Origin of the sequence: Streptomyces sp. P6-2-1, assembly GCF_050613165.1 — a bacterium.
Taxonomy (GTDB): domain Bacteria; phylum Actinomycetota; class Actinomycetes; order Streptomycetales; family Streptomycetaceae; genus Streptomyces.
The window spans coordinates 338969-393212 of sequence record NZ_CP192513.1 but is presented as its reverse complement, the minus strand read 5'-3'; the positions used below and the strand labels follow the sequence as shown (position 1 = coordinate 393212).

General features: G+C 74.1%; 53 protein-coding genes (2 of these 53 cut by a window edge). 33 read left to right on the top strand and 20 right to left on the bottom strand.

Annotated elements, in window-relative coordinates:
- On the bottom strand, positions 1-1339 hold the 5' portion of the coding sequence (locus ACQYWQ_RS01675; protein WP_431032061.1) for an FUSC family protein. The gene continues 23 nt to the left of window position 1, outside the view; only the first 1339 of its 1362 coding nucleotides appear in the window; it begins with the start codon at positions 1337-1339; its stop codon lies off the left edge, out of view.
- Between the two features lie 143 nt (positions 1340-1482).
- Between ACQYWQ_RS01675 and ACQYWQ_RS01670 the strand changes: the two genes are divergently transcribed.
- From ACQYWQ_RS01670 to ACQYWQ_RS01660, 3 genes are all read left to right on the top strand, one after another.
- Positions 1483-2838, top strand: coding sequence for an MFS transporter (locus ACQYWQ_RS01670; protein WP_431032060.1), 1356 nt, complete (start codon positions 1483-1485; stop codon positions 2836-2838).
- 167 nt (positions 2839-3005) lie between these two features.
- A complete protein-coding gene (locus ACQYWQ_RS01665; RefSeq protein WP_431039032.1) occupies positions 3006-3530 on the top strand; it encodes an ATP-binding protein in 525 nt (174 codons plus the stop codon).
- Positions 3527-3970, top strand: a complete 444-nt coding sequence (locus tag ACQYWQ_RS01660) for a DUF5133 domain-containing protein (RefSeq protein ID WP_431032059.1) — start codon at positions 3527-3529, stop codon at positions 3968-3970. The genes ACQYWQ_RS01665 and ACQYWQ_RS01660 overlap by 4 nt, the downstream gene beginning before the upstream one ends.
- A 409-nt stretch (positions 3971-4379) precedes the next feature.
- Here ACQYWQ_RS01660 and ACQYWQ_RS01655 read toward each other — a convergent pair whose 3' ends face one another.
- Positions 4380-4889, bottom strand: coding sequence for a mycothiol transferase (locus tag ACQYWQ_RS01655; RefSeq protein WP_431032058.1), 510 nt, complete (start codon positions 4887-4889; stop codon positions 4380-4382).
- Positions 4890-5148: 259 nt separating this feature from the next.
- Here ACQYWQ_RS01655 and ACQYWQ_RS01650 point away from each other — a divergent pair, with 259 nt between their 5' ends.
- The 3 genes from ACQYWQ_RS01650 to ACQYWQ_RS01640 all read left to right on the top strand — a co-directional run bounded on the left by ACQYWQ_RS01650 (position 5149) and on the right by ACQYWQ_RS01640 (position 7244).
- A complete protein-coding gene (locus ACQYWQ_RS01650; protein WP_431032057.1) occupies positions 5149-5643 on the top strand; it encodes a MarR family winged helix-turn-helix transcriptional regulator in 495 nt (164 codons plus the stop codon).
- Entirely contained in the window at positions 5640-6080 is a 441-nt protein-coding gene (locus tag ACQYWQ_RS01645; RefSeq protein WP_431032056.1) for a MarR family transcriptional regulator, read from the top strand. The genes ACQYWQ_RS01650 and ACQYWQ_RS01645 overlap by 4 nt, the downstream gene beginning before the upstream one ends.
- Before the next feature lie 390 nt (positions 6081-6470).
- Positions 6471-7244, top strand: a complete 774-nt coding sequence (locus tag ACQYWQ_RS01640) for an alpha/beta fold hydrolase (protein ID WP_431032055.1) — start codon at positions 6471-6473, stop codon at positions 7242-7244.
- 16 nt (positions 7245-7260) lie between these two features.
- On the opposite strand, the gene ACQYWQ_RS01635 is transcribed toward ACQYWQ_RS01640, so the two are convergent.
- Entirely contained in the window at positions 7261-9450 is a 2190-nt protein-coding gene (locus ACQYWQ_RS01635) for an MMPL family transporter (protein WP_431032054.1), read from the bottom strand.
- Positions 9451-9592: 142 nt separating this feature from the next.
- Between ACQYWQ_RS01635 and ACQYWQ_RS01630 the strand changes: the two genes are divergently transcribed.
- Together ACQYWQ_RS01630 and ACQYWQ_RS01625 are read left to right on the top strand one after the other, a co-directional pair.
- Positions 9593-10213, top strand: a complete 621-nt coding sequence (locus tag ACQYWQ_RS01630; RefSeq protein WP_431032053.1) for a TetR/AcrR family transcriptional regulator — start codon at positions 9593-9595, stop codon at positions 10211-10213.
- Between the two features lie 53 nt (positions 10214-10266).
- Positions 10267-10791 carry a GNAT family N-acetyltransferase gene (locus ACQYWQ_RS01625; RefSeq protein ID WP_431032052.1) on the top strand — a complete coding sequence of 175 codons (525 nt, stop codon included), beginning with the start codon at positions 10267-10269 and terminating at the stop codon, positions 10789-10791.
- A 112-nt stretch (positions 10792-10903) separates the two neighbouring features.
- Here the strand turns inward: ACQYWQ_RS01625 and proP are convergent, their stop codons facing one another.
- Positions 10904-12436 carry a glycine betaine/L-proline transporter ProP gene (gene proP / locus ACQYWQ_RS01620; protein ID WP_431039031.1) on the bottom strand — a complete coding sequence of 511 codons (1533 nt, stop codon included), beginning with the start codon at positions 12434-12436 and terminating at the stop codon, positions 10904-10906.
- Positions 12437-12749: 313 nt separating this feature from the next.
- On the opposite strand from proP, the gene ACQYWQ_RS01615 reads away from it, so the two are divergent.
- The gene (locus tag ACQYWQ_RS01615) at positions 12750-13766 is read left to right on the top strand and encodes a cation diffusion facilitator family transporter (protein WP_431032051.1); all 1017 of its coding nucleotides are present in this window, start codon (positions 12750-12752) and stop codon (positions 13764-13766) included.
- A gap of 101 nt (positions 13767-13867) precedes the next feature.
- Here ACQYWQ_RS01615 and ACQYWQ_RS01610 read toward each other — a convergent pair whose 3' ends face one another.
- Complete coding sequence (locus ACQYWQ_RS01610; protein WP_431032050.1) at positions 13868-14374, bottom strand: MarR family transcriptional regulator; 507 nt, start codon at positions 14372-14374, stop codon at positions 13868-13870.
- Positions 14375-14493: 119 nt separating this feature from the next.
- On the opposite strand from ACQYWQ_RS01610, the gene ACQYWQ_RS01605 reads away from it, so the two are divergent.
- From ACQYWQ_RS01605 to ACQYWQ_RS01595, 3 genes are all read left to right on the top strand, one after another.
- Complete coding sequence (locus ACQYWQ_RS01605; protein ID WP_431032049.1) at positions 14494-14877, top strand: hypothetical protein; 384 nt, start codon at positions 14494-14496, stop codon at positions 14875-14877.
- A gap of 66 nt (positions 14878-14943) precedes the next feature.
- Entirely contained in the window at positions 14944-16143 is a 1200-nt protein-coding gene (locus ACQYWQ_RS01600; RefSeq protein ID WP_431032048.1) for an MFS transporter, read from the top strand.
- 64 nt (positions 16144-16207) lie between these two features.
- On the top strand, positions 16208-16369 hold the full coding sequence (locus ACQYWQ_RS01595; RefSeq protein ID WP_431032047.1) for a hypothetical protein: 162 nt from the start codon (positions 16208-16210) through the stop codon (positions 16367-16369).
- A gap of 191 nt (positions 16370-16560) precedes the next feature.
- Here ACQYWQ_RS01595 and ACQYWQ_RS01590 read toward each other — a convergent pair whose 3' ends face one another.
- Positions 16561-17634 (bottom strand): glutathione S-transferase family protein, encoded by a 1074-nt coding sequence (locus tag ACQYWQ_RS01590; protein ID WP_431032046.1) that lies wholly within the window; start codon positions 17632-17634, stop codon positions 16561-16563.
- A gap of 169 nt (positions 17635-17803) precedes the next feature.
- On the opposite strand from ACQYWQ_RS01590, the gene ACQYWQ_RS01585 reads away from it, so the two are divergent.
- Positions 17804-19090, top strand: a complete 1287-nt coding sequence (locus ACQYWQ_RS01585; RefSeq protein ID WP_431032045.1) for an FUSC family protein — start codon at positions 17804-17806, stop codon at positions 19088-19090.
- Between the two features lie 108 nt (positions 19091-19198).
- Here the strand turns inward: ACQYWQ_RS01585 and ACQYWQ_RS01580 are convergent, their stop codons facing one another.
- Entirely contained in the window at positions 19199-19903 is a 705-nt protein-coding gene (locus ACQYWQ_RS01580; protein ID WP_431032044.1) for a DUF4190 domain-containing protein, read from the bottom strand.
- Positions 19904-20131: 228 nt separating this feature from the next.
- On the opposite strand from ACQYWQ_RS01580, the gene ACQYWQ_RS01575 reads away from it, so the two are divergent.
- On the top strand, positions 20132-20953 hold the full coding sequence (locus ACQYWQ_RS01575; RefSeq protein WP_431032043.1) for a MerR family transcriptional regulator: 822 nt from the start codon (positions 20132-20134) through the stop codon (positions 20951-20953).
- Positions 20954-21123: 170 nt separating this feature from the next.
- Here ACQYWQ_RS01575 and ACQYWQ_RS01570 read toward each other — a convergent pair whose 3' ends face one another.
- Complete coding sequence (locus ACQYWQ_RS01570) at positions 21124-21615, bottom strand: hypothetical protein (RefSeq protein WP_431032042.1); 492 nt, start codon at positions 21613-21615, stop codon at positions 21124-21126.
- Between the two features lie 212 nt (positions 21616-21827).
- On the opposite strand from ACQYWQ_RS01570, the gene ACQYWQ_RS01565 reads away from it, so the two are divergent.
- Together ACQYWQ_RS01565 and ACQYWQ_RS01560 are read left to right on the top strand one after the other, a co-directional pair.
- Positions 21828-22628 carry a VOC family protein gene (locus ACQYWQ_RS01565; protein ID WP_431032041.1) on the top strand — a complete coding sequence of 267 codons (801 nt, stop codon included), beginning with the start codon at positions 21828-21830 and terminating at the stop codon, positions 22626-22628.
- Between the two features lie 58 nt (positions 22629-22686).
- Complete coding sequence (locus ACQYWQ_RS01560) at positions 22687-23361, top strand: helix-turn-helix domain-containing protein (RefSeq protein ID WP_431032040.1); 675 nt, start codon at positions 22687-22689, stop codon at positions 23359-23361.
- A gap of 313 nt (positions 23362-23674) precedes the next feature.
- Here the strand turns inward: ACQYWQ_RS01560 and ACQYWQ_RS01555 are convergent, their stop codons facing one another.
- Positions 23675-24358: a TetR/AcrR family transcriptional regulator gene (locus ACQYWQ_RS01555; RefSeq protein WP_431032039.1), complete on the bottom strand. Its 684-nt coding sequence runs from the start codon at positions 24356-24358 to the stop codon at positions 23675-23677.
- A 168-nt stretch (positions 24359-24526) separates the two neighbouring features.
- Between ACQYWQ_RS01555 and ACQYWQ_RS01550 the strand changes: the two genes are divergently transcribed.
- The 3 genes from ACQYWQ_RS01550 to ACQYWQ_RS01540 all read left to right on the top strand — a co-directional run bounded on the left by ACQYWQ_RS01550 (position 24527) and on the right by ACQYWQ_RS01540 (position 28325).
- Positions 24527-25999, top strand: coding sequence for a carboxypeptidase regulatory-like domain-containing protein (locus ACQYWQ_RS01550; protein WP_431032038.1), 1473 nt, complete (start codon positions 24527-24529; stop codon positions 25997-25999).
- A gap of 143 nt (positions 26000-26142) precedes the next feature.
- A complete protein-coding gene (gene ctaD, locus ACQYWQ_RS01545; RefSeq protein WP_431032037.1) occupies positions 26143-27891 on the top strand; it encodes an aa3-type cytochrome oxidase subunit I in 1749 nt (582 codons plus the stop codon).
- A gap of 80 nt (positions 27892-27971) precedes the next feature.
- Positions 27972-28325, top strand: a complete 354-nt coding sequence (locus tag ACQYWQ_RS01540; RefSeq protein ID WP_431032036.1) for a hypothetical protein — start codon at positions 27972-27974, stop codon at positions 28323-28325.
- An 82-nt stretch (positions 28326-28407) separates the two neighbouring features.
- Here the strand turns inward: ACQYWQ_RS01540 and ACQYWQ_RS01535 are convergent, their stop codons facing one another.
- Positions 28408-29190, bottom strand: a complete 783-nt coding sequence (locus tag ACQYWQ_RS01535) for a hypothetical protein (protein ID WP_431032035.1) — start codon at positions 29188-29190, stop codon at positions 28408-28410.
- The gene (locus ACQYWQ_RS01530) at positions 29190-30464 is read right to left on the bottom strand and encodes a VWA domain-containing protein (RefSeq protein ID WP_431032034.1); all 1275 of its coding nucleotides are present in this window, start codon (positions 30462-30464) and stop codon (positions 29190-29192) included. Before ACQYWQ_RS01530 ends, ACQYWQ_RS01535 begins: the two co-directional genes overlap by 1 nt.
- Before the next feature lie 149 nt (positions 30465-30613).
- Between ACQYWQ_RS01530 and ACQYWQ_RS01525 the strand changes: the two genes are divergently transcribed.
- From ACQYWQ_RS01525 to ACQYWQ_RS01515, 3 genes are all read left to right on the top strand, one after another.
- Positions 30614-30850: a hypothetical protein gene (locus tag ACQYWQ_RS01525; RefSeq protein WP_431032033.1), complete on the top strand. Its 237-nt coding sequence runs from the start codon at positions 30614-30616 to the stop codon at positions 30848-30850.
- Positions 30851-31170: 320 nt separating this feature from the next.
- The gene (locus ACQYWQ_RS01520) at positions 31171-31971 is read left to right on the top strand and encodes a BlaI/MecI/CopY family transcriptional regulator (RefSeq protein ID WP_431032032.1); all 801 of its coding nucleotides are present in this window, start codon (positions 31171-31173) and stop codon (positions 31969-31971) included.
- 142 nt (positions 31972-32113) lie between these two features.
- A complete protein-coding gene (locus ACQYWQ_RS01515) occupies positions 32114-32896 on the top strand; it encodes a DUF4232 domain-containing protein (protein WP_431032031.1) in 783 nt (260 codons plus the stop codon).
- Positions 32897-33016: 120 nt separating this feature from the next.
- On the opposite strand, the gene ACQYWQ_RS01510 is transcribed toward ACQYWQ_RS01515, so the two are convergent.
- On the bottom strand, positions 33017-33757 hold the full coding sequence (locus ACQYWQ_RS01510; RefSeq protein ID WP_431032030.1) for a chitinase: 741 nt from the start codon (positions 33755-33757) through the stop codon (positions 33017-33019).
- Positions 33758-33935: 178 nt separating this feature from the next.
- Positions 33936-34451, bottom strand: coding sequence for a lytic polysaccharide monooxygenase auxiliary activity family 9 protein (locus tag ACQYWQ_RS01505; protein ID WP_431032029.1), 516 nt, complete (start codon positions 34449-34451; stop codon positions 33936-33938).
- 429 nt (positions 34452-34880) lie between these two features.
- On the opposite strand from ACQYWQ_RS01505, the gene ACQYWQ_RS01500 reads away from it, so the two are divergent.
- From ACQYWQ_RS01500 to ACQYWQ_RS01490, 3 genes are all read left to right on the top strand, one after another.
- Complete coding sequence (locus ACQYWQ_RS01500) at positions 34881-36248, top strand: cryptochrome/photolyase family protein (protein ID WP_431032028.1); 1368 nt, start codon at positions 34881-34883, stop codon at positions 36246-36248.
- A 272-nt stretch (positions 36249-36520) separates the two neighbouring features.
- Positions 36521-37354: an aldo/keto reductase gene (locus ACQYWQ_RS01495; protein ID WP_431032027.1), complete on the top strand. Its 834-nt coding sequence runs from the start codon at positions 36521-36523 to the stop codon at positions 37352-37354.
- A 288-nt stretch (positions 37355-37642) separates the two neighbouring features.
- Positions 37643-38617: an SDR family NAD(P)-dependent oxidoreductase gene (locus ACQYWQ_RS01490; protein WP_431032026.1), complete on the top strand. Its 975-nt coding sequence runs from the start codon at positions 37643-37645 to the stop codon at positions 38615-38617.
- Positions 38618-38674: 57 nt separating this feature from the next.
- On the opposite strand, the gene ACQYWQ_RS01485 is transcribed toward ACQYWQ_RS01490, so the two are convergent.
- Positions 38675-39523: an LLM class F420-dependent oxidoreductase gene (locus tag ACQYWQ_RS01485; RefSeq protein WP_431032025.1), complete on the bottom strand. Its 849-nt coding sequence runs from the start codon at positions 39521-39523 to the stop codon at positions 38675-38677.
- Between the two features lie 372 nt (positions 39524-39895).
- On the opposite strand from ACQYWQ_RS01485, the gene ACQYWQ_RS01480 reads away from it, so the two are divergent.
- The 6 genes from ACQYWQ_RS01480 to ACQYWQ_RS01455 all read left to right on the top strand — a co-directional run bounded on the left by ACQYWQ_RS01480 (position 39896) and on the right by ACQYWQ_RS01455 (position 48355).
- Complete coding sequence (locus ACQYWQ_RS01480) at positions 39896-41536, top strand: ABC transporter substrate-binding protein (protein ID WP_431032024.1); 1641 nt, start codon at positions 39896-39898, stop codon at positions 41534-41536.
- A 92-nt stretch (positions 41537-41628) separates the two neighbouring features.
- Positions 41629-43824, top strand: coding sequence for a prolyl oligopeptidase family serine peptidase (locus ACQYWQ_RS01475; protein ID WP_431032023.1), 2196 nt, complete (start codon positions 41629-41631; stop codon positions 43822-43824).
- Positions 43821-44849, top strand: coding sequence for an ABC transporter permease (locus ACQYWQ_RS01470; RefSeq protein ID WP_431032022.1), 1029 nt, complete (start codon positions 43821-43823; stop codon positions 44847-44849). The genes ACQYWQ_RS01475 and ACQYWQ_RS01470 overlap by 4 nt, the downstream gene beginning before the upstream one ends.
- Positions 44846-45715 (top strand): ABC transporter permease, encoded by an 870-nt coding sequence (locus tag ACQYWQ_RS01465; RefSeq protein WP_431032021.1) that lies wholly within the window; start codon positions 44846-44848, stop codon positions 45713-45715. Before ACQYWQ_RS01470 ends, ACQYWQ_RS01465 begins: the two co-directional genes overlap by 4 nt.
- Positions 45712-47619, top strand: a complete 1908-nt coding sequence (locus tag ACQYWQ_RS01460; protein ID WP_431032020.1) for a dipeptide ABC transporter ATP-binding protein — start codon at positions 45712-45714, stop codon at positions 47617-47619. The genes ACQYWQ_RS01465 and ACQYWQ_RS01460 overlap by 4 nt, the downstream gene beginning before the upstream one ends.
- A gap of 118 nt (positions 47620-47737) precedes the next feature.
- A complete protein-coding gene (locus ACQYWQ_RS01455) occupies positions 47738-48355 on the top strand; it encodes a helix-turn-helix domain-containing protein (RefSeq protein WP_431032019.1) in 618 nt (205 codons plus the stop codon).
- 18 nt (positions 48356-48373) lie between these two features.
- Here ACQYWQ_RS01455 and ACQYWQ_RS01450 read toward each other — a convergent pair whose 3' ends face one another.
- The 4 genes from ACQYWQ_RS01450 to paaE form a co-directional block, all read right to left on the bottom strand.
- Positions 48374-49498 carry an LLM class flavin-dependent oxidoreductase gene (locus ACQYWQ_RS01450; RefSeq protein ID WP_431032018.1) on the bottom strand — a complete coding sequence of 375 codons (1125 nt, stop codon included), beginning with the start codon at positions 49496-49498 and terminating at the stop codon, positions 48374-48376.
- A gap of 148 nt (positions 49499-49646) precedes the next feature.
- Entirely contained in the window at positions 49647-49742 is a 96-nt protein-coding gene (locus ACQYWQ_RS01445; protein WP_431032017.1) for a putative leader peptide, read from the bottom strand.
- Positions 49743-49825: 83 nt separating this feature from the next.
- The gene (locus ACQYWQ_RS01440; RefSeq protein WP_431032016.1) at positions 49826-50545 is read right to left on the bottom strand and encodes an alpha/beta fold hydrolase; all 720 of its coding nucleotides are present in this window, start codon (positions 50543-50545) and stop codon (positions 49826-49828) included.
- A gap of 110 nt (positions 50546-50655) precedes the next feature.
- Positions 50656-51765 carry a 1,2-phenylacetyl-CoA epoxidase subunit PaaE gene (gene paaE / locus ACQYWQ_RS01435; protein WP_431032015.1) on the bottom strand — a complete coding sequence of 370 codons (1110 nt, stop codon included), beginning with the start codon at positions 51763-51765 and terminating at the stop codon, positions 50656-50658.
- 180 nt (positions 51766-51945) lie between these two features.
- Between paaE and ACQYWQ_RS01430 the strand changes: the two genes are divergently transcribed.
- A complete protein-coding gene (locus ACQYWQ_RS01430; RefSeq protein ID WP_431032014.1) occupies positions 51946-52185 on the top strand; it encodes a DUF6480 family protein in 240 nt (79 codons plus the stop codon).
- Positions 52186-52278: 93 nt separating this feature from the next.
- Here the strand turns inward: ACQYWQ_RS01430 and ACQYWQ_RS01425 are convergent, their stop codons facing one another.
- Positions 52279-52599: an SCO4225 family membrane protein gene (locus tag ACQYWQ_RS01425; RefSeq protein WP_431032013.1), complete on the bottom strand. Its 321-nt coding sequence runs from the start codon at positions 52597-52599 to the stop codon at positions 52279-52281.
- A 204-nt stretch (positions 52600-52803) separates the two neighbouring features.
- Between ACQYWQ_RS01425 and ACQYWQ_RS01420 the strand changes: the two genes are divergently transcribed.
- A complete protein-coding gene (locus tag ACQYWQ_RS01420) occupies positions 52804-53655 on the top strand; it encodes an SMP-30/gluconolactonase/LRE family protein (RefSeq protein ID WP_431032012.1) in 852 nt (283 codons plus the stop codon).
- 41 nt (positions 53656-53696) lie between these two features.
- Here ACQYWQ_RS01420 and ACQYWQ_RS01415 read toward each other — a convergent pair whose 3' ends face one another.
- Positions 53697-54244: the 3' portion of a fumarylacetoacetate hydrolase family protein gene (locus ACQYWQ_RS01415; RefSeq protein ID WP_431032011.1), read on the bottom strand. The gene runs 304 nt beyond the window's last position; 548 of the gene's 852 nt are visible here — the last part of the coding sequence; its start codon lies off the right edge, out of view; the stop codon is at positions 53697-53699.

The window sequence follows — 54244 nt, the reverse complement described above, 5'->3', positions numbered from 1 at the left end:
CCTCGCGCTTCTTCACCTCCCGTCTGCCGCCTCGCTGGCCGGGCAGGCGGGGGGTGGGGCGGCGGCGGGGGAGGAGACGGGTGCGTGCGCGCGTCAGCAGCGGGTGGCGCTCGCGCTGTTCGCGCGCGTTGCGGTCGAGTTCGTCCAGGAGCCGCTGCGAGCGCTGTTCGAGGTCGAGTTCGGCGAGTATGCGGTCGACCTCGGTCAGGAGCGCCCCGTACAGGTACCAGTGGCCGTCCTCCACGCGGGCACTCTCGCGCAGCAGCGTGCCCACCCGGGCGCGTTCGCGGCGGGCGGCGTGGAGTTCGGCGGCGAGCCGGTCCTCGGCGGCCTCCGCGCTCTCACTCACCGGGTGCGTCACGAGCACGGCGAAGCTCACGACGGCGTCGGCGACCTGTGCGAGCAGGTTCTCCACGGCCCGCGCGGCCTTCGGCTCGAAGAGCGCGGCGGCGTCCCTGGACTCCCGTACCCGCGCCAGGTCGGTGAAGGTGCGCGCGAGCACCCGCAGGACGACCGTGCAGATCTCCAGTGTGTCGAGCCCCGTGCGCAGCACCACCCGGTTGAGCAGTCCCTCCCGCACGCGTGGGTTGAACCGGAGGCTCTCCTCCGCCTGCCGCAGCGCCGCGTCCACCTCCGCGATGTCCCTGTCCAGGTCCCGCGCCTCCTGGAGCGTCGCCCGCGCCTCGCGCACCGGATCGCTGCTGCTCAGCTCCTCGCCGATGCGCAGCAGGAGCCGCCGCATCCGCCGGGCCAGGTCCTCCAGCGCGTCCCCCGCGGTGCCGGTCCACACCGGTGGCGCGAGCACGAAGTTGACGAGCAGCCCCACCGCGGCACCGATCACCGTTTCGAGCACCCGGTCCCAGGCCGTGTCGGTGACCCGGCTGACACCGAGCACGAGCATCGCGCTGATCGCCACCTCCGGCACGAACTCGCTCACCCGCACGAGGTGCCCCACCACGAGCGCCGCCAGGATGAGCAGCCCGAGGCTCCACCACGTCAGTCCCACGAGCGCGCTGAAGCCGATCGCGACGAGGACCCCCGCGATGACCGCGTTGACACGCCGGACGCCGGTCGTGAGGGTCGCGTAGAGCGTCACCTGCACGGTGAGGAGCGCGGTGAGCGGGGCCGTGAGTGGTGCCGGGGTGTCGCTCACGTGCAGCGCGACGACATACGCGAGCGTCGCCGCGCCCGCGGCCCGTACGGAGCGCACCACCGTCGCCTCGCGCCGCACCCGCCCCCACAGGTGAGCGAGCCGCTCCGGCGCGCTGCCGTCCCCGCGCAGCCGCCGCCACGACGCCCCCAGCTCTCCCCTGAGCTTCGCCCTTTGTTGATCAAGCACGCCGGTTTCCTTCCCCGTTCCCGCGCGCGCAGCCCTGCGGCGGCGGGTTTCTTGCCGTACGCGCGGAATCGATCCCGTGGCGGATGAGGAGGGGCGCATTCATGCATTGGACGCATTGGATGTGCCATGCATACATTTTTGGGGTGACCCCGTCCCCCGCCGAAGACCCCTCCGCCGCGGGCGCAGCCGCCCCCGGCTTCCGCACGCCCGCCGTCACCCCGCTCGCGCTCCCGCCTCCCCACCGCGCGGGAACCCCCGCCTTCCGGCGGGCCTCCGGCGCGCTCTTCGCCGCCGGGCTCGGCACCTTCATGACGCTCTACTGCGTCCAGGCACTCCTGCCCTCGCTCGCCCACGACCTCGACCTCTCCCCGGCGGGCGCCTCGCTGAGCGTCTCCGTGGCGACCCTCGCGATGGCCGTCGGCGTCATCCCGCTCACCGCGCTCTCGGACGCCTGGAACCGCACCACGATGATGTCGCTCGCGCTCGGCGCGGCCGCCGTCCTCGGCATCGCCTCGGCCTTCGCCCCGAACTTCCCCGCCCTCCTCGCCCTGCGCCTGCTCCAGGGCCTCGCGCTCGCAGGACTCCAGGCCACCGCGATGTCGTACCTCTCCGAGGAGGTGCACCCCGGCTCGCTCGGCGGCGCGATGGGCCTGTATGTGGCGGGGAACGGCATCGGCGGGATGCTCGGCCGCCTCGCCGCCGACGGCGTCCTCCAGGTCACCCACTCCTGGCGCTGGTCGATCGGCGCTGTCGGCGTCATCGCCGCCGTCTGCGCGCTCGTCTTCCGCCTCACCATCCCGCCCTCGGTCCGCTTCGTGCCCAAGGGGGCGTCCCCGCGCGCCCTCGCGCGCGGCGTCGTGCGGGCCCTGCCCGACAGCGGACTGCTGCGCCTCTACCTCATCGGCTTCGTCGCGATGGCCGCCTTCGTCACCGTCTACAACTACCTCGGCTTCCGCCTCATCGCCCCGCCCTTCTCGCTCTCCGAGGGCACCGCGGGGCTGCTCTTCATCACCTACGTCTCCGGCTCCTTCTCCTCCGCCCTCGCGGGCCGCCTCGTCGACCGCCTGAGCCGCCGCCTCGTTCTCGTGCCCGCACTCCTCGTCACGCTCGGCGGTCTCGCCCTGATGCTGATACCGAGCCTCGGTGGCGTGATCCCCGGGCTCGTCGTCTTCACGATGGGCTTCTTCGCCGCGCACGCCGTCGCGAGCGGCTGGGTCGGGGCCCGCTCGAAGGCCATCGGGGTGCAGGGCGCGGCGGTCTACCTGTTCTTCTACTACGTGGGCAGCGCGCTCGGCGGCTCGGCGGGCGGCACCGTCTACGGCCACGGCCACTGGAGCGCCCTCACCCTCTACACCGGCGTCCTCGTCCTCGTCGGCCTGCTCAGCGCGCTGAGCCTGGGACGGCTGCGCGACCCCGGCGCAGGCGGGGCCGCCGCCGCGGGCGGGAAGCGCCCGGCCACGACGACCGAGGTGCCGGCCGCCGCGCCCCGTACCCCCTGACCCCGGCGGTTCCTGAGCCGGGGCGATCACCCCACGACACCTCTCGTGTTGCGAGGGTCACCCTTTCGGGCCAGATTGGCACTGACCCTCAGAACGTCAGCGCTCACCCCCCGTGTGCGGGGGCAGGGGTGTGGGCTTCGGGTAAGGAGCCAAGAGTCATGGCTGGTGTGGTCAACCGCCGCTACCACCTCGCGTGCGAACCCACGCGGGAGCGGCTTTCCCAGATTCGGCGCATCGCCGCCGCCCACCTGCGCCACTGGGGCCTGGATCTCCAGGTCGCCCCCGTGTGCGCGGCACTGGAGGAACTCCTGCGCAACGTGGCGGAGCACGCCGAAGGCGGCGACGGGCGGTGTGCGCTCGAACTGCGCTGGAGCGGCAGGCAGCTCACCGTCTCGGTCGCCGACCACGACCCGCGGCTGCCCCGGCTGCGCTCGGCGAGCACGGGCGGCCTCGGCCGGGTCGCCGCGCTGAGCGACAGCTGGGGCACGTGCGCCACCGAGGACGGTGGCAAGGTCATCTGGTTCACGCGCAAGGTCGCCGACGCCCAGCGCGTGCCCCTCCCGCAGGCCGTCCCCGACACGGTCGCCCCCGAGGCCCAGCCGCTGCCCGTGCCCCTGCCCCTGCCCCTGCCGCAGGAAGGCGACCCCGCCCCCGCGGAGCGGCCGCAGCCTGCCGGGGCCGAGGCGCGGTGAGCGCCGTGAGCGGCGTACGGGGACCGGCCCGGCCCGCCGGAGCGGTGCGCCTCACCGGCGCGAGCCGCCAGGCGCGGCCCGTACGGCCCGTACGCGCCCCCGAGCCCGCACCCGTGCCCACCGCGCCCACGCCGCTGCACCCCGAGCGTCGCGCCGTGGCTCGCGTGCTCGACCGCTACCGGGCCTGGGAACGGCTCACGCTCGACCACCCCGCCAACGGCACGGTGCGCCGCCGCTTCGAGGCGACCGCGTACACGCTGTGCGTCCTCATGGCGCGCCGCACGAGCCGCGAGGCCGCCCACGCGGCCGAGCACTATCTCGGCGTCACGCGCCGCGGGGGGCGCGCCATCGCCCCGCCCGAGCCGGGTCGCCCTGAGCCGGTTCCGCCGGGCCGCCCCCTGCGGCCTGTCGCGCCGCGCGACGCCGTGCCGGTGGGCTGACGCCCGGTTCCACGGCCCCGTCCCCGTACCCGCACGGGGGGCGGGGCCGCGGCACACCCGCAGGGCCCGGACCCGAATCCGGCTCCTCGTCGCCGGAACGGCGGGAGGGGTGCCCGCCGACGGAGGAGCCCGGACGGCCTTCGACGAGAGCGAGGGTGCGCAGCACGTCCGGCAGGACGTCACCGAGCATCACCGGCTCGCCCGCCGCGCCCCGGTCGCCCGCCGTGCCCCTGCCGCGCGTCGACGTCGTCGCCTCCCCGGTCCCGTACCGCCGTACCGCCGTCGTCGCCGTACCGCTCATCCCGGTCACCCCAGTCCGTGGGCGCAGTTGTCCTGGTGCCGGGCATCCTCGCACCGGGGTCTGACAACGGGGTGACGCCGCGGGGACGGGCGGGCGATGCGCGGGGGCTCAGCGCCGTTCCAGCGCTCCCCGTACGTACGCCGCCTGTCCCGCGTGCTGGAGGCAGTCCGAGAGGACGCTCACGAGACGGACGCCGAGCGTGACAGGGGGCGACCAGTTCTCGTCGACCACACGATCGAAATCGGCGTCCGAGAGCCCGGAGACGTACGCGAGGGTGCGTTCCTGCACCGCGTCGAAGTAGCCGAGCAGCGGCCCCGGCGCGCTCACCCGCACCCGGCCCACCTCGGCCGCGCTCATCCCGTACCCCGTCGCCCCGTCGGGGAACGGCAGCCCGAGCCGCTTCGCCCACCCGGACCCCGTCCACACCTGTTCCTCGCCCGCGGCGTCGGCGACGTGGTCGTCCTGCACCCTGCTCAGGTGCCACACGAGCCAGGCGATCGAGTTGGCCTCCGGGTCGAGTCGCTCGGCGAGCTGTTCACCCGTCAGGCCGTCGACGGCCGCGTGCACCTCCTCCGTGATCCGCCCGAACCCGTCGCTCAGCAGCTCCGCACCACGCATCGCGCCTACCACCTCTCGTCGGTATGCGCCCCGGGACGCCCCCGGACCGCAACCCCCACCATGCCGCCTGCCCCTCACCCCCGCACCCGAACCGACACCGGACCGGCACGGGGCGGGGCGGGGCGGGCCGCCTGGGTCCCCCGCCCGCTTCCCGGCCTCTCCGCTTCCCGGCCACTCTGCTCCCCGTCCGAATCGACGCCCCGAATCCCCGCCCCGAATTTAGTAGTCATGGACATCATGTCCATGTACTCTATTCGGCATGAGCAAGGCTTCGCCGGGTCCCACCCCCGGCTATCTGGTGTGGCGACTCGCCAATAAGTGGCGGGTGGCGGTCGATCGGGCGGTGGCCCCGCTGGGGCTCACCCATGCCCAGTACGTCGTGGTCGCGTCCCTGCACGGCATGGGACGCGCGGGGGAGCGGCCCAGCCAGCGCCGCCTCGCCGACCACACAGGGCTTGAGGCGCTCTACGTCTCGAAGCTCGCGCGCGCCTTGGAGTCCGCCGGTCTTCTCGCGCGCACCCGCGACCCGCGCGACCCGCGCGCCGTCCAGCTCGCCCTCACCGACGAGGGCCGGGACGTCGCACGCCGGGCCGTCGACGTCGTCCAGGAACTGCACCAGCGGCTCCTGGCGCCGCTCGACGGCCCCGACTCCGCGCGGACGCAGGCCTTCACCGAGGAGCTGACCGTCTTGCTCCGCACGCCTCTCGCTCCACCCGTACCGAACGACCCGAGCACGCAGAGGAGCACACCATGACCCCCGCCCCCGCCGCCGACTCCCGCGGCCTCGCCCTGGCCCACTACGCCGCCCGCGGCGTCCTGGAACACTTCCTCACCCGGCACGGCGTCACCTTCCAGCAGCAGATCGTCCTGCGTACCGCAGCGACGGCCGGGTCCCCGCATACGCCGGACACGCTCGTCGCCGAGGTGCGGGGCTACCTCAAGACCGGCCCCGCCACTCTCCGCGCCGACCTCGACGCGCTGCTGGCCAGGGAGTTGCTCGTGAGGGACGGCGCCCACCTGCGCCCCACGGAGGCGGGCAGCGCCCTGCTCGCCGCCTCGGCCGCCGAGGTCGCCCCCGCCACCGCCCGCATCTGGGCGGACATCCCCGCCGAGGACCTGGCCGTGGCGGGCCGTGTCCTCACGCGGATCGCCGAGCGCGCCAACGCGGAACTCGCGACGCTGACGGCCTGACCGGGGGCGCCTCCGCACGGAGTCCGCCACGGCTCCACACGCCCTCACGCGCCCCCGCCGGTGCCGATTCCCGGTGGCGGTCACCCCGGTGAACGACTCCCCGCCCCGTCCTGCCGCCGCGCACCGCTCGGGGGCGAGCGGGCGGACCGTGGAACAATCCCGTCAACCGGCCGGGGCCAGGGACTCCTCCACTCGGGCGGCTGCCCCACGTCCTCGGTCCAGGGGCCTTCGCGCCGGATCACGAAGGCGCCGTGGGCCGCGGGGCGCGTGGCACCAGCCCCTGACCGTGGTGCGGCCGGGCCGGTCCACATCCACGGCGGCGGCCCGATCGCTCCGGGACGGGAGCCGGGCCGCGGTGCGTGATCCGGCATCGACGAAAGGGCGTGTCGTATGGCCGAGCCTGTGACCCATCGGGACTGGGGTGGTGAGGGCCCGCCCGTCGTGCTCCTGCACGGCCTCGCCGGATACGCGGGGGAGTGGGAGGCCGTGGCCGTGCGGTTGCGGGCGCGCGGGCATCACGTGGTCGCGATGGACCTGCGCGGGCACGGTGGCAGCGTGCGGCACCCGAGGGACACGCGCGCGAGCGCCCACGCCGACGATGTCGCCGGGCTGCTCGGGCGCCTCGGCGCAGGACCCGCCGTCCTCGTCGGGCAGTCGCTCGGCGGGCGGGTGGCCCTCCGCGTCGCGCACCAACACCCGGCCCTCGTACGGGGCCTGGCGCTCGTCGAGGCGGACGCGCGGCCCGCGTCCGAGACGCCCGACGACGTCGCGATCCGCTGGTTGCGGTCGTGGCCGCTGCCTTTCCCCGATCGCGCGAGCGCCACGGCGTGGCTCGGTGGGGGAACGGTCGGTGAGGCGTGGGCGGACGGGCTCGAAGAGCGGGGTGGCGGGCTGTGGCCGCGCTTCGACGTCGATGTCCTCGCCCGCCTCTTCGACGCCCTCGTCCGCGCGCCCTCCTGGCCCGCCTGGACCGCGCCGGGGTCGCCCGTACTGCTGCTCGTCGCCGAGCGCGGCATCCTCGACCAGGCGGCGGTGGGGGCCATGCTCGCCGCGCGGCCGGACGCCTGGTCCCTCGGGGTGCCCGGCGCCGGGCACGACGTGCACATCGAACTGCCTGACGTCGTGGCCGGGTTCCTCGACGCGTTCCTCGCGGCCCACGCCTGAGGCCCCGGCCATCGGGTCATTCCCGGGCGCCGCCCGCCCCTGCCCCCGGCCTCGGTGGCAGGCTGTCACCCTCGATGTCCACGTTCGGGACCGCCTTGTCGAGCCAGCGCGGAAGGGCCCACGCGTAGCGCCCGAGGAGGGCGAGGACGGCGGGGACGACGGTGAGGCGGACGACGAAGGCGTCGAGAAGGACACCGATCGTCAGGGCGAAGCCGATCGACTTGATGATCGGGTCGTGGTTGAAGATGAAGCCGCCGAAGACCGCGGCCATGATGAGCGCCGCCGCGGTGACGACGCGTCCGCTGCGCTCCACACCGTGCTCGACGGCGGCGCGGGCGTCGCGGTGGTGGTGGTAGTGCTCGCGCATGCGGCTCACGAGGAAGACCTCGTAGTCCATCGCGAGCCCGAAGAGCACCCCGATGAGCAGGACGGGCAGGAAGCTGACGACGGGTGCGGCGGCGGCGACCTGGAAGAGGCCGTCGAAGTGCCCGTACTGGAAGACCCACACCACAGCGCCGAGGCTCGCGGCGATCGACAGGAGGAAGCCGAGCACCGCCTTGAGCGGCACGAGAACCGAACGGAAAGCGATCATGAGCAGGAGAATCGCCAGGACGACGATGATCGCGATGAAGAGCGGCAGCGCGTCGGAGAGCTTCGCCGAGACGTCGATCCCCGCGGCGGTCTGCCCGGCGACGTAGGCCGTGCCGCCCGCCCGGTCGACGGGCTCGGTCGCCTCGTCGCGCAGCCGGTGCACGAGGTCCGTGGTGCGCTGGTCGTCGGGGCCCGACGTGGGGACGACGCCGAGGACCGTGAGGGTGCCGTCCTTGTTGGTGTTGGGCGGCGCGAGCGTGGCGACGTCGGGGTCCTTCTGCACCGTCGCAGCGACCTGCTTGACGATGCCCTCGCGGTCCTGGGCGGGCACCTTCGTCCCGTCCACCGCGATGAGCAGGGTCGCGTTGAAGCCGGGCCCGAAGCCCTTCTGGAGGAGTTCGTAGCTCTTGTGCTGGGTGCTCGCAGTGGGCTGCGTCTCGTTGCTCGGCAGGCCCAGGCGCAGGCTCTTCGCGGGGAAGGCGAGCGCGAGCATCCCGACGACGCACACGACGAGCACCGGAATCGGGAAGCGCGTCATGAGCCGCCCCCAGGCCAGCCCCCAGGCGCCGGGCGCCCGCTTCCTGCCCTCCTTCGCCGGGGACTTCGCCCGGGGCCGCATCCGCTCGCCGAGGAAACCGAGGAGCGCGGGGACGAGCGTGAGCGCGATCAGGACGGCGACGAGCACCGTACCGGCAGCCGCGAGCCCCATCACCGTCAGGAAGGGAATGCCCGCCGCCGACAGCGCGGCGAGCGCGATGATCACGGTGATCCCGGCGAAGGTGACCGCGCTGCCCGCCGTCGCCGTGGCCCGCCCGATCGAGTCGTGCACGTCCTCGTCGGGGTCGGCGAGCTGTTCGCGGTGGCGCGAGACGAGGAAGAGGGCGTAGTCGATGCCGACGGCGAGCCCGATCATGAGGGCCAGGACGGTCGCCGTGTTCGTCATCTCGATGTACCGCGACAGGAACTGCACCGTCATCACGCCCACCCCGACGCCGATCACGGCGGTGAGCAGCGGGAGTCCGGCGGCGAGCAGGGAGCCGAGGGTGAGCGCGAGCACGACGAAGGCGATGACGACGCCGATGACCTCCGCCGGACCGCCCACCTCGACGGGCGGTGTCGAGACCGTGCCGCCCAGCTCGGCCTTGAGGCCCGCGTCGCGTGCCGCGTCCAGCGCGTCGTCGAGCTTGTCCTTCGCGGACTGCGGCACGTCCTGCGCGGGCTTGCCGAAGACGGCGTCCGCGTAGGCGATCGTGCGGTCCTTGGAGACGGTGCCTGTCCTGGCGGGGTCGGCGACCTTGAGGACACCGGGGACCTCGGCGACCTTCTTGAGCGTGGCCCCGATGGCGCGCTGTTCCTTCGCCCCCGTCAGGGTGTCGCCCTTCGGCGCCTCGAAGACGACGCGCGCGGTGCCACCCGCCGCCTCGGGGAACTTCTCCTTCAGGAGGTCCTGCGCCTCCTGCGACTCGATCCCGGGGACCGAGAACTCGGTCGACAGCTTCCCGTTGAGCGTCGTGCCGAGACCGACCGCCACGGCGAGCAGCAACACCCACACCGCGAGCACTCGCCCGCGGCGGCGTGCCGCCCAACGTCCCAGCGCGTACAAACGTTGTGCCACGGCAGGCTTCTCCCGTTCAAGGCTGTGCTCCGCGCGGACCGGCTCCGCGAGATTTCTGCACTCTAGTGCATTTTTGCAGTCGTCGGTAAATTTGCAGTTCGCGGCGGGCTCACGACGGCGCCCGCTCGCTATGCTCGATGTCATGAACAGGGTCACTGACGGCGCGGGGCTGCGAGAGCGGGGCAAGGCCAAACGGCGGGCCGCCATCACACGCGCGGCGTTCGAGCTCTTCGCCGAGCAGGGCTTCGACGCCACGACGGTCGCGGAGATCGCCGCCGCGGCCGAGGTCTCGCCGCGTACCGTGACCCTCTACTTCCGCTCCAAGCAGGACATCGCCTTCGCCACCTTCGACAGCTCCGTCGAAGCCCTCACCGAGGCCCTGCGCTCGCGTGCCCCCGGACTCCCCGCCGTACACGCCCTGGAGCGCTGGCTGCGCGAGGAACTCGCCTGCCACGACGACCTCGACGAGATGGGCGTGCGTATGTTCGAGGCGAACCCCGAGCTGCGGGCGGTGAAGACCGCGCGCATGGCGGCCGTCATCGAGGAGGGCGCCAGCATCCTCGCCGAGGACACCGGCCAGCGCCCCGGCTCGCTCGGCCCGCGCCTCGCCGCCGCGGCCGCGGCCGCCGTCGTCACCGAGATCGTCGAACACCCCGAGGGCGCCGACCGCAACGAGGCCATCACCCTCGCGATGGCCTTCCTCAGGGGCGGTGTCGAGGCGTTGATCGCCTCGGGTGACGCCGCGCGGACCGCGGGGAAGTGACGCCGCCCGAAACCTTTTCGACACGGCCTCGCCGACCCCGCAAGATCATCCGCATGCCGATGCGCGAGGCCACGGCGGCCGACTGGCCGGGCCTGCGGCCCTTCTTCCGGGACATCTGTGCCGCGGGCGAGACCTTCACCTACCCCCTCCACCCGACGGAGGAGGAGGCCCGCGCGATGTGGATGCCGCCCGCCCCCGCCCCCGCGCACGTCGTCGTCGCCGAGGAGGCGGGTACGGTCCTCGGCACCGCGCACATGTACGCCAACCGCGCGGGCAACGGTGCGCACGTGGCGAGCGCGAGCTACATGGTCGACCCGGCGCACCAGGGCCGCGGCGCGGGCCGCGCCCTGTCACCTACAGCCTGGACTGGGCGCGCGCGGCGGGCTTCCGCCGCATCCAGTACAACGCCGTCGTCGAGACGAACACCCCCGGCCCTCGCCCTCTACGGCGACCTCGGCTTCGAGATCCTCGGCACCCTCCCCGAGGGCTTCCACCACCCGCGCCTCGGATACGTGGGGCTGCACAGCCTGCACCGGGCGCTGTCGCGCACGGGGCGAGCGGGCGCGGCGGTGACCTGACCCGGAGTGAGGGCGACCCGGCGCCGGGGTGACCCGGCACGGTGGTGACCCGCCCGATGCGGGGGGGGCGCCCTGTCCCCGTACCGGACGTCGCGCCCCGTACCGACCCGCCTCACTCCCTCTTCCTGGCCTTGTCGTCCCCCGTCCCCGAGTCCGGCCCGTGCCACGGATGCCGCAGCCGGAGCCACACGTCCCTGGCCTGGCGTCCGGCGTGGACGCGGCTGCGGGCGACGAGGCGGCGGGCCTGATCCGCCGTCTCGACCATCGGGCCCGAGCCGCGGAGCGGGCGGCCCGCCGTCTCGTGCAGGAAGAGCGTCGAGACGAGCCCGATCACCCCGGCGATCATCAGGTAGTAGGCGGGCACCATCTCGTCGCCCGTCGCCTCCACCAGGCCCGAGGCGAAGAGCGGGGTCGTGCCGCCGAAGAGCGAGACCGAGATGTTGAACGCGATCGACAGGGCCCCGTACCTGATCCGTGTCGGGAAGAGCGCGGGGAGCGTCGAGGCGGAGGTGCCGGCGAAGGTCACGAGCAGCAGGCCGAGGATGCCGCAGCCGATCGCGGGGAGCACGATCCCGCCCTGACGGATGAGCAGGAACGCGGGGACCGAGAAGACGATGAGCGCGATGCTGCCGAAGAAGAAGACAGGGCGCCGCCCCCAGCGGTCCGAACTGCGGCCCACCGTCGTGATTGTGAGCACCACGAGCACCATCGTGCCGAGCACGAGGAGCTGAGCGGTCGTCTCGGACTCGCCCAGGGTCTCGGACATGTAGGTCGGCAGGTAGGACGTGACCATGTAGTTGGTCACGTTGTAGAGCAGGACGAGCCCCATGCAGATGAGGATCGCCTCCCAGTGGTGGGCGAAGATGTCCTTGAGCCTGCCCTTGCCCGACTGCCGCGCCTCCTCGACGGGGTCGCCCTCGGCGAGCGCCTCGTCGCGGCCCTCCTCCTCGCGCTGGAAGGCGGGCGTCTCCTCCAGCTTGAGCCGCAGGTAGAGCCCGATGACGCCGAGCGGCCCCGCGACGAAGAACGGGATGCGCCAGCCCCAGTCGATGAGCCCGTCCTCGCCGAGCACCGTCGTCAGGACCGTCACGAGCCCCGAGCCGAGCGAGTAGCCGACGAAGGTCCCGAAGTCGAGCCAGCTCCCGAAGAACCCGCGCCGCTTGTCGGGCGCGTACTCGGCGATGTACGTCGTCGCGCCCGCGTACTCGCCGCCGGTCGAGAAGCCCTGTACGAGGCGGCACACGAGCAGCAGGACCGGCGCGGCGAAGCCGATCGAGGCGTACGAGGGCAGCAGGCCCACGGCGAAGGTGCTCGCCGCCATCATGATGATCGTCACGGCGAGGACCTTCTGCCGCCCGATCCGGTCACCGAGCGGCCCGAAGACCAGCCCACCGAGGGGGCGTACGAGGAACGCGGCGGCGAAGGTCGCGAAGGTCTGCACGACCTGCGCCCCCGGGGAGCTGGACGGGAAGAAGACCTTCCCGAGCGTGCCGGCGAGATAGGCGTAGACCCCGAAGTCGAACCACTCGATCGTGTTGCCGAGCGCCGCCGCCGTCACCGCGCGCCGGATGCGGGGCGGATCGGTGACCGTCACGTCCTGCGCCGCGTACATCTTCTTGCGGCGGCGCAGCAGGGTCCGCAGCATCCGGTCGGTGGCCTGCCGGTCACCTCTCCTGGCCCGGTCCGTGCTGGGCCGCCGCCGTGTCGGTTCCGGCATCCGTTCCCTCTCCCCGTCTCGTACGGTCCCGTACGGGTTTCGCCGACCCGTCCGCGCGACGAGGGCGGCCCGCCCTCCGTACCTTCCGTGCCACATGCCTCCCGCGCCGCGCGGCACGGCCGAAGAGGTGAGGACACAGCCCGTACGGTCCACCACGAGTGCCCGCCTGAGCGCCCGGGAGCGGGGTATCCGGAGGCTGTGCGTGTCTCCTGCGCGTACGACGGGGAGGGAGCGAGGACCCATGAGCGAGGCCGAGGACGGCACGACGCGGGACGGCGGGGAACGGGCGCCGGGGGAGCGGGCACCCGGCGACGCCCCGGCCCCCGTGAGCAGCGACACGCACACCACACTCACCGTCTGGATCGCGCTCGCGGCGAACCTCGTCATCGCCGTCGCGAAGCTCGGCGGCGGCCTCTTCGCCGGCTCGCCCGCACTGCTCTCGGAGGCCGCCCACTCCGTGGCCGACAGTCTCAACGAGGTATTCCTGCTCGCCGCGCTGCGCCGCAGCAAACGCCCCGCCGACCCGGGCCACCCCTTCGGCTACGGCAAGGAGCGCTACTTCTGGGCGCTGCTCGCCGCCGTCGGCATCTTCGTCATGGGCGGCTGCTTCTCCGTCTTCCAGGGCGTCGAGGCGCTGCGCTCATCGGGCGGGGAGTCGACGAGCGGGTACGTGGTCGGGCTCGTCGTGCTCGGCGTCGCCTTCCTCGCCGAGGGCACCTCGCTGGCGCGGGCGCTGATCCAGGTGCGCGGGCAGGGGGGCGGCATCGGCTCCGACCCCGCGCTGCGCACGGTCGTCGCCGAGGACGCGACGGCGGTGCTCGGCGTGCTGCTCGCCGTCGCGGGCATGGCGCTGCACATGACCACGGGACAGGTCGCCTACGAGGCCGCCGCCTCGCTCGCCATCGGCGTGCTGCTGCTCCTCGTCGCCTTCAAGCTCGGCGCCGACGCGCGCGATCAGCTCATCGGCGAGGGCGCCGACCCCGAAACGCGCGAGGCGATCACCGCCTATCTCGACGCACAGCCCGAGATCGACGGCATCGCGACCCTCCTCACGATGCGCCTCGGCCAGGACTCGCTGCTCGTGGCGGCCCGCGTGGACCTCGCGCCCGGCCACGAGAGCGAGCGGCTCGAATTGATCATGGAGCGCGTCAAGGCGGGCCTCACCGCGCGCTGGCCCGAGGCGGGCCAGGTCTTCCTGGACGTCACGGAGGCCCCGGAGGCGACGAAGGACGACACCGGCCCGGACCTGACGGCCTGACGGCGTGACGGATTGAGGGTCCGGCTGCCGCAGGGCCGCAGGGCCGCAGGGCCGGAGGGTCGAGGGGTACGGGGGCTGCCCGTGGCCCGTGCCGCAGGCGCTCACTCCTCGCCTGCGGACACCCCCTCCTCGTACGCCCGCAGCGTCCGTACGAAGAGCAGGCGCTGCTCCGTGTCGAGCGGGGCGAGCGCGGCGCGCCACGCGGCGGCGCCCGGGGCGAGCCAGGCACGAACGGCGGGCTCGTGCGCCGGGGCGATGCGCACGATGCGGCGGCGCCTGTCCCGCTCGTCCTCGCGCCGCTCCAGGATGCCCTTGCGGCTCAGTTCGCCCACCATCAGGCTCACCGTCGTCGGCGCGACCCCGAGCCGCCCGGCCAGCTCGCCGACCGTGAGCGGCCCGTCGATGAGCAGGTACGAGAAGAGCGAGAGGTGCCGCGGGGCGAGCGCGAGCGAGCGCAGCGCCTCCGGCACCGGAATCCGCTTCGCCCGCCCGACGATCCGCGGCATGAGCAGCAACAACGCCCGGGTCACCGCGTCCACCGAACCGGCCTCGTCCTCCGCCCCAGGCCCGTACGTCCCCGCGTCCTGGCCCGCTTCCCGCCCCGGCATCCCACAGCCTCCATTTACCTTTGACTGTAAATATGTTTTGCTGACGGAGTATTCGGCGCTCCCGGGCCTCGGACTCCCGGGCCTGCGCGCCGCCGTGCGTCCGGCGAACGGAGTACTCCATGCCCCACTTCACCATGCGCGTCGACGAAGCGGTCCTCGACGGGGCGACCGAACCCCGGCTCCAGAGCGCTCTCACCGACGCCGTCGGCTCCGTCTTCGGGCCCGAACTGCGCGCGCTCGCGGCCGTCGACCTGATCGGCCTCCCCGCGCACCGCCGCAGCGTCGGCGGAAAGACCGTCGCAGGCCCGTACCCCGTCGTCGTCCTGAGCCTGCGCGAAGGCGCCTACCACCTGCCGCACCTCCCCGACGCGCCCGCCAGGCTCGTCGCCGCGATCACCGAGGCCGTCACCGGCGTGCTCGGCGAGGAGGTGCGCGAACAACTCGTCATCACCCTGGAGGGCGTCCCCGAAGGACGCGGCGGCATCGCGGGCAAGGTCGTGTGACACCCCGTCCCCGGCCGCCCGCGCCCCGGCCGGGCGGCCCGGGCACGGGCGGCCTACCGTGGCCCCATGACCGCGCCCCGTCCCCGCTTCCCGCACGGTTACCCGCTCGCCGCCGCCGTCTTCGCCGTCGGCATGGCGGGTACGACCCTGCCCACCCCGCTCTACGGCCTCTACCGTGACCAACTCGGCTTCGGCCAGCTCATGGTGACGATCGTCTTCGCCGTCTACGCGGTCGGGGTCATCGCCGTCCTGCTCCTCGCGGGGAACTGGTCCGATCTCGCCGGCCGGCGCGTGGCCGTGTGGTGGGGGCTCGGCTTCTCCGCGGCGAGCGCGCTGTGCTTCGTCTTCGAGGGCGGCCTGACCGCGCTCTTCATCGGGCGGCTCCTCTCCGGCTTCTCCGCCGGTCTCTTCTCCGGCGCCGCCACCGCGTACGTGCTCGACCTCGCCCCGAAACGCCACGCGGCCCGCGCCTCGCTCGCCGCCACCGCGGCGAACATGGGCGGCCTCGGCTGCGGCCCCCTCGTCGCCGGACTCCTCGCCGAGTACGCCCGCTGGCCGCTGCGCCTGCCCTACCTCGTCCACCTCGGTCTCGTCGTGCTCGCCGCGCTCTCCCTGCTCACTCTGCCCGAACCGGTACGGGACGCCCGCCCCGGCGCCCGGCCCCGCCCCCGCGGGCTCGCCGTGCCGCCCGAGGTGCGCGGCGTCTTCGTACCCGCCGCCTGCGCGGCCTTCGCGGGCTTCGCGCTGCTCGGCCTCTTCACCGCGGTCTCGCCGAGTTTCCTGAGCCAGACCCTCGGCGTGCACAACCTCGCGGCGACCGGCCTCGTCGTCTTCCTCGTCTTCGCCGGGTCCATCGCGGGGCAGAGCGCCTTCGGCCGCTTCGGGGTGCGGCGCGCGCTGCCCACGGGCTGCTTCGTCCTCGTCGCGGGACTCCTGCTGGTCGCCGCTGGACTCGCCTGGGAGGGGCTGGGGCTCCTCGTGGCCGGCGGTGTGCTCGGCGGCTTCGGGCAGGGGCTCGCCTTCCGGGCGGGGACCACGGCGGTCGGCGTACGGGCCCCCAGCGAGCGGCGCGGGGCCACGCTCTCCGCGTACTTCGTCCTCGCCTACGTCGGCATCTCCGTGCCCGTCATCGCCGTCGGTGCCCTCGCCGAAGGCGTCGGGCTCCGCACCGCCGGGCTCACCTTCTCGTTCTGCGTCCTCGCCCTCGCCGCCGGGGTCGGCGGCTACGTCCTGCGCCCCCGCGTGCGCGCCCTGCTGCCGCACTGAACCCGGTCCCCGAGCCCCCTTCACCCGAGTGGCGGCGACCGTGCCCGCGTAGTCCCCTGGAGTCATGAGCGAAGAAGCGATCGAGCAGTGGACCGTCCGCCTGCGCGAGACCGCGCCGGGCACCGAGGAGGAAACGGCACGCGGCTTCGTACGCGAGCTGTACGACGCCGCGCGGAACGACCTGGACGAGGAGGCGGCGGAGGCCGACTTCGAACGGGAGGAATGACGGGAGGAACGAGCGGGGAAGCAGCGCCGGGCGCGGGCGCGGGCGCGGGTCCGGGTGCCGGTGCCGGTGCACGGGGCGCGGCTACGCCGGGGTGCGGGTGCACGGGGCGCGTGGACCGTGCCCCCGAAAGCCCGCTCCGTCCGCGCACGTCCCGCCCCGCCCGCGTACCCCCCGTCAGGGCTTGCGCCGCCTCAGCCGCGCCCCACCGAAGGCACCGCCTCGGCGGCGGGGACGGGGCCCGGCGGAGTCCCCTCGCCGAAGGGGGAACCGCCCAGCTCCTCGCGGTGGTGGGCGCTCAGCCAGGCCGACAGCGGCTCGGGGCCGCGCGGCACGATCCCGGTCGGATTGATACCCCGGTGCACCTCGTAGTAGTGCCGCTTGATGTGGCCGAAGTCGACCGTGTCCCCGAAGCCGGGGGTCTGGAACAGGTCCCGCGCGTACGCCCACAGGACCGGGTCCTCGGCGAGCTTGTGCTTATTGCACTTGAAGTGGCCGTGGTAGACGACGTCGAAACGCACGAGCGTCGTGAACGCCCGGATGTCCGCCTCCGTCAGCGAGTCCCCGACGAGGTACCGCTGCCGCTCCAGGCGCCGTGACATCCACGCCAGGCGCCGGAAGACGTCCTCGTACGCCTCGTCGTACACCTCCTGCGTATCGGCGAACCCCGCCCGGTAGACCCCGTTGTTCAGGTCGCGGTACACGCCGTCCATGACCTCGTCGATCTCGTCGCGCCGCGCCTCGGGGTAGAGGTCGGGCGCGCCCGGGCGGTGCAGTTCCTTCCACTCGGTCGCGAAGTCGAGCGTGAGCCGCTGGTAGTCGTTGGTCACGAGCCGCCCGCTCGGCACGTCGACGAGCGCGGGCACGCTCACCCCGCCCGGGTAGTCCCGCTCCCGCGCGTCGTACGCCTCCGCGAGGAAGCGGATGCCCAGCACCGGGTCCCGCCCGTCAGGGTCGAGCGTGAACCGCCAGCTGCGGTCGTCCTGGATCGGGTCGGCGACCGCGAGCGAGATCGCGTCCTCCAGGCCGAGCAGCCGCCGTGAGACCAGCGCCCTGCTCGCCCACGGGCACGCCCTGCTCACCACGAGCCGGTACCTGCCCGCCTCCACCGGCCAGCCGTCGCGCCCGTCCGCCGTCACCCGGTCGGCGAAGTGGCTGCGCGAGCGCCTGAACGGCTTCGTCCCGTACGCGGCGTTCCCGCCGCCCTCCCCTGGGTTCCCCGCCGAGGCGCGCCCCGCCCCCTCCGGCCCGTCCTTCGCGTCCGTCATCGTCCCGGCTCCCGTCGTCACCGCCCCCGCCCGGCACGGCGAGGGGCCTCGTCCGTCCCCGCACACCTACCCGCCGTGCGCCCCCGCGCCTCCTGCCGTGCGCACGAATCACCTGCCGGGACCCGCGCGCCGGGCGGACCGCTCACGCTCGCGTGGCCAAGATGAGGCAATGCCCGAAGTGCCCGCACCCGTGACCGCCCTGGCGCGCAAGGCGCCCGATCCCGTGAAGGGCCTGGCGCGCAGGACCACCGAGCCCGTCGTCACCCAGACCCTCCGCTCGACCGCGGCCGCCGTCATCTCGTACGCCCTCGCCGTCACGCTCCTGCCGCAGCCCGCCCCCCTCACCGCGCCGCTCACCGCGCTCCTCGTCGTGCAGGTCACCCTCTTCGCGACGATCAGGACCGGCATCCGCCGCGTCAACGCCGTCATCGCCGGGGTGCTCATCGCGAGCGGCTTCTCCTCGCTCGTCGGCCTCAACTGGTGGAGCCTCGGGCTGACGATCCTCACCTCGCTCGTCATCGGCCGCATCGTGCGCGTCGGCGAGTTCGTCCCCGAGGTCGCCATCTCCGCGATGCTCGTGCTCGGCGTCTCGCAGGTCGCCAACACCGCGCTCGACCGGGTCTACGAGACCCTCATCGGCGCGGGCATCGGCCTCGCCTTCAACCTCTTCCTCGCCCCGCCCGTGTACGTCCGCACGGCGAACGAGGCCATCACCGCGATGGCCCGCCGCAGCAGCCGCCTCTACAACGAGGTCGCCCTCCAGGTCGGTGAGGACTACAACGCCGCGCGCGCCGCCGACTGGCTGCACGCGGCCCGCCGCCTCGACAACGACATCGCCGAGGTCGACGAGGAACTGCGCCAGGCCGAGGAGAGCACCCGCCTCAACCCCCGCGTGCGCGAAGGACTCCTGAGCCGTGTCGTGCTGCGCACCGGGCTCGACACCCTGGAGATCTGCGCCGTCGTCCAGCGCGTCCAGTTCCGCACCCTCACCGACCTCGCCGCCAAACGCCCCGGCCGCCGCCCCCTGCCCGAGGAGGCCGCCGACAGCTACGCGCGGCTCCTGCTCCACATGGGCAGCGCCGTCGAGAGCTTCGCGGCGCTCATCACCACCCCGCTGTCGACGGGAGCGGAGGACGCCGAGGACGCGCTCATCCGCGCCCTCGACGCGAGCCGCGCCGAACGCGACCACCTCGCGGTGTTCCTCCTCGACCTCGTCCGCACCGAGGCCGCGCAGTGGCAGCTGTACGGAGCCCTGCTCGCCGAGGCCGACCGCGTGCTCGACGAACTCGACGTCGAGAAGCGCTCGGCCCGTCTCATCGAGGAACTCGACCACATCACGGCCCGTCAGCGCGAGCGCTACCCGCGCCTGGCCGCCCTCCGCTCGCGCCTCACGAGCGACTCCCCGCGCCGGCGCGACCGCGGCGGACGCAGGAGCGGGGAGCCGGGGGAGGGATGAGCCGTGGCGGCGGGCCACCCCCGGCCCAGCCACCAGGTAGCCCCCACGGCACGGCTTGAGGTGCCGTCAGCTGCTTCGCGGTGCGCCGTCGGCCGCCTTGAGGTGCCGTCAGCGGTTCAGCTCACGATCGAACCTGTCCTTGCACTGCTGTTCCTCCTCCGGCGACTGCGCGTGCTGGAGGCACTCCGAGTAATCGCGGAACGAACGGAAGGAGTCCTGGAAGTCGTCCGACGTGGCCACGGCGACGACCAGGGCCAGCATCGCCGCGCCGCCGACGAGCCCCACGGCGCCGACGACGATCCCCGCGATCCCGAGCCCCTTGTTCGGCGCCCCGGTCCTGTTCGTGCGGCGGATCGCGAGAATCCCGAAGATGATCCCGAGCACCCCGAGGATGATCCCGCCCACGACGGTCCAGCAGAAGACCAGGGCGGCGATCCCGCACACGAGCGCGGCCACGGCCATCCCGCCGCCCGGAGGCTTCCCGCCCTGCCACTGCCCGCCGTACTGCCCGCCGTACTGCCCGGCCCAGGGCTCCTGCCCGGGTATCTGACCCGGTATCCGGCCGTAGGGGGCGTAGCCGTAGGGGCCGGGTGCCTGGGCGTACGGACCGGGTGCCTGGGCGCCGGGTGCCTGGGCGTACGGACCGGGTGCCTGGGCGTAGGGTCCCTGGGCACCCTCGGGGCGCGGCGGCTCGTCCCGTACCGCGAAGGGATCGGGCTCCCCCGGCGGCTGCTCGGGCGCGGCCGCCTTGGAGAGGTCGATGGGCTCCCCGGCGCCGTCCGGACGCGCGCTGTCCTCGGGGGAGTGGGGCATGTGTGGTCCTGCTTTCTCGCGAAATCCGGCGTGCCCGGAGGGATGAAGGCCGTCCCGTCCGGAGCGGTGGGGTCGCGGCGGGGCCCTCATTGTCCCCCGTGCCCCCGGAACTCCGTTCAACAATTGCGTCACGAAGCGGCGGGACGGCGGCCCGCCCAGTGGGCGACGGTGCCCGGGCGCGGACCTGCTTGACTCTCCCCCCGTGTCAGACCGTGAAGTGAGGAAGTCATGTTCACCATCGGAGACTTCGCCAGGCACGGGCAGGTGTCGGTCCGCATGCTGCGGCACTACGACGCTCTGGGGCTGCTGCGCCCCGCCCGTACCGACCCGCACACGGGATACCGCTTCTACACGGCCGACCAGCTCAGCAGGCTCAACCGCGTCATCGCGCTCAAGGAACTCGGCTTCAGCCTCCAGGAGGTGGGCCGCCTCCTCGCCGCGGACGTGGCGCCGGCCGAGCTGCGCGGGATGCTGCGCCTGCGCCGGACGCAGCTCGCACAGGAGGCGGCGGCCGCCCGCGCGCGGCTCGCCCGGGTCGGGGCGCGGCTCCACGTCATCGAGAGCGAGGGACACATGTCCACACAGGACATCGTCGTCAAGCACCTGCCCGCCGTCCGCGCCGCCGGACTCACCGCCACTGCCGCGGCCTTCGACCCCGACGCGATCACCCCCGTCGTCGGCCCCCTCTTCGACGAGGTGTCCCGCCTCGTCGACGCCGCCGGAATCCGCCCGCAGGGTCCCGGCATTGCGCACTACGTCCAGGAGGCGGGAGAGGACGGCCCTGTCGAGGTGCACGCCCTCTTCCCGGTCGGCGCCGACATCCCCGCCACGAGCGGACTGCGCCTCTTCACGCTCCCCGCCGTCACCCGCGCGGCGACCCTCGTCCACCACGGCTCCCTGGACACCGTCCTCGCCTCCGAACAGCTCATCGGACGCTGGCTCGAAACGGAGCGGGCCAGGCCCGCGGGCCTCACGCGGGAGGTCTACCTGGAGTGCGCGGGCGAGCCCGCGACGTGGGTGACCGAGCTACAGCTGCCGCTGGCCGAGTGAGGGGGCGCGGAGCGGTGCGGTGAGCGGGGCGTTCACGGGCGAGCGCCGCGGCGCCGCGCCGCGTGTGTACGGGGTGTCGCGCCCGTCCGCACGCGGCGCGGCCACCCCGTACCCACGGGGCCCGACCCGCGGGGCCCGTGGCCCATCCGTACGAGCCCCCGCCGGGTGGCTCAGGCGGGGGCCGGGGCCTGCTCCTTCGCGTACCAGCGTTCGCCGCGCTGTTCCGCGACGCCGCGATCCGCGAGGCCGCTCAGGTGCTTGCCCACGGTGTTGGGCTGGAAGCCCGCGCGAGCGGCCAGCTCGTCGAGCGCGAGCCCTGCCGTGCCGCCCTCCTTGAGCTGCGCGAAGGTGCGGGCCGCGCTGCGGCCGAGTCCTCCGGCGGCCGCGGGGGCGAAGAGGTCCCCGACCTCCACCCGCGGCGCCGGGCGCTTGCCGGGGACGGGGGTCTCGCGCGCAGCGGGGTGCTCGGGCGCTGCGGGGCTCGCGTGCGTGGCGGGGGCGGGGGCCGGGCCGGGGGCCGTCGTGGGGGTGCCGGCCGGACGTGGGCGCTCGGGGCCTCCGGCCGCTGCCTTGGGCCTGGCGGCACCCGTGCGGGTGACCGGACGCGGCGTCCGGTTCACCTGGCGGTGCTTGCGGCCCTTCTGCTGGCGACGCTTGGCCATTGTGCGCTCCGTTCTGTAGCGGTCATGGGTCAACGTCGTGAACGTGCGTCCGTCGATCAGGGTTACGGCGCACCGCGCGTGGGGGTGAACCCCCGGCATGTCCCCGGATGCGGCGGGCCCCGCCCCGGCCCAAGATGAACGAGCCCGCCCGCGCGCGGACGGCACGCATTCGGGTACCAGAGCCCCCAGGCACCACAGGAAGGCGGCCCCAGGTGACGGCGGACAGCCCCGCGAAGCAGCGCCACGAGGAGCGCGCACTCGGCTCCCGGGGCGCGGTGAACCTCATGACCCACGACCTCGGCGAGTCGCAGCGCTTCTACGGCTCGGTGATGGGCTGGAACTTCCGGGGCAACGCGCTCGGCGACGAGTTCTGCATGGCGGAGGACGCCGACGGCGTGACGATCGCGGTGCTCGGGGCCGTCGCTTCGACGTATCAGATCGCCGTCGCCTGGATTCCCTTCTTCGCCGTCGCCGCCATCGACGACACCGTCGCCCGCGTCCGCGAGCGCAGCGGCACCGTGGCGATCGGCCCGCTGCGACTGCCGCGCGGGCGCGCGGCGCTCGCCGCCGACCGCGACGGCGCCGTCTTCGGCGTCTGGCAGGACGACGGCACACCCGGCCGTATCGGCAGGCGCAGCAGGCTCGCGTGGGTCGAGCTGCGCACCCGCGACGCCTTCGAGGCGGCGATCTTCTACGGCGAGGTGCTCGGCTGGGGCGCGGAGATCCCGGGGGCGCCCGAGGTGCGGTACGAGGGCGACGCGGTCGTCGTGCGGGACGGGGACAACCAGCTCGCCCGCATCAGCTCGGGCGCCGTCGAGGCGGCGCCCGATCCCCTCGTACGCCCCATGTGGCGGGTGCACTTCCCGGTGGCGGACCTCGACGCGGCGGTCGCCGCTGTCGCACGGCACTCGGGTGCGCTCGTCGAGCGGCACGACGGGCCCGAGTTCCGCGAGGCCGTGCTGCGTGATCCGGCGGGGGCGCTCTTCACGCTCGCGGAACGCACCGACGGCTGAATCCCGCCGCCTTGGGGCAAGCCCACGGGTCCCGCCCCGGCCCAGGAAGGCACGAGTCATGACTCCGGTATCGCAGTTCACCGCCCCCGGGGGCGGTCCGGGCAGCGACGTGGGCCGGCGCATCGCGCACAGCAGGACGCAGGCCGGGCTGAGCAGGGCCGAACTCGCGCACGCGGTCGGTGCCGATCCCTCGTACCTGCGGTACATCGAGGAGGAGAACGCGGCGCCCGGCACCGCGGTGCTGCTGCGGATCGCCAACGCCCTCGGGGTGAGCCTGGCCGAGTTGCGCGGGACGGCGGCCGGATACCCGGACGGGCGCGGGCGCGCCGCGTCCGAGCCGGTCCTGGAGGAGATGGACGAGGCCGAGTGCCGCCGCAGGATCGGCGCGCACGGCGTGGGGCGTATCGGGTTCACGACGGAGGCGACGGGCCCGGTCATCCTGCCGCTCAACTACACGGTGGTGGACGGTGAGCTGACGCTGCGCTCGACGGCGCGGGGGCCGCTCGCCGGTGTGGCGGGCGGGACGGTGGCCTTCGAGGTGGACCGCGTCGACGAGGCGCTGAGCGCCGGGTGGTCGGTCCTCGCGATCGGTGTCCTGCGCCACGTCACCGACCCTGCCCGCGCGAAGGCCCTGGAACGCGCCGCCTGGTCGGGCGCCTGGGCCGGCCGCGACCGCACGACGTGGTTCACGCTGCGACCTGAACGGCTGACGGGCCGGATCATCCGGACGTGAGGGGCGGGTCCCGCCCCCGGCTCCGCAGGCACGTCGTCAAGGCCGGTACCCCGTCCGAGCAGTGCGTCGGGAGGCGTGCCAGGAGGTGGGCGGCGCTGCGCGGACCTCCACGAGGCGGCTCCCTGCCGGGCGGCCTCCGCCGTGTCCACGAGCGGCCGGGCCCCGCCTGCGCCCGGCAGCGCGCGGCCGGGGGCCTGGCCCACGTCCCCGGGCCCTGCGCCCTGGGAGCGGGCCGCCACCCGTCCGAAGCCCCTGACGGAGCGGATACCGGCGCTGCGGGGTGACGCCGTACGCGCGCGCCGCCCCGCCGTGCTCACTCCGCCCGGCCCGGCGCGGGTACCGCGGACGGTACGGGGAGCCCCGCGGCGAGCAGCCCGAACGCCCGCTCCAGAGCGGCCGTGAGCCCCTCCGCGCCGCTGTGCGGCTCCCAGCTGCGCAGCGCGGCGCGCATCGCGGCGAGCGCCGTCGCCGCCACGAGGTGCGGGTAGAGGTCGCCGGGAGCCGCCCCCGTTCGGCTCGCGAGCGCGGCCGTCACCGCCTCCTCCATCCGGCGGTTGTTGCGCAGCGGCCGGTCGAGCAGCTCCGGCTCCGCGCGCAGCAGCGCCCGCCGCCGCGTGAACTCCGTGTCCGGGGCCACGACCGCGGGCACGGCCGTGAGGATCGCCTCGCGCAGGGCGGGCAGCGGGGCCTGCTCCGCGGGGCGGGCGAGCAGGTCGGCGACGACGCGCTGCCGCAGGCGGTGGTCGAGCCCGAAGACCGCGTCGTCCTTGCTCTCGAAGTAGTTGAAGAAGGTGCGCGGCGAGATGCCGACCTCCGCGCAGATGTCCTGCACCGTGACCTGCGCGGCCCCGCGCTCCGCGTACAGGCGCGTCGCCGCGCGGCGCAGCTCCCGCCGCGTCCGGAGTTTCTTGCGCGCCCGCAGCCCGCCCCCCTCGTCCGCGTCGTCGGGCTCGACGGGCGCGTCGGGCTCGTCCTCGTGTGCGCTGTGCTCGGGCATCGTCGTCCTCACCGCGTCCGCCCGCCGCCGTCCGGGGGCTTTGCCCATGATTTTGCCCTCTCTGTGCCAGAACTTGCACGAATGAATTTTTGCACGACTGCACATTACTGTTAGCGTCTCTAAATATTGGTTTACGCACATATATCGGCAAGGAGGCGAAGGCACCTCATGGTGCGATCGGCACCCGGTACGGCACCCGCTGCGGCTGCGGCTGCGGCTGCGGCTGCGGCTTCGGACGCGGCTTCGGACGCGAGCGCGAGCGAGGGCACGGACGCGCGCGAGAAGGGCTCCTCGCGCTCGCGCGAGGCCGCGCTCACCCTCGTCCGCACTCTCTGGTTCCCCGCGTTCATGTTCACCGGGTTCCTCGTCTGCTACCTCCTGCCCTTCCACAACCCGGTCCCGCACCACGTCAAGGTCGCCGTCCCGGCCGCCACCGCCGCGCCCCTCCAGCACGCGCTGGACCACGCCGCCCCCGGTGGCTTCGACCTCGTACCCGTGCACGACGCGGACGCCGCCCGCGCCGCCGTCACCGGCCGCGAGGCCGTCGCCGGATACGTCCCCGGCCCCGGCGCCCCCGAACTCTTCACCGCCAAGGCAGACGGCTACTCGCTCGAATCCGTCCTCCAGAAGACCTTCACCGCCGTCGCCCAGGACAGCGGCGGCAGCCACCCGGCCGCGGGGCGGCCCGCGCTCAAGATCACCGAGGTCGCCCCCACCGCCGCCGGTGACGGCATGGGCACCGGGCTCTTCTACGTCGTCCTCTCCTGCACCATCCCCGCCTACGTCATGGTCATGATGCTGCTGCGGGCCACGAACTTCGGGCGCCGCGACAAGATCCTCGTCCTCGCCGTCGCCGGAGCCGTCCTTGCCCTCGTCGCCTACGGCGTCGCCCGCTGGATGAACGTCATCCCGAACGACCCGCTCGCGATCCTCTTCCTCTTCCTCATGTCCCAGGCCGTCTCGCAGACCGCGCTCGGTCTCGTGCCCTTCGTCAAGCAGTACCTGCCCGGGGTCGCGATGGGTCTGTTCGTGCTGCTCAGCATGCCCTCCAGCGGCGGCGCCATCCCGGTGCAGATGGTCCCGGGGTTCTTCCGCGCCCTCCACCCGGTCATGCCGATGGGCAACCTCATCGAAGCCCTGCGCGGACTCTTCTACTTCGGCGGCAAGGACGTCGTCCCGCACGTCCTCGTCCTGCTCGCCTGGGTCGCCGCCGCCTTCGTCCTGCACGGCATCGGCGCCCTCCGCGCCCGCCGCGCCGCCGCCCCCGGCGCGACGGAGCCCACCGTGCCCGAGCCGCCCGTCGAAGACCCCGCCCTGGAGACGCGGCAGCCCGCCGCCCTGCCCCCGCGCCACCCCACGAGCCGCTTCCCGCTGCCCCAGCTCACCGGGCGCGTCACCGACCCCGCGGGCCACCCGCTGCGCGATGTCGTCATCACCGTCACGGGCACGCACGGCAGGGAACTCCTGCGCGCCACCACCGACGCCGACGGCGCCTACGCCGCCGGCGGACTCGCCGAGCAGACCGTCGTCGTCATCGCCTCCGCGCCGGCGCGGCTCTCCGCCGTCGCCCGCGTCGCGGTACGGGACGGACACCCCGTGCGCCATGACTTCTCTCTCGTGGGACGGCCCGTCACCGTCTGAGCCCCCCGCTCGGCCATCGGAGTGCACCGGGCTGCGCCGATCGGGCGGTGCCCGCCCGGCCTGGCACTCGCACGCCGCGTGTCGTTCGTACTCTTCCGTCGCCATACGGGCGCAGGCGAGAACTCTCGCCCGCCGCTTGACGAATGACGAATGGAGACCGAGTGAGCTCGGCAGACACCCTGGTGGACTCCCGTCCCCCGACGCCCCCCGAACCCGTACGGCGGAGGTATCCAGGGGGCTGGGTGATCCGCTGGATCACCAGCACCGACCACAAGATGATCGGTACCTCCTACCTGGTCACCTCCTTCGCGTTCTTCTGCCTCGGCGGCGTCCTCGCCCTCGTCATGCGCGCCGAACTCGCGCGGCCCGGCCTCCAGATCGTCTCGCCCGAGCAGTTCAACCAGGCGTTCACGATGCACGGCACGATCATGCTGCTGATGTTCGCGACACCGCTCTTCATCGGCTTCGCCAACTGGATCATGCCGCTCCAGATCGGCTCGCCCGACGTCGCGTTCCCGCGGCTGAACATGTTCTCGTACTGGCTGTTCCTCTTCGGCTCGCTCATCGTGGTCAGCGGCTTCCTCACCCCCCAAGGCGCCGCGGACTTCGGGTGGTTCGCCTATTCGCCGCTCACCGACTCCGTCCACTCGACGGGCCTGGGGCCCGACCTGTGGATCATGGGCCTCACCCTCCAGGGCTTCGGCACGATCCTCGGCGCCGTCAACTTCATCACCACGATCCTGTGCATGCGCGCCCCCGGCATGACGGCCTTCCGCATGCCGATCTTCGTGTGGAACGTGCTGCTCACCTCGGTGCTCGTGCTCTTCGCCTTCCCCTGCCTCGCCGCCGCGCTCCTGTGCCTGGAGGCGGACCGCAAGTTCGGCGCGCACGTCTTCGACCCGGCCAACGGCGGCGCGCTCCTGTGGCAGCACCTCTTCTGGTTCTTCGGGCACCCCGAGGTGTACATCATCGCGCTGCCGTTCTTCGGCATCGTGACGGAGATCTTCCCGGTCTTCTCCCGCAAGCCCGTCTTCGGTTACGTGGGCCTCATCGGCGCGACGATCGCCATCGCCGGTCTCTCCATCACCGTCTGGGCGCACCACATGTACGTGACGGGCGGCGTACTGCTGCCCTTCTTCTCGTTCATGACCTTCCTCATCGCCGTGCCGACGGGCGTGAAGTTCTTCAACTGGATCGGGACCATGTGGAAGGGGTCCCTGTCCTTCGAGACACCGATGCTGTGGGCCGTCGGCTTCCTCGTGACCTTCCTCTTCGGCGGGCTCACGGGGGTCATCCTCGCCGCGCCCCCGCTCGACTTCCACGTCTCGGACTCGTACTTCGTCGTCGCGCACTTCCACTACGTCGTCTTCGGCACCGTCGTCTTCGCGATGTTCGCCGGATTCCACTTCTGGTGGCCGAAGTTCACCGGCAAGATGCTCGACGAACGGCTCGGGAAGATCACCTTCTGGACCCTCTTCGTCGGCTTCCACGGCACCTTCCTCGTCCAGCACTGGCTGGGCGCCGAGGGCATGCCGCGCCGCTACGCCGACTACCTGGCCGCCGACGGCTTCACGTGGCTCAACACCACGTCCACCATCAGCTCCTTCCTCCTCGGCCTCTCGCTCCTGCCGTTCTTCTACAACGTCTGGAAGACCGCCAAGTACGGCAAGAAGGTCGAGGTCGACGACCCCTGGGGCTTCGGCCGCTCCCTGGAGTGGGCCACCTCCTGCCCGCCGCCGCGGCACAACTTCGACGCCCTGCCCCGTATCCGCAGCGAGTCCCCGGCCTTCGAACTGCACCACCCGGCGATCAACGCGATGGACCAGACCATCAACGCCCCGCACGAATCCGCGACCATCGCTCCCGGCGAGCGCGACCACCGCGGCGAGTGACCGGCGGGGCCCCCGCCGCCCCGCCGCCCGCGGCCCCGTGACACCCGCAGTCCCCTGACGCAGACAGCAAGGAGCCGTACGTGGAGCAGCCCACCCCCGACAGCGCGCGCGGACTCGTCCAGCTGGAGGGGTACCTGCTGTGGAACGCCGAGGTGGCCGAGGCCAGGCGGCGGGCACGGTGCTTCACCGAGCACCTGCCCTGGCTCACGACCGCGCAGCGCGAGGACATCGAGCGCGCCTACACCGCCGACCGGCTCGACGACTCCAAGGAGATGCTGCGCCGCGTCGCCGCCCGCTCGGTGAGCCTGCGCGCCGAGTACACCGCGCGCTACGAGCGACTGCGCCGTCGCTGCGTGGCCACCGCCGTGCTCGGCATGGCCGCGGCCGTCGTCAGCCTGCTGTGCGGAGTGCTCGCCGTCCTCGCGGGCGACTGAGCACCCCCCTCCACGCGAAGGGGCCCGGCACCTTCCCCGGTGCCGGGCCCCTTCGCGTACGGCGTACGGCCCGCGCCGCCGCTCAGACCTGCGGGGGCAGCCCCCGCGGCCTGCCGCGGCCCCGCGTCAGGACGTACCCGCCGATGCCGCACAGCGCGCCGAGGACGGCGCCGCCGCCCGTCCACCACCAGCGGTCGTTCCAGCGGCCCGACGACCAGCCGTCCTCCGGCTCCGGCGCCTGCGGCGCGGCCGCGGGCAGGAGCGGCTTCGCCAGCTTGCCGCCCACGGCCGCGGCGCCGCCCTTGTCCACCGTGGACACCTGCACGGCCGCGTCGACCGGCAGGCCCATGTCCTGCGCGGGCGCGTCGAGCACCGTCAGGCGCACGTAATAGGCCCCGGGGAGCGGGTCGTTCGCCCACGGCTCCGCCCAGGCGCGGACCGTGCGCAGCGTGCAGGAGAGCCGCACCGTCGTGGTCTCGGACGCCACCGTACGGGTCTGCGCGCCGTAGCGGCACGCCTGCCTGCGCCGCAGCCCGTCGTAGACGTCGACCTGCCACGTCTGCGCGCCGTGCCTGGCGTTCGCGGCGGGGAGCTTCACCTCCGCCTTCACCGTCGCCGAACGCCCGGCGTCACCGGGGTACACCCAGTACAGGTAGTCACCCGTCGAGGCGTGCGCCGTGCCCCGCTGCCCCACGTCGAGCGCCGTCGCGGTACGGAAGGAGGTGCCCGCCTCGGTCGGCGCCGCCCCCTTGTCGTCCCCGTCGTCGGCCCGTGCGGCCGCCGCCGGGCCGAGCGCGAGGCACAGCGCGGCGAGCACGGCCCCCGCGCGGCGCGCGAGGGCGCCCGGTTTCCTGTGCGTACGCATCAGTTGCTCCTCCACACCGTGACGCGCCAGCGCGAGACGAAGCCCCACACCAGTCCGGTCAGCAGACCCACCACCGCGAGCAGCCCGAGCAGCCACCAGCCGTGCCCCAGCCCGAAGGAGGCCACGTCCGAGCCGTTCGCAGGACCGCCCACCACATCGACCGTCAGCTCCAGCGGCAGGCCGGGGGCCTTCGCCGTGCTCGCGCCCTGGTCGGTGAAGGAGTGCGCCACCTGGAGGCACACCGTCTCTGCCGCCGCCTTGTCCGCGTCGTCGTCGACATCCGGCTTCGGGTAGCGCAGGCCCGTCGAGAGCGCGTCGGTGCGCCCCGTGCCCGTGGCCTCGCCCCGTACGATCTCGCGCCCGTGCAGGGTCACCGCGCGCAGCAGGACACCACTGTCCGGCGCCACCGCGCGGTCCGCCGAGACCGTCACGGCCGCCCGCAGCTCCTTGCCGGGCAGCAGCTCGACGCGGTACCAGCGGTGCTCGCCGACCTTCGCGCGGTCGCTGTACAGACCCGTCTTCAGCTCGGGCGCCTTCGCGCACTCGGCGGCACCCGACACCGCGGCGGGCGTCACCACGGGATCGGCCGCACGGTCCACCAACTGCTTGACGCGACCGGAGAGTTCCTTGGTGTGCCGGACCGTCGTGTACGTGCCGCCCGTCGCCTCGGCGATGCAGCTGAGCTGGTTGCGCGTCTTCGCGTCGGGCACCAGGCCCAGCGTGTCCACGACGAGGTGCACGCCCTTCGCCGCGATCTCGCGCGCCACCTCGCAGGGGTCGCGCTGGCAGGTGTCCTCGCCGTCCGTGATCAGGACGATCCGCTTGCTCGCCTCGCCGTTCTTCAGGTCGTCGGCGGCGCCGAGCAGCGCGGGCCCGATCGGCGTCCAGCCCGTGGGGGAGAGCGTCGCCACGGCGGCCTTCGCCTCGGTACGGTCCGGGTGGCCGACCGGGTAGAGCTGCCGGGTGTCCTTGCAGCCCGTCTCGCGGTCCTCGCCCGGGTAGTCGGCGCCGAGGGTGCGGATGCCGAGTTCGACGTCCTCGGGAACCGCGTCGAGCACCTCGTTGAAGGACTGCTTCGCCGCCGACATCCGCGAGGCGCCGTCGATGTCCTTCGCCCGCATCGAGCCGCTGACGTCGAGGACCAGCTCCACCTGGGGCGGCGCCTTGGCGGCATCGGGCTCGTCCGCGGCCTGGGCCGTTGCCCCCGGCAGCAGGGCCAGCGCGACGGCGAGCGCCCCACCGGCGGCCGCCGCCCGGTATTTCGTCAAGATCATCGTGGGATCGTACGGATAGTCGGCCGCGAAGCCAAAATAAGCCGTTCGGGCGACAGTTGACAGCCCGTTCGGCCCCGGCTGCCGCTCGGAGGGACGTAGCCGCCGCGGTCGTACGTGTGGCGGGCGCGGGGCGGTGGAACGCGTCAGGCATGACAGAGAGAGACAGTCCCCGCTCGATGATGCCCCGTCTCGTGGTCCTCGCGCCCCAGCCGGCCAACCCGCCGTTCCGCATTGTCGAGGCGGACGGGCAGGTGGTCGGCGAGGCCACCAGCGTGAAGGAGGTGGTGGCGGTCGCCCTCGCTCTCGGCCTCACCGCGGAGGACCTCGACGACCCCGACAAGGTGCTGTGGGTCGGCGGCGACCAGTACAGCTGGTTCCCGCGCTGAGCCACCCGCACCACCACGCCGCCGCTCCGGGCCGGGCCCGGCGCGGCGGCCCGTTCCCCGTCGCGCGCGACGCCTCTCTCGTACGTTCTGCCACGGGAGAGTGCACTTCCCCTGGCGGGGCCCCGAACGGGCCCCGACGGCGGTACCCTCGGGCCCACCGCGTCCCCTCCCCGTTCCCGAACTGGCCCGGCCCCGCAGGCGGATGCTCTCGAAGCGCGTCCCGTCGCGGGCGGCATCCGACGGGGTGCCACCGGACGCGGCAGACACCACTCCGGCCCCCCGGCCGGGGACCACCACCACGTCCAGGAAGTGAGTCGTCCGTGACCCAGGACTCCACCGAGGTGCAGAACCTCAAAGCCCAGTACGAGGCGAAGGTCGCAGCGGACCTGCACGCCAACACCGAGGAACAGGCGAGGATCGCCGAGGAGATCGACGCGCTGCGCGAGCGGCTCGACATCCTCGCCCACGAGCAGGGGATGCTGACGGGGGTGCAGCAGGCCCTCGGCGGCGCCGCCGCACCTGCCCCCACCGCACCCGACCCCGCCCCGGCGCCCGCCGCCGAGCCCGCGAAGGTGCCGCGCGCCCGCACCGCGACACCCGCGCAGGGTCCCACGAGCGCCACCACGGCTCCTGAGCCCGCCCCGGCCCCCGTCCCCGCCCCGGCCCCCGAGCCGGCCCCCGCGGCGGAGAAAGCGTCCGCGCGCACCTCGTCGAAGCCCGCGGCCAGGACCAAGCCCGCCACCAAACCGGCGACCAGGCCCGCGGCCAAGCCGGCGTCCAAGGCCGCCCCGAAGTCCTCGGCCAAGGACAAGGCCCCCGCCAGGCCCGCCGCCAAGACCACGGCGAAGCCCGCCACCACGTCCGCCGGTGCCACCCCCGCCGAGCGCCTCACGCTCCGCGAGCTGATCTCCCGGCAGCTCGCCGCGCACGGTGAGCCCCGCTCCGCCGCCGAGGTCTCGGCGACCCTCCGCGAGGAGCACCCGGAGCGCGAACTCAAGGGCAACGTCGTACGCACCACACTCGAAGCGCTCGTCGCCAAGGGCCTCGTGCACCGCTCCCGCCAGCAGAAGTCCGTCTACTACACGCACACCACGGCCGCGGGCACCGCCACCCGCGACTGACCCGGCCCGGGTGGCTGCCCCGCCGTCGGGGGTGGCGCGCACGCCCCGCGCGCCGCCCCCGACGGTCCCGAGCCGCCCGCGTACGCCCGTACGACCGGCGTCCGGCGGGTTCAGGGTGCCCCGGGGCGGGAAGACGGGCCTCATGGGGAACGTGACGGGTACACGCATGAACGGGCGGCGGGGACGGAACGGCGCGGGGCGCGGCCCCGTGCGCGGCGCCCTGCTCTGCCTTCTGACGGCGGCCGCGCTCACCGCCTGCTCCGGCGGGGACGGCGGCGGGAACGAGGCCCGCCCGGCCTCGGACTCCTCGGCCGCGCCCACGGGCGAGGCGGCGAGCCCGCCGGGCACGGGCTCGGAGCGGCCCGGCACCCCGGCCCCGCAGAGCACCTCGCCCGGCGAGTCGCGGGACCACTCACCGGGCGGTGGGCGCGACAGCTCGCCCGGTACGCCGCCGAGCGCCGTGCCGAGCGCTTCGGCGAGCGCGCCCGCGACGTCCGCGCCGAAGGACAGCGGCACCCCGCGCTGCACCTCCGCGGGGATGCGGCTCGTCCTCGGGCGCGGCGACGTGGGTGCGGGCAACATCCACTACGCGCTCGTCTTCACGAACACCTCGGGCCGTACGTGTGTGCTCAGCGGCTACCCGGGGGTCTCCCATCTCGCGGGTGACGGGGCGCAGATCGGCGCGCCCGCGACACGCGAGGGCGGCGCGGGCGGCGGCGTCAGGCTCGCGCCGGGTGCCAAGGCGCACAGCGAGGTGCACACGCTCAACGGGGGCGTCGGCGGGCCCTGCCGGGCCAAGGGCGAACTCCTGCGGGTCTATCCGCCCGGTTCGCGCGAGGCGATGACGACGCGTGCGGGGAACTTCCGCGTGTGCGGTGACACGTTCACGGTGACGACGGTCAGCGCGGGTGCCGGGCCTTCCTGACCCCGGTTCCTCCCGGCGTCCACCGGGACTCGCCGCCCGGCGTGCGGGGGACGCGGGGGAGGGGCGGCCCGCGAAGCGCGCGGACCGCCCCTCCCCTCGTACGCCTGCGGGACGACCCGCTCAGCAGCTCAGGTTCGCGCCCGGGTCGACGCCCAGGATCTGCGCGAAGTGCGTGTAGTTGTCGATGCGGCTCTGCACCTGCGTCGGGTTCTTGCCGTCGCACTCCAGGCTGCCGTTGATGCTGCGGATCGTCTCGCCGAAGCCGTTCCCGTTGACGATCGCGTCGTGCGGCGTCATGGTCCCGGGCCCGTTCTGGGTGTTCCAGTACCACAGGCCGGTCTTCCAGGCGACGGCCGCGTCCTTCTCCACGAGGGAGGGATTGTTGAGGAGGTCGATGCCGAGCGCGTCGCCCGCCGCCTTGTAGTTGAAGTTCCAGCTGAGCTGGATGGGGCCGCGCCCGTAGTACTGGTCGGTCCCGGCCGGGCAGCCGTAGGGCTGCGAAGAGTCGCAGTAGTTCGGGTAGTTGGCGGTGTTCTGCTCCACGACGTAGACGAGTCCGCCGGTCTCGTGGCTCACGTTGGCGAGGAAGGCGGCGGCCTCCTGCTTGCGTGTCGTGTCGCTGCCGGTCCCGGTGAAGCCGGGGTAGGCGTCGAGCGCGGCCGTCAGTCCCTCGTACGTGTAGAAGGAGTTGCGGCCGGGGAACATCTCGTCGAACTGGGACTGACTCACCACGAAGGCCGCGGCCTGGCCCGCCTCCGAGGTGTGCGGGCTCGCCGCCGCGGTGGTGCCGCCGAAGGCGAGGGTGGTGAGGGCGGCGGCCGAAGCGGTCGCCGAGAGGAGAGCGAGCAGTCGTGCGCGCACGGGGGGCTCCATTCGTGCGGGCGGGCCGCCGCGAGGAGGGGGCGGCGGCCCGCCGGTGTGGGGGGAAGGGGTGGGGCTGTGGAGGCACCACGGGCCGGGGTGGGGCCCGCTCCCGTGGCTCGCGCCTCGCGGACGTGCCCGTGCGGCCGGCGCACCGCCCGCCGCACGGACTGCGGGGCTACTGCACCGTGACGTCGATGCAGTTGTAGAAGGCGTTGGTGGTGTCCGCGATGTTCCACACCGCGAGGACCTTCTGCTTGCCCTTCAGGTTGCCGAAGTCGACGGTGTGGGTCACGGTGGCGCCCGGCTTGGCGCCGTTGTCGTCGAACTCGGCTATCTTCTGGTCGCCGACGAAGTACTGCCAGGTGCTCGTGGAGTGCTGCGCGGTGAGCTTCCAGCTGAACTGGGTCGTGGAGTTGACCGGGGTGGCCACCCAGCCCTTGGAGTCGTCGTCGAGTTCGGCGAAGCGGGAGTTGCCGCCGCTGCAACTCGTCAGGCCCTTGGGTCCTTCGACGCTCTGCGGCTCGTACTGGATCTCACCACAGGAGACGGTGCCCGCGGCACACTGCGCCTGCCGGCTGGGCGGGTCGCTGATGTACCCGTGGGCGCTCGCGGTGCTCGCGCCGAGGGTCAGGGCGAGGGCGGGGGCCAGGACGGCGCCTGCTCCGATGGCGAACTTCCTCTTGGCGTGCATGAGTTCTCCTTCACTGCGGTCGGTCTGCCCGGGGCCGGTGCGGCGAGGTGGGGCGCCGTGCCGGGCGGGCGGGCCTCTCAGGGTGGGGGTGCAAGAGGCGCGAAGGTTTCTGGCCGCGACCGGTGAACACGGCACGGGTGTACCGGAGTTCCCAATGGTCTGGGCCACTTGGACTAGACCATACCGAGTCACGTGTTCACGTCAAGGGAGCGGAAGCGCTTGACCGGAGTGCGCCCCGTCCCTTGCGGGGCGCGGTACCCTCCGCGCCGTGCGCGGGAGTTGCCCTCGCCCGTACGGGCGTCACTCCGAACGCGGCTGCTTCGCGCGGGTGTTCGGCGCCCGTGTTCCCGCGTGGGGAGCGCGTCGCACGCTCCCCGTCCGGCGATCATCGCGGTAGTCCCTCCCGTACGTCCCCCAGCGGAGCCCGCCGTGAAGGCATCGATCGTTCTCTACACCTCCGACCTGCGCCTGCACGATCACCCGCCGCTGCGCGCCGCCGTGCGCGAGGCGGACGAGGTGGTGCCGCTCTTCGTCCGCGATCCCGGTGTCGAGAAGGCCGGATTCACCGCCCCGAACCGCGCGGCCTTCCTCGCCGACTGCCTCGGCGACCTCGACGCGGGGCTGCGCGAGCGCGGCGGGCGGCTCGTGGTGCGCGCGGGCGATCCCGTACGGGTCGTGCGCGAACTCGTCGGGGCGACGGGCGCGGGACGCGTGCACGTGGCGGCCGGGGTCAGCGCGTACGCGAGGAGCCGCGCGGAGCGGCTGCGCGCTGCGCTCGACGAGGCGGGCGCGGAACTCGTCGAGCACGAGGCGGTGATCACGGCCCTGCCGCCCGGTGACGTGGTGCCTGGCGGCAAGGACCACTTCGCCGTCTTCACCCCGTACAGCCGCCAGTGGTCGGCGCGGCACCTGCGCGAGCCCCTCGGCGCGCCCCGGCGGATCGCCGTCCCCCCGGACGTCGGCTCCGACGAGGTCCCCCGCCGCGCGGACGTCGCCGGGATCTCGCCGGGGCTCGCGAAGGGGGGTGAGCGCGCGGGCCGCGCACGGCTCGGTTCCTGGTGCCGCGACGGCATCGGCCGGTACGAGGACCTGCACGACGACCTCGCGGGCGACGGCACCTCGCGGCTCTCCCCGTACCTCCACTTCGGCGCGCTCTCGGCCGCCGAGTGCGTGCACAGGGCACGCGCGGCAGGAGGGGCCGGGGCCGACGCCTTCGTGCGCCAGCTGTGCTGGCGCGATTTCCACCACCAGGTACTCGCCGCGCGCCCCGCCGCCGCCCACGAGGACTACCGCCCGCGCGGCGACCGCTGGCGCACCGGGCGCACCGCCGCGCGCGAGGCCGCCGCCTGGCGCGAGGGCCGCACCGGCTACCCCGTGGTCGACGCCGCGATGCGCCAGCTCGCGCACGAGGGCTGGATGCACAACAGGGGCAGGCTCCTCGCCGCGAGCTTCCTCACCAAGACCCTCTATCTCGACTGGCGGCTCGGCGCCGCGCACTTCCTCGGCCTCCTCGTCGACGGCGACCTCGCGAACAACCAGCTGAACTGGCAGTGGGTCGCGGGGACCGGTACCGACACCCGCCCGGGGCGCGTCCTCAACCCGCTCACGCAGGCCCGCACGTACGACCCCGATGCCGACTACGTACGCCGCTGGGTCCCCGAGCTGCGCGGCATCGGGGGACGCGCGGCGCACGAGCCGTGGAAGCGCCCGCCCGAGGAGCGCGAGGGGTACCCGGAGCCGCTCGTCGACCTCGCCGAGGGGCGCGATCGCTTCCGCAGGGCCCGCGAGAAGGGCTGATCCACGCGCGGGGTGGTGGCGGAAGGGCTTGCGGCGGGGGGTGTGCGAGAGGCGTACGGGGGGCACGAGGTCCCGTGGCGGACGCCGCACCCGCCCGGTGCGGCGCCCTCGCCGTACGGCGGGTGACCGGCCGCGTACATCATGTCGAAACGGGGCGAAAGGTGTTTTCCTGCCCCGGAAAACGGGGAGGCGAACCCTCGTGGCGGTGGAGCACCTCGGCCCCGTGCGGCCCGTACGGCTCCCGCCCCCGCCGACCTACCGAGGAGAGGCACGTGCCCGCAGTACCGAACATCACCCTCAACAACGGCGTGGAGATCCCCCAGCTCGGCTTCGGGGTCTTCCAGGTCCCGCCGGAGAAGACCAAGGAGGCGACGCTCAGCGCCCTCGACGTCGGCTACCGGCACATCGACACCGCCGAAATGTACGGCAACGAGAAGGAGGTCGGTCAGGCGGTCCGCGAGTCCGGGATCGACCGTGCCGAGCTGTTCGTGACGAGCAAGCTCAACAACGGCTTCCACGCGCATGACGACGCGCTCGCCGCCTTCGACCAGACCCTCGCCGATCTCGACATCGGCTATCTCGACCTCTTCCTGATCCACTGGCCGCTGCCGAAGGTCGGCGACTTCGTCGAGACCTGGAAGGCGCTGGAGGAGATCTACCGCTCCGGGCGCACCAAGGCGATCGGCGTGTCGAACTTCCAGCCGCACCACCTGCGGCGCCTCCTGGGGGAGACGGAGGTGGTCCCCGCCGTCAACCAGATCGAGGTGCACCCGTACCTCACCCAGGAGGCCGCGCGCGCCTTCGGCGCCGAGCACGACATCGCGACCGAGGCATGGTCCCCGATCGCCCAGGGCCTCGTCCTCAAGGACCCGGTCATCGAGAGCATCGCGAACCGTCTCGGCAAGTCGCCCGCGCAGGTGACGCTGCGCTGGCACATCCAGCGCGGCGACATCATCTTCCCGAAGTCCGTCACGCGCTCACGCGTCGAGGAGAACTTCGCGCTCTTCGACTTCGCGCTGACCGAGGGCGACATGTCCGAGATCACGGCGCTCAACCGCGACGAGCGCACGGGACCGGACCCGGACGAGTTCAATTACGTGCCGTAAGCGGCCCCGGCCGCGCGGCGCCCGCCCCGGGCGCCCTCAGGAGCGCGGCACCTGCCCGGGCCGACTCGGGAGCGGGGCCCGGGTCGCCCTCTCCCGGTGCCGTGATCCCCTGCGCGGGCGTCCGCGCGGGGGATTGCTCCACATGGGGGACGGCCGGGACGCGGGAGGGAACACGTCGCCCACCGAAGGGGGAACAGGCATCCCCGTGGGGCGAGGAGCCCTCGCCAGGGGATGGCGCCGCGTGCCGCGCTTGACTTCGAGTGGGCTCCAGTTCGTAGCGTCGTCCGTATGACCCGTAGCCAGCAGCACCCCATCGGTTCCCCCTTCGGTCACGACTCCACCGCGCGCGAGGTGCTCTCCGGCATCGACCTGAGCGGCAAGCTCGCGCTCGTCACCGGGGGCTACTCCGGGATCGGCCTGGAGACCACCCGCGCCCTCGCCGGTGCGGGCGCGCACGTCCTCGTGCCCGCGCGCAGGCCCGAGGCGGCGCGCGAGGCGCTCGCGGACATCAAGGGCACCGAGGTGGCCGCGCTCGACCTCGGCGACCTCGACAGCGTCCGCTCCTTCGCCGAGGAATTCCTCGCCTCGGGCCGCCCGATCGATCTCCTCATCAACAACGCGGGGATCATGGCCTGCCCCGAGACCCGCGTCGGGCCCGGCTGGGAGGCCCAGTTCGGCACGAACCACCTCGGCCACTACGCCCTCACCAACCTCCTGCGCCCCGCGCTCGTCGCGGACGGCGGCGCCCGCGTCGTCGAGCTGTCCTCGACGGGGCACCTGCGCTCCGGCATCCGCTGGGACGACGTCGACTTCCGCGAGGGCTACGACAAGTGGGACGCGTACGGGCAGGCCAAGACGGCCAACGTGCTCTTCGCCGTCCAGCTCGACGCCCTCGCGGCCGAGGACGGCGTACGTGCCTTCGCGCTGCACCCCGGCGGCATCCTCACGCCGCTCCAGCGCCACCTGGAGCGGCAGGAGATGGTCGACAGGGGCTGGATCGACGAGCAGGGCGAGCTGATCGACCCCGACGTCTTCAAGACCCCCGAGCAGGGCGCGGCCACGACCGTCTTCGCCGCGACCTCGCCGCTCCTCGACGGGCTCGGCGGTCTCTACCTGGAGGACTGCGAGGTCGCCGTCCCCGCGGACGAGGCTCCCGAAGGCAGCGGCGGCGTCAAGGACTGGGCGATCGATCCCGGGCAGGCGGCCCGCCTGTGGACCCTGTCCGCCGAGCGTACGGGCATCGACACCTTCGGGCGCGGCTGAGCGTCTAGGGGAGCGGTACGGGGCGCCTCGCCCCGTACCGTCCCGGGGCCCGCGTCTTCAGCCCTTCAGCTCCAGGACCCCCGCCAGCTCCCGCCACCCGGCGCGCGGCAGCGAGCCCGGGTTGCCGTCGAGGAGCTGGACGGCGACGTGGTCGGCGCCCGCCTCGTGGTACTCGGCGATCCTGCCCCGTACCGTCTCGGGGGAGCCCCAGACGACCGTGGCGTCGACGAGCCTGTCGCTGCCGCCCGCGCGGAAGTCCTCCTCGGTGAAGCCGAGGCGCAGCCAGTTGTTCGTGTAGTTCGGCAGCTTGAGGTACATGTCCAGGATCTGGCGCCCGATCGCGCGGGCGCGCGCGGCGTCCTCGCTCAGCACCACCTTCACCTCGGGCGCGAGCAGCGCGTCGGGGCCGAGTGCCTCGCGGGCCTCGGCGGTGTGCTGCGGCGTCACGAGGTAGGGGTGGGCGCCGGCCGCGCGCGTGCCCGCGAGCTTCAGCATCTTCGGGCCGAGCGCGGCGAGCACCCGGCGCGCCGCGGGGACGGGGCGCGGGGCCGCGTCGAGCGCGTCGAGGTAGGCGACCATCGTCGAGTACGGCTTGTGATAGCCCTTCACGGCCGGTGCGTGGCTCGCGCCGAGCCCGAGGAGGTAGCGGCCCGGGTGCGCCTCGTCGAGGTCCGCCGCCTCGGCGGCGACGTCCTGCGCCGTGTGCTCCCAGATGTTGAGGATGCCGTTGGCGACGGTGATGCGGGAGGTCGCGGCGACGAGCGCGGCCGCCCCCGTCACGCTGCTGTTCCCGCCGAGCCACACGGCCCCGTACCCCAGCTCCTCCAGTTCCCCGGTCGCCTCCTGCGCGATCGGGTTCCCCTTGCTCAGCAGTGCGTTCCAGATGCCGATGCGGCCGATGTCCATGCCGGTCCTTCCCTGTCGGTACGTACGGGCCCGGCGCGACGGTACGGGATCGGGGCGCCGTCGTCCGGGAGGCTTCACCGGCGGCAACTCCGCCGGTGATCACAGCTATTCCCCGCCCGAGCCGCCTCGTGCCCGGCGGCACCGCACCTTCACCGCACGGAACCCGTGTGGGGTTGATCACCCGGAAGGCTCCCCTTGTGTCCCTTCTGCGCCTCGCGAAAGCCGTGAAACGGGAGCAACCGATCTCCCGCTTCTCCTTGCTCCGCTTTCCGCACCCATAAGCAGGGCTTTGACGCCCCGTAAGGGCTCGGCTAGTGTCCGTGCCCACTTGGGTTGTCTGAATGGACGACACGCGGGAGGTGGGCGGGGATCATGGAACCGAGGGGTACGGGCGCGCTCAGCCGCCGCCGGGTGCTCGGGCTCGCCGGTGGCACGGCGGCCCTGCTCGGCGCGGGTCCCCTCCTGGCCGCCTGCGCCCCGCCGCGCCGAGCGGACATCGCCGGTCCCGGGCCCGTCGCGCGCGGCGCGGACGTTCCCGTCGAACGGCTCCGCCTCGCGCTGCCCTCCTCGCTCTCCAGCCTCGACGTGGGCCGCGAGTCCGGCGTCCTCAACTACACCGTCGCCTGCCTCGCGCAGGAGTCCCTGCTCTCGGTGAGCCCCAGCGGTGAACTCGGCCCCGGCCTCGCCACCTCCTGGCACCAGCCCGACCCGAGGACGTACGTCTACCGGCTGCGCCAAGGCGTCCGCTTCGCCGACGGCACCCCCTTCACGCCCGACGACGTCCTCGCCTCGATCGAGGAGATCCGCGATCCCGGCAACGGCAACGCGCTCGCCTACGCCTTCGCCGGCGTCCGCGACGTACGCGTCACAGGGGCGCACGAGGTGACGATCCGTCTCCAGGCCGCCGACGGCTCCTTCGCCTGGAACACGAGCCCCGGCGGACTGCTCGTCAGCAGCCGCGCCTTCCTGCGCCGCAACCGGGGCAGCGTCGGCACCGCGAAGACCCTCCTGCTCGGCACGGGCCCGTACCGGATCACCGAGTTCGCCGCCGACGACCACGTGAGCCTGGAGCGCAACCCGCACTGGTGGGGCGCCCGGCCCCCGCTCAAGCGCCTCGACCTCTCCTTCGTGCCGGACGCGGGGACCCGCCTCGTCGCGATGAAGTCCGGCGCGATCGACGGCGCCCTCCAGCTGGCCCCCGACGAGGCCCGCACCTGGGAGTCGAGCGCCGAGGTCACCTACACGGGCGACCGCTCCGTCGTCGCCCTCGCCTTCGACACGACGAAGGCCCCCTTCGACGATCCGCACGTGCGCCGCGCCGTCGCGCACGCCACCGACCGCGAGGGCATGGTCACCGGGCTCCTGCACGGCAAGGCCGAGGTCGCCTCCGCGCTGCCCTCGCGCGACATGTGGGGCTCCCTCCTGAGCCCGCGCGACGTCCGCTCCGCCTACGCAGGGATCACACTCCCCGCCTACGACCTCGAAGCCGCCCGGGCCGAACTCGCCAAGTCCTCCGTGCCGCACGGCTTCACCACCGAACTGCACTACCCCGCGAGCGGCCCCCAGGTCGGCAAGGCAGCGCTCGCACTCGCCGGGGCGCTCAAGAAGATCGGCGTGACGCTCAAGGTCAGGGAAATCACCCTGGAGCAGTGGGTCGACGAACTCGGCTCCGGCAAGCAGCCCCTCCAGTTCCTCTGGTACTTCCCCGTCACGGGCGACCCCGCCGAACTCGCCGACGCCTACCTCAACGCCGCCGCCGTCGCGACCGACATCGCGCACTACGACAACCCGCCCGTCAACCGCGCGCTCGACCGCGCCAGGACCGACACGGACCCGAGAACGCGCGGCAAGGACCTCATGCGGGCGATCACCACGGCCGGACCCGACCTGCCCTACCTCCCCCTGTGGTGGGCCAGGACCGCCACCGCGCTCTCCTCCGCGCACGTCCTGCTCGAACCCGGCCCCTTCGGCTTCATCGGCCCCTGGGCGACCCGCGTGCGCGCGGCCGCCTGACCGCACGGCGAACCCCGACCCGTACCGACCGCCGACCCCTACCGACCCGCCGCCCCGTACCGCAGCCCGACTCCTCGACCGAACGGAAGCCCATGCCCGCCCCCGCACCCGCCGCCACCGGCCCCCAGCGACCCGCGCACCGCCTCGTGCGCCGGGTCCGCGCGGCCATGTCGCGGCTCGTGCAGCCGGGCGAGGCACGGCTGCGCCAGGACGGCAGGGCCGTCGCCGTCTCCGCCTTCCACCCCGAGGGCGCCCGCGTCCACGTACTCCCCGCCGACGCGGAGCCGAGGCGCCGCACCCGCGCCGACGACGGCGTCCCCGGGCACACACCGCGCTGGATACCCGGCACCCGGGACCTGCTCCACCTCGCCGAACCGGCGGAAGGCGGCCCCGCGGAGATCCGCCTGCGCGCCGAGGACGGCACGAGCCGCGTCCTCGCGCGCGTCCCCGGCGAGGCCGAGGACCTCCTCGTCTCCGACGACGGCACCGAGGCGCTCCTCCTCGTCGCCCCGGACGGCGCCGAGCGCGACGGCATGCACCTCGGCCTCCCCGTACGCCTGGCCCACGAACCGGACCCCGAGCGGCACACACCCGACGCCGGGCACCGCACGCTGTACCGCGTCGACCTCGCCACCGGCGAGCCGCGCCCGGTCGGCCCCGCGGGACTGACGGTGTGGAACGTCGCCTGGCGCGGCGGCGACCTCGCCCTCGCGACCGTCTCGGACGACCCGCTGCCCGCCGGCTACTACCACGCCCGCTGCGCGGCGCTCGACCTCGCGACCGGCACCGCGCGCACCCTCCACACCCCCGTGGGCCAGCTCGCCGCGCCCGCGCTCAGCCCCGACCGCCGCCGCGCCGTCGTGGCCGAAGGCATCTCGATCGTCGCCGGCCGGCCGGTGCTCCTGGACCTCGACGACCTCGAAGCCAGTACGGGCACGACGCTCCCCGGCATCGAGGACGCCACCTGGTTCGACCTCGCCGACGACGGCACCCTGCGCTTCGCGGGCCTCGCCGGGACCGGTGCCCGCACAGGGACCCGCACGCCCGACGGCACCGTCACCGTCCACCGCGCCGAGGAGGCAGGGCTCACCGGGCCCGCCTACCAGCCCTTCCTCTCGTACAGCGCCGACGGCAGCGTCGTCGCCGCCGTGCGCGAGGCCCCCGGCGCGCCTCCCGAGGCCGTCGTCGCCCCCACCACGGGCCCGGACGCCTGGCGGTGGCGCCCCCTCACCCGCCTCAACCCGGCGGACGCGCAGGACGCGGCGCTCGCCGGGGTGCGCACCAGGCCGCACGAGTGGACAGCGCCCGACGGCAGGACGATCCACGGCCTCCTCCTCGACACCCCAGGCGAGGACGACCCCCGGCCCCTCGCCGTCCTCCTCCACGGCGGCCCCTCCTGGCAGTGGACGAGCGGTTACGCGCCGGGCGACGTCCTCGGCCTCGGCCCCGCGCTCGCGGCCGCCGGACACCTCGTCCTGCTCCCCAACCCGCGTGGCAGCAGCGGCTACGGACTCGACCACGCACGCGCCGTCGTCGGCGACACCGGCGGCGCCGACCTCGACGACGTACTCTCCGGCGTCCGCGACCTGCACGCGCGCGGCCTCGCCGACCCCGGCGCGACCGCCGTGCTCGGCCACAGCTACGGCGGCTACCTCGCCGCTCTCGCCGCCGCGCGCAGCGACCTCTTCACGAGCGCCGTCGTCGTCTCCGCGCCCACCGACTGGTACAGCTTCCGGCACAGCAGCGTCATCGGCGGCGGCTACGACGACACGTACCGCCTCGGCCCCGGCCCCGCCGCGCTCCACGAGGCCTCCGCCGTCGCCGCGCACGGCGGGCCGGGCACACCGACCCTCCTCGTGCACGGACTCGCCGACCGCGTCACCCCGGTCGGCCAGGCCCACGAGCTGTACCGGGTCCTCAGGACCGCGGGGAACGCGCCCGCCGAACTCCTCGTCTACCCGTACGAGGGCCACGAGTTCACCGACCCGGAGCGACTGCTCGACGCCGCTGGGCGCGTCGAGGAGTGGCTCGCCAGGTACTCCGCGCGCGGCACCCGTGCCGCCGCCCGCCAGACCGCCGCACCGGGGCGCTCCATCCCCCGTAGCGCCCCGGGCGCGGCACCCGCCGTGCCGGGAGACACACTCCCCCGTACGTCTCCCGGCACGGCACCTTCCCGGCCCCCGGCGGGCCGGCCCCATGACGCCGTGCCGGAGGGTGGCATCCCCCGAACACCCTCCGGCACGGCTTCCCGGACCTCCGGCCAGGCCGCCAGGGAACAGGAACGATGACGACACCCCCCGCGCCGCGCCGCGCCCCCGTCCTGCCCCCGCGCTACGTCGTGCGCAGGGTCGCGGGGACCCTCGTCCTGCTCCTCGTGCTCTCCGTCGCCGTCTTCGCGCTCCTCCAGCTCGCCCCGGGCGACCCCGCGCGCACCCTCCTCGGGCCGCGCGGCGCCACCCCCGAGGCCCTTGAGGCGGTCCGCGCCAAGCACCACCTCGACGACCCCTTCGTCACGCAGTACCTGCACTGGATCGGCGACGCGGTCCGCCTCGACCTCGGCGAATCGCTGCGCACCGGCGAGAGCGTCTCGTCGGCGATCGGCTCCCGCCTCGCCCTCACCGCGCAGCTCGTCGGACTCGGCTTCGCCGTCGCCCTCGTCCTCGGCATCCCCGGCGGCATCGTCTCCGGGCTCCGCGCCCGCCGCGCCACCGACCGCACCCTCCAGGGCCTCGGCGTCATCGCGCTCTCCACCCCGGCCTTCGCGGGCTCGCTCGTGCTCATCTACGTCTTCGCGCTCCTGCTCGGCTGGTTCCCCGCCTACGGGCCGGGGGACGGCGGCTCCGGCGACCGGCTCCGGCACCTCGTCCTGCCCGCGCTCGCCCTCGGGCTCGCCGTGACCGCCGTACTCCTCAAGCTCACGCGCACCGCCGTCGTCGCCGAACTCGGCCGCGACCACGTCGTCTTCGCGCGCGCCAGGGGAGTGCCGCGCACGACGCTCCTGCGGTACGTGCTGCGCGGCACCGTCGTACCCGTCGTCACCTCGGCGGCGCTCGTCCTCGCCTATGTGCTCGCGGGCACCGTGATGGTCGAGGAGGTCTTCGCCCTCCCCGGCCTCGGCCAGCTCCTCGTCTCCTCCATCACCTTCCGCGACCTGCCGCTCGTCCAGGCCGAAGCGCTCCTCGTCGCCGGGACCGTCTGCCTCGTCACGCTCCTGACCGACCTCCTGCTCCCCTTCCTGGACGCGCGCCTGCGCCCGCCCGCCGCCCCCGCCCGCCGCCGCACCGCCCCCCTCGGGAACGAGGCCGCCGCATGACCACCACCACACCGCCGCCCGCCGCCCCCGCCCGGGACCCGGAGAAGGCCCGGCGTTCCGGGCCGCGCCCCTTCGGCGTCCTCCTCGGCGTCGTGCTCGCCCTCCTCGTCGCCATGACGGCGCTCGGTCAGTGGGTCCTGCCGCACTGGGACGAGCAGGACCTCGTCACCGGGGTCGCGATGCCGAGTGGCCGGCACTGGCTCGGCACCGACGAACTCGGCCGCGACATCCTCCAGATGTGCGTCGCCGGAGCCCGCTCCACGCTCGTCGGCGCGGCGCTCGTCGCGCTCGGCTCGATGGCCATCGGCAACGTCCTGGGGCTGCTCGGCGGCTACCTCGGCGGCTGGACGGACGCCCTCGTGCGCCGCTGGGCCGACCTGCTCCTGGCCCTGCCCGCGCTCCTCGTCACGCTCGTCGTCGCGGGCATCGGCGGTGGCGGGTACGCCCTCGCGGTGTGCGTCCTCGTCGTCCTCACCTCGCCCGGCGACATCCGCCTCGTGCGCTCCGCCGTGCTCGGCCAGCGCCACCTGGCCTACGTCGAGGCCGCCGAATCGCTCGGCCTGTCCCGCACCACCGTGATGGTCAGGCACATCTGGCCCAACGTGCTGCCCGTCGTCGTCGCCAACACGCTCCTCGACTTCGCGGGCGCGATCGTCTCGCTCAGCGCGCTGTCCTTCCTCGGCCTCGGCGTCCCGCCGGGCGCCCCCGACTGGGGCCGCATGCTCGCCGAGAACCGCACCCTGCTCTACGACAACCCCTCGGCCGCGCTCGCCCCGGCCGTCCTCGTCGTGCTCGCCGTCCTCGTCCTCAACCTCCTCGGCGACCGGCTGCTCGAATCCTTCACCGACCGAGGCAGGTCCGCATGACCACCGCCGCCACGCCCCTGCTCCACGTCGCGGACCTCGGCGTCGCCGCCGCCCGCGCGCACGGCGAACCCCTCGCCCTCCTCGACTCCGTCGCCCTCGACGTCGCGCGCGGCGAGGCCGTCGCCGTCGTCGGCGAGTCCGGCAGCGGCAAGTCCCTCGCGAGCCGCGCCGTCACCGGGCTCCTCCCCGAAGGCGTCACGGTCACCGGCGGTACCGTCGCGCTCGACGGCGAGGACGTCCTCGGCCTCGGCCCGCGCGCCCGCCACGCCCTGCGCGGCCGCCGCCTCACGCTGCTCCTCCAGGACCCCTTCACGATGCTGCACCCGCAGCTCACCTGCGGCCGCCAGATCGCCGACGGACTGCGCGCGCACACCGGGCGCGGCCGCGCGGCGCGCGCGGCCCGTCGCGCCGAGGTCGCCCGCCGCCTCGCCGAAGTCGGTCTCGACGCGACGCTCGCTGACCGCTACCCGCACGAACTCTCCGGCGGCATGCGCCAGCGCGTCGCGATCGCCGCCGCGCTCGCCGGTGACCCCGACCTGCTCATCGCCGACGAGCCGACGACCGCGCTCGACGCGGCCAGCCAGCGCGCCGTGCTCGACCTGCTCGGCCGCCTCGGCAAGGACCGGGGCATGGGCCTCGTCCTCATCACGCACGACCTGCGCGTCGCCTTCGAGGTCTGCGACCGCGTCTACGTCTTCTACGCGGGCACGGTGCTCGAACACGGCCGCCCCGCCGACCTGCGCACCCGCCCGCGACACCCCTACACGGCGGCCCTCCTCGCCGCCGAGCCCTCCGTCCGCGCCCGCAGGGAACCCCTGCCCGCACTCCCCGGCTTCGTCCCCGCCCCGGGACACCGCACCCCCGGCTGCCCCTTCGCACCGCGCTGCGCCCACGCGACCGACACGTGCCGCGCCGCGCTGGTCCGGCTCGCCCCGGTACCGGACGCGGGGGAGGGGCGGCTGAGCGCGTGCGTACGGATCGGTGAGCTGGTGCGGGAAGGCGACGTGACCCCGGTACGGGAGGGCGTGGCCGCCTCCGTACGGGACGAGCCGGCCCCCGCCCGGCCCGCGGCCGCCGACGCGGTCCTCGCCGTCGACGCCGTCGCCCGGACCTTCCCCGGGGCCGGACGGCCCGCCGTCGACAAGGTCTCGCTCGCCGTCGCGCCGGGCGAAGTGCTCGCGCTCGTCGGCGAGTCCGGGTCCGGCAAGACGACCCTCGCACGGATCGCGCTCGGCCTGGAGAGCGCGGACGCGGGCGGTGTCCGCGTCGGCGACGTGACGCTCAGGCCCGGCGCCAAGCCGGGGGCCGCGACCCGGCGGGCGCTCGCCGCCCAGGCGCAGATCGTCTTCCAGGACCCGTACGCCTCGCTGAACCCGCTCTGCACCCTCGGCGCGACGCTCGCCGAGGCGCTCGCCTCGCCCGCCGCGCGCGGCGGGGGCCCGGCGGACAAGGCCGCCCGCACGGCCGAGGTCGAGCGGTTGCTCGCGCAGGTGGGACTGCCCGCCGCGTACGCGAAGCGCAGGCCCGCCGCGCTCTCCGGCGGCGAGCGGCAGCGCGTCGCCATCGCCCGCGCGCTCGCGACCAGGCCCAGGCTCCTCGTGTGCGACGAGGCCGTGGCCGCGCTCGACGTCTCCGTGCAGGCCCAGCTCCTCAACCTCCTGCGCGCACTCCAGCGCGCCGAGGGCTTCGCGATCCTCTTCATCACGCACGACCTCGGCGTGGTACGGCAGATCGCCGACCGGGTCGCCGTCATGTACCGGGGCGGGCTCGTCGAGGTGGGCGACACCGCGCGCGTGCTCGGCGCGCCCGCGCACGCGTGGACGCGCAGGATGCTCGCTGCGCTGCCCGACGAGGACGCGGAGCCCGCGCGGAAACGGGCCCGGACGGAGGAAGCCGCAGACTGACGGCCCGCCACGCGCCCGATAGAGTGAGGCGGCCCCGCCCATGAGCCCCGCCCATGAGCCCCGTCCACGGGCCCCGCCCATGACCCCGCCCACGAGCCCTGTCCACGAGGAGGAGACGGTGAGCGGACCCACGGCCGCTTCGACCCCCGGGCCGCCGCGCGCCCGGAGCGCCCCGGAGGCCCCTGGCACCGTCGCCGGGGTGCGGTCCGCGCTCGCCGGGAACCTCGGCAGGCTCCGCCTGGCCCGGGGCCTGAGCCTGCGCGAGCTGTCCGCGACGACGGGCGTCAGCAAGGCGCTCCTCTCGCAGATCGAGCGCGCCGAGGCCAACCCGACCGTCGAGGTGCTCGTCCGGATCGCCGAAGCACTCGACACGAGCAGTGCCGAACTCCTGCGCCGTCCGCTGCCCCGCCCCGAGATCGTCCGCGCCGCCGAACTCGCCGTGCCCGACGGCGAGATCTCCGTGCACCTGCTCTTCTCCAGCCACGAGCACGGCAGGACCGAGCTGTACCGCACGGTCCTGCCGCCCCGCAGCCGCAGCCAGGCCAGCACGCACGGCACGGGGTCCGTCGAGTACGTGATGGTGGTCTCCGGGCACCTCACACTCGTCGCCGACGAGACCCCCTACCCCCTCGCCCCCGGCGACGCCGCCCGCTTCTCGGGCGCCGTCGAGCACTACTACACGACGGGCACCGGGGGCGCGGTGACCCACTCGATGCTGGGGTACCCGCGCGCCTGACGCGGGCGCGGACACCGCCTAGGAGCGCGCGAGCGCGCGCCGCCCGACCGGGGAGTGCCAGAGCCCCTCGCGCTCCAGGAGCGGCAGGACTCCCTCGCCGAACCAGTACGCCTCCTCCAGGTGCGGGTACCCGGACAGGACGAACTCGTCGATGCCCACCGCGTGGTACTCCTCGACGAGCCGCGCCACCTCCTCGTGCGAACCGACCATCGCGGTGCCCGCGCCGCCCCGGACGAGCCCGACGCCCGCCCACAGGTTCGGGTGGATCTCCAGCGCGTCCCGCCGCCCGCCGTGCAGCGCGAGCATCCGCCGCTGCCCCTCCGACTCGCTGCGCCCCAGGCCCCGCTGGACGTCGTCGACGAGCTTCTGGTCGATCCCGTCGAGCAGCCGAGCCGCCTCCGCCCACGCGTCCGCCGAGCGGTCCCGCGTGATCGTGTGCAACCGGATGCCGAAGCGCACCGCGCGCCCCTCCCGGGCCGCCAGCTCCCGTACCGCGCCGATCTTCTCCGCGACGGCGGCAGGCGGCTCGCCCCACGTCAGGTACACGTCCGCGTGCCGCGCGGCGACGCGCAGCGCGGCGGGCGAGGAGCCGCCGAAGTACACGGGGGGTACGGGGTCGGGCAGCCGCCCGAGGCGCGCGCCCTCGACCGTGAGGTGCTCCCCGGCGTGGTCCACGGTCTCGCCGCGCCACAACTTCCTGACGACGTGCAGGAATTCGTCCGTACGCGCATAGCGTCCGTCCTTGTCGAGGAAGTCCCCGAAGGCGCGCTGCTCCGCGCTCTCGCCGCCGGTCACGACGTTGAGCAGCAGCCGCCCGCCCGATTGCCACTGGTAGGAGGCGGCCATCTGCGCGGCGAGCGTCGGCGAGAGCGCCCCCGGCCGGAAGGCGACGAGGAACTTGAAGCGCTCGGTGTGCCGGCTGATCATCGCCGTCGTCAGCCAGGCGTCCTCGCACCACGTACCCGTGGGCGTCAACGCACCTTCGAAACCGAGCTGTTCGGCGGAGCGCGCGATGAGGGTGAGGTACTCGACGGACGGCGGGCGGTCGCCGCCGCTCGCGGTCACGGGGGTGCCGTGGCCGCCGCCGACGACCTCGCGGCTGTCGCCGTTGGTGGGCAGGAACCAGTGGAAGGTCAGGGGCACGGGGGAAGCTCCGTTCGGCACGGGGACCCGCCGGGGCGTACGGGCGCGGGGTGCGGCCCGGCGGCGGGCAGGGGGTACGGCCCCGGCGCGCGGGGGCGCGGCGCGGCGGCGTACGGGAGGAGGGGAGGCGGACGGGGCGGAGCGCCGCTCAGCGCGTACAGCCCGTGGTGGAGCGACACGCCGCGCTCGACACCCGGGCGAGGTCCACGTGGCGACGCCGCGTCAGAACCGTGCGCTGATCCATGCACCGATCCAAACGGCGCCCGCGGGGAGTGTCAAGAGGGCCCCGGCGCCCGAGCGACGTGGAGCGCCCGCCCCGCCCGCCGCTCAGCCGGCCTTCGCCGTGCGCCCCGCGCCCACCGCGACAGGCTCCTGCGCCGTGAATCCCTCCGCGACCTCCGGTGGCAGCGGCCCCGCGTCCAGGAGGCCGGTCACCGCGCCGACCGCGAGCCTGCGCCACATCCCCGCGTACCGCAGCATCGTGTGCTCGCCGCCGGTCAGCCGCACGCCCGAGGCCAGGGCCCCGGCCTCGCGGGCCCGCGCGAGCAGCCGCCAGGAGGCGTCGGGCGCGGTGACGCGGTCCTGGTCGCCGTGGAGGATGACGAGTTCACGGCCCGCGAGCTGGGCGACGGGCTCGTCATCGGGGCACCACGGGGCGAGTGCCACGACGCCGCGCACGGTGGGGTGCCCGGCGGCGCGCAGGGCCGCGCGGCCGCCCATCGAGTGCCCGAGCAGCACGACGGGACGGTCCCCGTCACGCGCGGCGAGGGCGTCGAGTGCGAGCAGGGTGTCCTGGAGCGGGTCGGCGGCGCTGCCGTTCCAGCCCCGGTAGCGGTAGCGCACGGGGACGACCTCGGCGCTACGGCGCGGCAGCGCGCGGCGCAGCGCCGTCGCGAAGGGCCGCATGCGCAGCGCGGCCGGTTGCCAGGGCCGCGCGGGCTCCCTGCCCTCGGGCCTGCCCCCGTGCAGCACCACCACGGTGCACCGCCCGTTCCCCGTCGTACGCCCGCGCGCCTTCCCGCCGCGGGTCGCTGTCTCGTCCGCCACTTCGTCCCCTTCCGTCCCGCCCGGGACCCTACCGGGATGATCCGTGGCCAAAGGTCCGCTGGACGGCTCGGGGATGTCGGGGCCGCCCGCTCGGGCGCCGGGTCCCTGGCTCAGCTGTCGAAGTCGACCGTCAGCTTCTCGGAGACGGGGAAGGTCTGGCAGGTCAGCACGTATCCGGCGGAGACCTCGTTCTCCTCCAGGGCGAAGTTGCGGCGCATGTCCGCCTCGCCCTCCGTGACGAGCGCGCGGCACGTGCCGCAGACGCCGCCCTTGCAGGCGAAGGGCAGGTCCGAGCGGGTGGCCTGGGCGCCGTCGAGCAGGGTGCGGTCGCGCGGCAGCGGGTCGGTCGTGGAGCGGCCGTCGAGGACGATGGTGACCTCGCTCGCCGGGCCGTCCGTGCTGGCGGCGCGGTCGGGGCGTACGGCAGGGGTGACCGGCTCGCCGTCGGCGAAGAACAGCTCCTGATGGACGCGGGTGGCCGGGACGCCGAGCCCTTCGAGGACGTCACGGGCGTCGGTGACCATGCCATGCGGGCCGCACAGCCACCAGTGGTCCGCGGCCTCGACGTCCACGAGAGCGCCGACGAGGGCTGCCAGGCGCTCCGCGTCGAGCCGGCCGCTGAGCAGCTCGGCCTCGCGCGGCTCGCGCGAGAGCACGTGCGCCAGCTCGAAGCGGGTCGGGTAGCGGTCCTTGAGGTCGGCCAGCTCGTCGGCGAACATCACGGTGCCCGAGCGCCGGTTCCCGTAGAAGAGCGTGACGCGCGAGTCCTCGTCGGCGCCGAGCACGGAGGCGGCGATGGAGAGCATCGGCGTGATCCCCGACCCGGCGGCGATGAGCACGTGGTGCCCCGGCGTCGCGAGGTCGGGCGTGAAGGCGCCGGTGGGGGACATGACCTCGACCTCGTCGCCCTCCCGCACCTCGTGCACCAGCCAGGACGAGAAGAGGCCGCCGGGGACCTCGCGGACGCCGATGCGGGGCGCCGTCCCCGCGGGGGAGCAGATCGAGTACGAGCGCCGCTCGTCGCCGCTTTCGACCTCGCGGCGCAGAGTCAGCGACTGGCCCGGGCGGTGCGCGTACTGCTCGGCCAGCTCCTCGGGGATGTCGAAGCCGACCGCGACGGCGTCCTCGCACAGCCGCTCCACCTCGGCGACGCGGAGTGTGTGGAAGCTGGGGCGGCGCCGTGCGGACGGGCGCGCGCCCTCTACGGGGGTCGCGGTCATGTCGTACTCCTCAACATCTACCGACCGTTCGTTCGGGAGTAGATTTCCAAAGATTCCCGTGGGGTGCAAGCCCCGGCTCATGCGGTACGCGCCACTCGGGCCAGGTGCGGCCGGTGTGCCGCGAACGAGAAAACGCACAAAACGGGCTTATGGGGCACTCGGGGCGGGCATCCCGCAGGCATGAGTACTTACGCGACTCCTGTGTCCAACACCGACGCCGACCCGAGCTTCACGACGGGCCTCGAACCGGGCGGCGGCGTCCCCCTGGGCGAGACCCCGCCCGCCGAGAGCAGCACGTCGGAGCCGGGCCCCTGGAAGGACCCGGCGCGCGGCTGGACGGCCGCCCCGCTCATCGCCGTCGGCGTCCTCGTGCTGTTCTTCGCCGCGTTCTTCCTGGCGTACGCGGTACTGATCGCGTGAAGCGCCGTCCCGGGAAAGACCGCCGAAATCACCCCAACGGGTGGTTTGAACGGGCGCGGGCAACGGGTTCGCGCGGACGGGGCGGCGCTCGGTTCAGGCCGGACGCGACTGCGAGCGGTGGCCGCCGCCGAACCGCTCGGCCGCCACCCCCAGAACCAGCGCGTTCACGAGCGCCCCCACGACAGGGCCCGCCCAGAAGAGCGGCGCGGGCAGCGCGGCGAACATCATCGACACGGGAGCGGTCGAGAAGAAGATCCACACGCCCGCCATGCTCGCGTCGGCGTGCGCGACGAGGTAGTGGTCGGCGAGCACCCAGCAGACGACGGCCGCCACGAGTGCGAGGTAGCCGAGCGGCAGCGGGCGCAGGAGCAGACGGCGGGCAGTCGCGGCGAGCGCGCGCGGGGACAGGGGCATGGCCGGGGGCCTTTCGGTGGCCGGGACGTCCGTACGCGGACGAGCTGACCCCTCCAGGCTCGCGTGCCGCGCCGCCGCACGCCTCCGTGGTGGTACTCAGGTCCGGCCTGGGTACCCGCGCCCGACGGCCTGGGTGATCATGGGTATCGTCCGCTTCGGACGGTCCCGCGGGCGGGCCGCACGGACGCGAAGGAGGGGGTACGGGTGCGCGCGCAGCGGTGGAGCGAGGTGGTGACCCATCACGGCGAGGGCCCGGGGTGGGACCCCGCGGCCGGCAGACTGCGGATCGTCGACCTGACCCGCGGCGACCTGCTCACCTTCGACGCCGACGCGCGGCCCGAGCGGCTGCACATCGGCGACGTGCTCGCCGCGTGGCGCCCCCGCGCGGGCGGCGGGATCGTCGCGGCCGTCGAACGCGGCTTCACGTGCGTGGACGCGGACGGGACGGTGCGGCAGGGGCCCGAGCTGTGGAGCGACCCGACGGTCCGCATGAACGACGGGGGCTGCGACGCGGCGGGCAATTTCTACTGCGGCTCGATGGCCTACGACGGCAGGCGCGGCGCGGGCAGTGTGCACCGCCTCGCCCCCGACGGCACCACGCGCGTCGTGCACCGGGGCGCCACGATCTCCAACGGCCTGGTCTGGGCCCCCGACGGCAGCGAGGCCCACTACGCCGACACCGGCACGGGCACGGTCTTCCGCCTCCACCCCGACCCGGTCACCGGCGACTTCGGCACGCTGGAGCCGTGGGTGCGGATCGACCCGGCCGACGGCGGCCCCGACGGGATCACGCGGGACGCGGAGGGCGGCATCTGGATCGCCCTGTGGGGCGGGCACGCGGTCCGCCGCTACAGCCCCGAAGGAACGCTCGACGCCGTCGTCGAGGTCGGTGCCCGCCAGGTCAGCGCCTGCGCCTTCGGCGGCCCCGGCCTCGACGCGCTGTACGTCACCACCTCGCGCCAGGACCTCGCCCCGCACGAGGACCCCGAAGCGGGCGCGGTCTTCCGCGTCGAGCCCGGCGTGCGCGGACTGCCCCCGCTCCCGTACGCGGGCTGAGCGGCGCACGGGCCGCGGCCCGAGCGCCGCCCGCCCCCGCGCTACGCCTGGACCAGCCGGTTCCTGTGCCGCCCGAGCCCCTCGGCCTCCAGCTCCATCACGTCCCCCGCGCGCAGGTAGGGGAAGCGCCCCGAGAGCGCCACGCCCTCCGGCGTACCGGTGTTGACGAGGTCGCCCGGCTCCAAAACGAGGTACTGCGACAGGTGCCGCAGGATCTCGGCGACCGAGAAGATCATGTCGGCGCTCGACGAGTCCTGCCGCACCTCGCCGTTGACCCACGAACGCAGCCGCACGGCCTGTGGAGCGGGCAGCTCGTCGGCCGTCAGGACCCAGGGCCCGAGCGGGTTGAAGGTCTCGGAACTCTTGCCCTTCGACCACTGCCCGCCCGGCGCCTCCAACTGCACGGTGCGCTCCGACACGTCGTTGGAGAGCACGTACCCGGCGACGTACTCCAGCGGGTCCTCGTCCGGGCCGAGGTAGCGGGCACGCTTCCCGATGACGACCCCGAGTTCCACCTCCCAGTCGGTGCGCTCGCTGCCGCGCGGGATCAGCACGTCGTCCTCGGGCCCGGCGAGCGAGTTCGGGCCCT

Excerpts from the sequence above, each read along its gene's own strand:
- ACQYWQ_RS01655 (WP_431032058.1), bottom strand. The coding sequence starts at position 4,889 with ATGCGTGGTGCGGAGCTGCTGAGCGACGGGTTCGGGCGGATCACGGAG.
- ACQYWQ_RS01650 (WP_431032057.1), top strand. The coding sequence starts at position 5,149 with ATGAGCAAGGCTTCGCCGGGTCCCACCCCCGGCTATCTGGTGTGGCGA.
- ACQYWQ_RS01645 (WP_431032056.1), top strand. The coding sequence starts at position 5,640 with ATGACCCCCGCCCCCGCCGCCGACTCCCGCGGCCTCGCCCTGGCCCAC.
- ACQYWQ_RS01640 (WP_431032055.1), top strand. The coding sequence starts at position 6,471 with ATGGCCGAGCCTGTGACCCATCGGGACTGGGGTGGTGAGGGCCCGCCC.
- ACQYWQ_RS01630 (WP_431032053.1), top strand. The coding sequence starts at position 9,593 with ATGAACAGGGTCACTGACGGCGCGGGGCTGCGAGAGCGGGGCAAGGCC.
- ACQYWQ_RS01625 (WP_431032052.1), top strand. The coding sequence starts at position 10,267 with ATGCCGATGCGCGAGGCCACGGCGGCCGACTGGCCGGGCCTGCGGCCC.
- proP (WP_431039031.1), bottom strand. The coding sequence starts at position 12,436 with ATGCTGCGGACCCTGCTGCGCCGCCGCAAGAAGATGTACGCGGCGCAG.
- ACQYWQ_RS01615 (WP_431032051.1), top strand. The coding sequence starts at position 12,750 with ATGAGCGAGGCCGAGGACGGCACGACGCGGGACGGCGGGGAACGGGCG.
- ACQYWQ_RS01610 (WP_431032050.1), bottom strand. The coding sequence starts at position 14,374 with ATGCCGGGGCGGGAAGCGGGCCAGGACGCGGGGACGTACGGGCCTGGG.
- ACQYWQ_RS01605 (WP_431032049.1), top strand. The coding sequence starts at position 14,494 with ATGCCCCACTTCACCATGCGCGTCGACGAAGCGGTCCTCGACGGGGCG.
- ACQYWQ_RS01600 (WP_431032048.1), top strand. The coding sequence starts at position 14,944 with ATGACCGCGCCCCGTCCCCGCTTCCCGCACGGTTACCCGCTCGCCGCC.
- ACQYWQ_RS01595 (WP_431032047.1), top strand. The coding sequence starts at position 16,208 with ATGAGCGAAGAAGCGATCGAGCAGTGGACCGTCCGCCTGCGCGAGACC.
- ACQYWQ_RS01590 (WP_431032046.1), bottom strand. The coding sequence starts at position 17,634 with ATGACGGACGCGAAGGACGGGCCGGAGGGGGCGGGGCGCGCCTCGGCG.
- ACQYWQ_RS01585 (WP_431032045.1), top strand. The coding sequence starts at position 17,804 with ATGCCCGAAGTGCCCGCACCCGTGACCGCCCTGGCGCGCAAGGCGCCC.
- ACQYWQ_RS01580 (WP_431032044.1), bottom strand. The coding sequence starts at position 19,903 with ATGCCCCACTCCCCCGAGGACAGCGCGCGTCCGGACGGCGCCGGGGAG.
- ACQYWQ_RS01575 (WP_431032043.1), top strand. The coding sequence starts at position 20,132 with ATGTTCACCATCGGAGACTTCGCCAGGCACGGGCAGGTGTCGGTCCGC.
- ACQYWQ_RS01570 (WP_431032042.1), bottom strand. The coding sequence starts at position 21,615 with ATGGCCAAGCGTCGCCAGCAGAAGGGCCGCAAGCACCGCCAGGTGAAC.
- ACQYWQ_RS01560 (WP_431032040.1), top strand. The coding sequence starts at position 22,687 with ATGACTCCGGTATCGCAGTTCACCGCCCCCGGGGGCGGTCCGGGCAGC.
- ACQYWQ_RS01555 (WP_431032039.1), bottom strand. The coding sequence starts at position 24,358 with ATGCCCGAGCACAGCGCACACGAGGACGAGCCCGACGCGCCCGTCGAG.
- ACQYWQ_RS01550 (WP_431032038.1), top strand. The coding sequence starts at position 24,527 with ATGGTGCGATCGGCACCCGGTACGGCACCCGCTGCGGCTGCGGCTGCG.
- ctaD (WP_431032037.1), top strand. The coding sequence starts at position 26,143 with ATGACGAATGGAGACCGAGTGAGCTCGGCAGACACCCTGGTGGACTCC.
- ACQYWQ_RS01535 (WP_431032035.1), bottom strand. The coding sequence starts at position 29,190 with ATGCGTACGCACAGGAAACCGGGCGCCCTCGCGCGCCGCGCGGGGGCC.
- ACQYWQ_RS01530 (WP_431032034.1), bottom strand. The coding sequence starts at position 30,464 with ATGATCTTGACGAAATACCGGGCGGCGGCCGCCGGTGGGGCGCTCGCC.
- ACQYWQ_RS01525 (WP_431032033.1), top strand. The coding sequence starts at position 30,614 with ATGACAGAGAGAGACAGTCCCCGCTCGATGATGCCCCGTCTCGTGGTC.
- ACQYWQ_RS01515 (WP_431032031.1), top strand. The coding sequence starts at position 32,114 with ATGGGGAACGTGACGGGTACACGCATGAACGGGCGGCGGGGACGGAAC.
- ACQYWQ_RS01505 (WP_431032029.1), bottom strand. The coding sequence starts at position 34,451 with ATGCACGCCAAGAGGAAGTTCGCCATCGGAGCAGGCGCCGTCCTGGCC.
- ACQYWQ_RS01490 (WP_431032026.1), top strand. The coding sequence starts at position 37,643 with ATGACCCGTAGCCAGCAGCACCCCATCGGTTCCCCCTTCGGTCACGAC.
- ACQYWQ_RS01485 (WP_431032025.1), bottom strand. The coding sequence starts at position 39,523 with ATGGACATCGGCCGCATCGGCATCTGGAACGCACTGCTGAGCAAGGGG.
- ACQYWQ_RS01480 (WP_431032024.1), top strand. The coding sequence starts at position 39,896 with ATGGAACCGAGGGGTACGGGCGCGCTCAGCCGCCGCCGGGTGCTCGGG.
- ACQYWQ_RS01475 (WP_431032023.1), top strand. The coding sequence starts at position 41,629 with ATGCCCGCCCCCGCACCCGCCGCCACCGGCCCCCAGCGACCCGCGCAC.
- ACQYWQ_RS01470 (WP_431032022.1), top strand. The coding sequence starts at position 43,821 with ATGACGACACCCCCCGCGCCGCGCCGCGCCCCCGTCCTGCCCCCGCGC.
- ACQYWQ_RS01465 (WP_431032021.1), top strand. The coding sequence starts at position 44,846 with ATGACCACCACCACACCGCCGCCCGCCGCCCCCGCCCGGGACCCGGAG.
- ACQYWQ_RS01460 (WP_431032020.1), top strand. The coding sequence starts at position 45,712 with ATGACCACCGCCGCCACGCCCCTGCTCCACGTCGCGGACCTCGGCGTC.
- ACQYWQ_RS01445 (WP_431032017.1), bottom strand. The coding sequence starts at position 49,742 with ATGGATCAGCGCACGGTTCTGACGCGGCGTCGCCACGTGGACCTCGCC.
- paaE (WP_431032015.1), bottom strand. The coding sequence starts at position 51,765 with ATGACCGCGACCCCCGTAGAGGGCGCGCGCCCGTCCGCACGGCGCCGC.
- ACQYWQ_RS01430 (WP_431032014.1), top strand. The coding sequence starts at position 51,946 with ATGAGTACTTACGCGACTCCTGTGTCCAACACCGACGCCGACCCGAGC.
- ACQYWQ_RS01425 (WP_431032013.1), bottom strand. The coding sequence starts at position 52,599 with ATGCCCCTGTCCCCGCGCGCGCTCGCCGCGACTGCCCGCCGTCTGCTC.